This is a genomic window from Halorientalis brevis, assembly GCF_023077655.1.
On sequence record NZ_JALLGV010000002.1, the window covers coordinates 1 to 57,340 of the forward strand.

The following is a 57,340-nucleotide window of genomic DNA, read 5'->3' on the forward strand; positions in this document are numbered from 1 at the left end:
ACGGTGCGACGGGCGTCGCGCTGGCCGAGAAGATCGGCTACGAGTGGGGCGCGGTCGTCAACGACCTCGAGCTCGACATCGACGGGGGCGTCGCGAGCGTCCACCGCGAACTCGAAGGCGGCGTCGAGGAATTGACTGATATCGAGACGCCAGCCGTCCTCACGATCCAGTCGGGGATCAACGAGCCCCGCTACGCGAGCCTGCGCGGCATCCGCCAGGCCCAGCAGAAACCGCTGGACGTTCAGAGTCTCGAAGACCTCGGTCTGGACGCCGACGTCGTCGAGAGTCCGCTCGCACAGACGTCGATGTACGAACCCGAATCCGAGGGCGACGCCACCATCTGGTCCGGCGACCCCGAGGAGGAAGCCGCACAGCTTGCTGAGTTCCTGCGGGACAAGGGGGTCGTTGACGCATGAGTGACGTACTCGCTGTCACCGAACACCGCCGTGGCGAACTGCGCGACGTCTCGCTCGAGATGATCTCTGCCGGCCGAGAACTGGCCGACGAGACCGGCGGCGACCTGCACCTTGCCGTCATCAGCGGCGATGTCGATACGTACGCCGACGAGGTCAACCGCGAGGGCGTCGACGCCATCCACACCGTCGAGTACGGTGAGGAGTTCAACCACGACGTCTACGCCCAGGCGCTCGAACAGCTCGCCGACGAGCTGGACGCTGCGTACCTCCTGATGCCGAACTCGGTCAACGGCCTGGACTACGCGCCCGCGGTCGCTGAGGCACTCAACCTGCCGCTGGTGACCGACGCCGTCGACTTCTCCGCCGACGGTAGCCTCGAAGTCACGCGCGAACAGTACGGTGGGAAGGTCGAGACCACCATCGAAGTCGAAGAGGACCGCGCAGCCGTCACCGTCCGCCCAGCCGAGTGGCCCCAGGCCGAAGGCACGGGCGACGCCGACGTCTCCGCGTTCGACGCCGACATCGACGAGAGCGCGATCCAGTCCACCGTCACCGGCTTCGAAGAGGTCGCCGGCGGCGACGTCGACATCGCCGAAGCAGAGTTCCTGATCTCCATCGGTCGCGGGATCGAAGAAGAGGAGAACCTGCCGCTGATCGAGGCGCTCGTCGAGGCGACCGACGCGACGCTCTCCTCGTCGCGGCCGATCGTGGACAACGGCTGGCTGCCGGCGAACCGCCAGGTCGGTCAGTCCGGGAAGGTCGTCACCCCTGACGTCTACATCGCGATCGGGATCTCCGGCGCCGTCCAGCACGTCGCTGGCATGAAGGGCGCTGACACGATCGTCGCGATCAACACGGACCCGAACGCGCCGATCTACGACCTCGCCGACTACGGCATCGAAGACGACCTCTTCGAGGTTGTGCCCGCGCTCATCGAGGAGTTCGGCGGCGACGTGCCGGACGTATAGGTTTCGCCGCGAACGAAGTGAGCGGCGTTTTTTGGTCCAGATTTTTGCGCGAGTGGTGTGCAGAGCACACCCGAGCGGAAAAAGGTGGCATCCGAGGAGTTCGGCGGCGAGGTCCCCGACGTCTAAACTCGGCTCGTCTTCTTTCGTTTTTCGCGGGTCGGTGAGTCACTTCTCTCTAATCCTGAACTGGTAGTGTCCCTCGCAACTGCGGTAGAGTAGCGGTACCGGGGACAAAGACGGACTTGTTGTCGAGCATCCGCGGCGCATCGCGCCGCGGTTCACCGGCCGCGAGTGCAACGAGCGTCCGGCTTTTTTGGTCCAGATTTTTGCGACGAGGGTGCCCACAGCGAGCCGCAGGCTCGCGAGGACACCCGAGGAGTAAAAAGGTGGGTTCCGTGGGGTTGAAGCCTCCCCACTCCTGAGGGTCGGGTAATGGAGTATCTTGAGAGCCGACGGGCGCGCGTCGAGGATCGTCTGGAGGAGGTTCTCGACGGCGTCGAACCGTCGGAGTTGGCCGACGAGGTGCGTCACGTCACGCTCTCGGGCGGGAAGCGCGTACGGCCGACAGTGACAGTGCTCGTCTGCGAGGCGCTCGGGGGCGAGCCCGCCGACGCGGTGGACTACGCCGTCGGGATCGAACTCGTCCACAACGCCTCGCTGGTCATCGACGACATCATCGACGACTCGGACGTCCGCCGCGGCGTCCCGAGCGCGTGGGCGGAGTTCGGCTTCGGGCCCGCGATCATCGCTTCGGACGGACTGCTCGGGGAGGCGTTCGCCCTCTTTTCCTCGGACGAGCGGGCGATGCAGGCGGTGTCGGAGGCGATGGTCGAACTCGGCGAGGGCGAAGCGACGGAACTGGTCGCCCAGCCCGAAACCGAAGACGAGTACATGGAACTGGCGCGGCGCAAGACCGGCGCGCTGTTCCGGGCGGCGGCCGAACTTGGTGCGATCGCGGCGGACGCCGACGCCTACACCGTCGAGGCGTTCGGGCAGTACGCAGAGCGCGTCGGGATCGCGTTCCAGATGCGCGACGACGTGCTCGACGCGACGGCCGACGAGGACGACCTGGGAAAGCCGACCGGGCACGACGAGACGATGGACCGTCCCTCGCTCGTGCAGGTGACCGACATCACGCCGGCGGAGGCCAACCAGCGAGCGCGGGACCTCTCCGACGACGCGCTGGCGTCCATCTCGGCGGTCGACGCGCCCGACTCGCAGGCGCTGGCGTACCTCCAGGATCTAGCTGAGTTCGTTGTCGTGCGCGAACGATGACCTCCTGACTGCAGTTCGCGGGCGGTAACCGTTGGTTAGGCCGAGGCTTTGTTGGGGAAGCGGGACTCGGCGACTGCGAAGGCGAGCGTGCTGAACAGGCCGAGGATGGTCCCGCCAGTGAGGGCTGCGGCCAGGTACGACAGCGAGCCGTAGCCGAGGAAGTAGAAGCTCACGCCGTGGAGGACGGCGGCGATGGCGAGCACGTAGAACGGCGCGTTCAGGTAGCGCCACTCGAACGCCTCGTCTAAGTACTCGTCGGTGACGCGGCCGAGGCTGGACGTGATCCCCGCGGCGGCGAACCAGCGGATGGCACCGTAGAGGAGCGCAGCGAGCACTTCCAGGGCAGTGAGCGAGCCGCGACTGGCCTGGAGCTGATCGAGCGTCTGGACGCCCTCGACGCCGCCGATGACCAGCAGGGCGGCCGCGACCACGTACGTGATGAGCGTCACTCGGCCGGCGTAGAGGATCGACCGTGCGTGATCGACGGCCGCGTCGAGCAGGCGCTCGACGCCGAGGCCGCGGCCGAGGACGTACAGTCCCAGTAAACCGGACGTAAACCCGAAGACGGCGCCGGGCAAACCCAGCTGATCGGCGATGATCGCCAGCGGGTAGATCAACAGGAGAATCCCGAGGGGGACGAGGATGGTGCCCCGCGTTTCGGGGTCGTCGAGCACCTGCTTGATGGTGTAGTACATCGATTCCAAGTCCTGGGCCTGTCGGACGACGACGCGGCGGACGCTGTCGATGGTGACGCGCGAGCGGATGACGGGGAGGACGGACTCGTCCTGTGCGCCGTCGGTGACGACGATGGCGCGGACGTCCTTGCTGGCGGAGATCCTGGCCAGCACGGTGTCGACCTCCTCGCCGACCTTCCGATTGGCGGCGACGTCGCTTCCGTCCAGGCCGGTCACGGCCGCGACCTCGATCTCTTCGTCCGGGAGGTCGTCGTGGAGGTGGATTCCCTCGAACAGGACGTTGACGTCGCTGTCCTCGGGATCGGCGGTCGCGAGCGCGACGGCGGCGTCCTCGACGGCGTCCCTGCCGATGACCGGCGTCTCCAGCCCGGTTTTCCGGCCGAGGTCGTCGTCCAGGTCCACACACAGGACCAGCAGCATTACCGAATGGTTCACCGCTGTGGCTTATCTGCTTTTGGGGAGGTGGCGTCAGTCCCGGGTGGCAGACCGGCCGGACGACCGCGCTGGCCGCCGCGGCGACGTCAGTGGTGTTTCTCGTAGTCTTTCTCGCCGGCTTCGATGGGGACCGTGAGCCAGTTCTCGGTCGGCGGGAGCGGACACTCGTACTGGTCTGCGTACGCGCACGTTGGATTGTACGCCTGATTGAAATCCAGAATCCACGTCCCGTCGTCGGTCCGGTGTTCGTCGACCTCCAGATCGATGTACCGACCTGCTCCGTAGGTCTCTTCGCCGCTGGTCGCGTCACGGAACGGGACCCAGAGCCGGTCGTCGTCGGGGTCGGCCTTGTAGGCGACCAGCGTCACCTGCTCGCCGTTCACCTCGAACGTGAACTCGCCCCACGCGAGGTACTCCCGTTCGCCTTCGGTACTCGTCCCGACGGTGACGACCGCCTTGTCGTCGTACTCGTCGAGGGAAAGTTCGTACCGGTAGGCGGGATCGACGGGATAGTAGTTCAGCCCCTCGAAGGCCTCCTGTTCGGCCGGCGGGAGCGGCGAACGGTGCGCGTCCGCGAAGAACTCGTCTTTTCGGCGACGCTGTGCCTCGACTGCGTCCTGATAGTTGGATGCCATGGTGTTCGTGGTTTCCGCGGTGGGTAGCCGTCGATGCCACAGTGGCGGTCGGCGACGCCGTCGTGTCGCACACGGCGCGTGACCGATCGGCCGCCGAGATCGTCCGTTCGGAGTCAGGGGTGCGAACGACTCGCTTCCACAGTTGTAGTATTGCATCGCATACACAAAAGCATTTCTGGGGATGTCGAGTTCCCGACTCGATTCTCCTTCGATGGACCGTTCTGAGCGCGATTTGATCGCGGTGTTTGTTCGGTCAGTGTGCGGTCTTGGGTCGCTGTGCGCTGCTGTGGGATCGCACGTGCCCTTGGTAGAATTGTTTCCTGCGGGCAATACTTTATTAGGGTTCCGGCCGAACGAGCGGATATGAGCGAACCGGTAGTAGTCGTCGGTGGCGACGCAGCGGGGATGAGTGCCGCGAGCAAGTTCAAGCGGGACGCGCCGGACCGTGAGGTCGTCGTCTTCGAGAAAGGTGACTGGGTCTCGTACGGCGCCTGTGGCCTGCCGTACTACGTCAAAGGCGAGGTCGAGACGCTGGCGGACCTGGTGTCGGTGACGCCCGAGTCGTTCATCGAGGAGCGGGGGATCGACCTCCGGACCAACCACGAAGTGACGGCGATCGACCGGGACGCCATGACGATCACGGTCGAGGGCCCGGACGGGGAGTTCGAGCAGGCCTACAGCGACCTGCTCGTCGCGACCGGTGCACGCGCGGTCGAACCGCCCCTGGACGGGATGGACCTCGAGGGCGTGTTCACCCTCCACAATATGGGGGAAGCAGCTGACGTCCGCCAGTACCTCGGCCTGGAGACGCCCACGGTGGACTACGGGGAGGCCGCCAGCGAGTACGCCGAAGCCGAGGACCCCGACGCCGTCGGGATCATCGGCGGGGGCTACGTCGGCGTCGAGATGGCCGAGGCGTTCGCGCATCACGGCCTGGACGTCCACATGTTCGAGATGCTGCCTCACACCCTCCAGCCGTTCGGCGCCGAGGCCGCGGCGACCGTCGAAGACCACCTCCGCGACCAGGGCGTCACCCTGCACCTCGACACCTCAGTCGACGGGATGCACGGGGACGACCGCGTCGAGCGCATCGCGGCCGGCGACGAGGACGTGCCGGTCGACCTGGCGCTGGTCGGCGTCGGCGTCGCGCCGAACGCCGAACTCGCTGCGGATGCGGGCATCGAACTCGGTCCCACGGGCGCCATCGCGACCGACGAGTACGGGCGGACGAACGACGAGCACGTCTACGCGGCCGGCGACAACGCGGAAGCAACGCACGTCGTCACGGGCGAACCGGACCACGTGCCGCTCGCGCTGACGGCCAACCGCGCCGGCCGCGCCATCGGGATGACGCTCGCGGGCGACCCGACGCCGGTCGGCGAGATCGCCGGGACGGCCGCGGTGAAGGCGTTCGACCTCGAAGTCGCCCGCACGGGCGTCATCGACGAGGACCAGGCGGAGGAAGCCGGGTTCGACCCCGTCTCGGTGACGATCACGGCCCAGTCGCGGGCCCACTACTACCCGGGCGGCGAGGAGGTCCAGATCACACTGGTCGCCGACCGCGAGAGCGAGCGCGTTCTCGGGGCGAGCATGGTCGGCCGCGAGGGCGTCGCCAAACGTATCGACACCGTCGCGACCGCGCTCCACGCCGAGATGACCGTCGAGCAGCTCTCGTATCTCGACCTGGCGTACGCGCCGCCCTTCAGCCCCGTCTGGGACCCGGTCCTCACCGCCGCGAAAGTCCTCGACGGCAAGCTCTAACATCATCGCACGCGCGCGACGTTGACCGAAGCGACTCTCTGACCCATGCCCACGATCGATCCCTTCGAGCGCCACACTGACCGCTACGACCGCTGGTTCGAATCCCATCGGGCGGCCTTCGAGTCGGAACTGGCCGCCGTCCGGTCGCTGCTGCCGGGAGACGAGTCTGTCAGCGCCGTCGAAATCGGGGTCGGGAGCGGGCAGTTCGCCGCACCGCTCGACGTCGACCTCGGTGTCGATCCCTCGCCAGCGATGCTCGCACGGGCGCGCGACCGCGGCATCGTCCCGGTGCGCGGGGTCGCGGAGGCGCTGCCGCTCCGAGCCGACAGCGTGGCGGTCGCGCTCTTGGTGACGACGGTCTGCTTCGTCGACGATCTCGACGCTGCGCTCGCGGAGGCCCGGCGCGTCCTTCGACCGGACGGCCGGCTCGTCATCGGCTTCGTCGACCGCGACAGCCGGCTCGGCGAACAGTACCAGGAAAAACAGTCGTCGAACCCCTTCTACCGGGACGCGACGTTCCTCGGCGTCGGGGAACTCCGCGACGCGCTCCTTGCTGCCGGGTTCGGTGACCTCACGTTCGCCCAGACGCTGTTTACAGACCCGACTGAACTGGACGGCACCGACCGCGTCGAATCCGGCTGGGGGAACGGCTCGTTCGTCGTCGTCGCTGCGACGCCGTCCTGACTGCGCTCCCCACCATCGAATCTATATTGCCACTCTCGGGCAATACCGGGGGCAAACACACGTCCGTCGGCAATATTGTTGGGGAGATTCGGCCGACTTGACTCGACTCGCTGATCCCTCGCGTCTACGGAATGGTGCGGTATTGTGGAGGTAACGAAAAACTACTTAACGCTCCGGCCCATAGGTGGGAATGAGATGTCAGAAGCCGACGATCTGGACGAGATCCGCGAGCAAAAGGCAGAGGAACTGCGCGAACAGGCAGACGGCGGCAGTGGGGCTGCGCCCGACGAGCCGATTCACGTCGACGGTGCGGACCACTTCGAGGAACTCCTCTCGGACTACGATCAGGTCTTCGTAGACTTCTACGCCGACTGGTGTGGTCCCTGCAAGATGCTCGAACCGACCGTCGAGGCGCTCGCCGCCGAGACCGACGCGGCGATCGCGAAGGTCGACGTCGACCAGAACCAGATGCTGGCGAGCCAGTTCCAGGTCCAGGGCGTGCCGACCATGATCCTGTTCGCCGACGGCGAGGCCGTCGAGCAGGTCGTCGGCGTCCGGGACAAGGAGTCGCTGGCCCAGCTCATCGCCCAGCACAAGTAGGCGAGACCACGCGCTCCCGTTCCCTCCCGCCGTTTCACCATCCTTCATCCCCTTTCCGTTTCAGACGCCCGAACCCGACAGCGACGGCGACGACTGCGTCCCAAGTCGCACGCTTTTTGCCGCTCGACCGGAAAAGAGAGGTACTGATGCACTCGAAGGGCTGCGAACAGTGTGCCAAGGGGGGCAAGATGGTTCTCTTTGTCTACGGCTACTGTGACCAGCGCGACTGTTTCTACTGTCCGCTCGGCGAGAACCGCAAGAACGTCACGGACGTGTACGCAAACGAACGACTCGTCGAGGACGACCAGGACGTCATCGAGGAAGCAAAGCGCATGGACGCACTCGGGGCCTCCGTCACCGGCGGCGAACCCCAGGAGGCGATGGCTCGCACCACGCGCTATCTCTCCTTGCTCAAAGAGGAGTTCGGCGAGGACTTCCACACGCACCTCTACACCGGGATCACCGGCGGCCGGGAGAACATGCGCCGTCTCTCCGAAGCCGGCCTGGACGAGATCCGCTTCCACCCGCCGTTCGAGCAGTGGGGCGACCTCCACGGCACCGAGTGGGAAGACATCCTCTACGTCGCGCGCGAGGAGGGGCTGACCCCGGCGTTCGAGATTCCGGGAATCCGACCCGAAGAGGAGTTCCTGGACTTTCTGGACGAGGGGGCGGCGGAGTTCTGTAACGTCAACGAGTTCGAGATGAGCCAGGGGAACTACCGCCGGATGCAGGAGGAAGGCTTCGAGCTCAAGGAGGGCCACATGAGCGCCGTCGAGGGGACCCGCGAGGAGATTCTGGACGTGATGGGCGACCACGAGCGGGTGTACTTCTGTACGTCCGTGTTCAAAGACGCCGCCCAGCACCGCCGGCGCCTCAAGCGGATGGCCCGCACGATTCGCCGGCCGTTCGACGAGGTGACCGACGACGGGACGCTCGTCTACGGGAAGACGTGGGTCGACGCCGGGACCTTCGAGGACCTGGGCGTGCCCGAGGAGTTCTACACGGTCAAATCCGACCACGTCGAGGTCGCGTGGTGGCTCTTAGAGGAGATGATCGACGAAGGTGACCTCGACGAGGGCGAGATCGTCGAGCAGTATCCGACGTATGACGGGCAGGTCGTCGAGCGAACGCCGGTTGCGTGACGCGAGCGACCGGTACGAGACACGACTGAAAGGAGTGTCTCGGAAAGACGAGCGGGCGAAGCCCGGAGGAAAGGAGAGCGATTTTTGGTGCAGATTTTTCGACGAGCGGTGGCCGAGCGGAGCGAGGCGACCCGAGGAAGAAAAAGGTGCTCGCGGCAGTATCCGACGTACGACGGGTAGGTCGTTGAGCGAACGCCGGTCGCCTGCAGTGACGAGGGTTCGCGTGCTCCCTGCAACAGGCGTTGCTGCTGAGAATCAGGCGTCGAGAAAAAGCGCGCTGAAAGAGGGACTTAGTCGTCGTCGTCCTGGCTTTTCATGTGCTGGAGCTGGTCGACCAGCTCGTCGGTGGACTTCTCGGTCTCGAAGGTGACCTCGCCGTCGTTGTCGTTCTGGTGGACGTTGACTGCGTCCTCGTCGTCGGTCTCGACGTTCTGGTCCTTCTGCTCGGACTCGTCGTAGCTGCCAAATCCCATGGTGTCGAATACAGGCGACTACCCGTACTAAACGGTCGTGGTCTGCCGGCGCTGTGATGATGATTCTCTCACGGGCGACTGCGCACCGAGACTTTTGGGGGTGCCCGGTGAACCGACGGCCATGCCGCGGAGCGACCAGTTTACCACCGTCGACGACTTCGAACTTCACTACTCGGCCTGGGGCGACCCAGCGAACCCGCCCGTCCTCTGCGTCCACGGACTCTCCCGCGTGGGCCGGGACTTCGACCCGCTGGCGGCAGCCCTCGAAGACGAGTATCACGTCATCTGTCCCGATATGCCCGGCCGGGGACTGAGTCAGTGGGCCGCCGACCCGGCCGAGCGCTACGCTGACGCGGCGATGGTCGACGCGCTCGTTGGGCTGTGCGATCGGCTCGAACTCGATTCGCTCCGATACGTCGGCACGTCGATGGGGGCCGGACTCGGGATGGCGGTCGCCGCCGGGCCGCTGTCCGACCGCATCAGTCACCTCGTCGTCAACGACATGCCGCCGAATCCCGAGACCGACGCCGCGCCCGAAGCCCTCGGCCGCATCATGGAGTACGTCCCGGACCCGCCGACGTTCGAGCGCATCACGGAACTGGAGGCGTACTACAAGGACCTCTACCAGGGCCGCTTCAGTCCGATGAGCGACGAAGAGTGGCGACGGTTCACCGTCACCTCGGCGCGACGCACGGGCAACGGCGGGATCGCCCCGGCGTACGACCCGGCGATTCTCGTCGAGAGCGAATCCGACGACGACGCTCCGGCCCCGTGGGACGTCTGGGAGAGCCTCGATCAGCACCTCTGTATCCTTCGAGGGAAAGAGTCCGAGATCCTCCCGCAGGACCCGTTCGAGCGGATGCAGGAAACGCAACCCGACGCCCAGACCGTCGAAGTCGACTGCGGACACGCACCGTCGCTGAACACCGACGCGCAGATCGAGCCGATTCGGGAGTTCCTGGCGGAATAAGTTGCTGTACGGTGCAGCCGTAGAGCGACAGCGGGAACAAGCGAGCATCCGCCGAGCGCTGTGCGCGAGGCGGTTCCCCGGACGCGAACGAAGTGAGCGTCCGACGTTTTTCGCCCACGTTTTTGTCGCGGGGGTGCCCGCAGCGCCGGTGGCGCGAGGACACCCCCGACGAGAAAAAGGTGGTTCGTAAGCGTTTACTTCGCGCTCTGAGTACCACGGTGCATGCCGGACTGTCCACTCGCGGACGAGTGCCCCAGTTTCTCCGAGCGGATCCAGGGCATGGGCTGTCAGCACTACGGCGACCGCGGCGGGGCCGAGTGGTGTCAGCACTACAACCAGCCGATCCGCGATCTCAAAGAACAGCCTGTCCAGCAGGGGCAGGAAGTCGTCGTCACTGTCGAAGACATCCACGAGAGCGGTGCCGGCGTCGGTCGCACCGAGGACGGCTTCATCGTGATGGTCGACGGTGTGCTGCCCGAGGCGCGGTCGCGTGTGAAGATCACGCGCGTCCACTCGAACCACGCGAAGGCCGAGGAGGTCGAACGGCTGCCGATGGACGAGGACGAAGCCGAAGACGCCGAGGACGACGAGGGCGACGCTGCGGAGGCGGACGCCGAATCCGACGACGAGGACGAGGGGCCGACCAAGAAAGAGGACCCGCGGCTCGGAAGTCGAGACAACTTCTGGGGCGGCTGAGGGTCGTGACGGCCCGAGACGGGCCGACGTACCGGCAGGACTGGCGAGCGGACGACCGGGGTGGACAGTTTCCGTTTCGCGGCTCACAGGTGACAGACGGTGGCTTTTTCGCACGGGCGGTCGAACTCGACGACGAGCGGGCGCGACACGCGTCCACTGACACGAATGACTGAGGACATCGACGTCGAGGACATTCTCGACCGGGCGGGATTCGACGAGGAGACGAACGTCCTGACCAGGCGACAGGCGGAGGTGCTGGCGCTCCGCGAGCGCGGGATGGCGCAGGCCGACATCGCCGACCGACTGGGAACGTCACGGGCGAACGTCTCCAGCGTCGAGGCGAGCGCGCGTCAGAACGTCGAGAAGGCGCGCGAGACGGTCGCGTTCTCCGAAGCGCTGCACGCGCCGGTTCGGATCGTCGTCGAACCGGGGACGGACCTGTACGACGTGCCGGCGATGGTGTTCGACCGGTGCGACGAGGCGGGCGTGAAGGTGAGTTACACGGCGCCCGACCTGATGAAACTCGTGAGCGACGCGGCCGGCAACGCGATCACCGGCCGCAACGTCGAACAGGAGCTGTTCCTCGGGGTCACGAGCGACGGCGAGGTCCGGGTGCGGCGCCAGACGCGACCCGAGTGAACTCGCGCTCGTCTCGTCCGCCGTGAACGCGCAGAGATTTAGGGGACGGCAGCCGTCGGCTCGCGCATGGACCTGGGACTCGACGGGAACGCAGTACTGTGTACGGCAGCGAGCAGCGGCCTCGGCTTCGCGAGCGCCGAGGCGTTCGCCCGCGACGGGGCCGACGTGGCGATCTGCGGGCGCGACGAGGAGCGTCTCGCGGATGCGCGCGAACAGTTACAGGACGCCGGGGACGGCGCCGTGCTCGCGGTGCAGGCCGACATCACCGACAAGGCCGACCTGGAGGGGTTCGTCGACGAGACCGTCGCCGAGTTCGGCGGGCTGGACCACCTCGTGACGAGCGCCGGTGGGCCGCCGAGCGGCCCGTTCCTGGACATGGACGACGAGGACTGGCAGGACGCCTACGACCTGCTGGTGATGAGCGTGGTCCGCGCGACGCGGGCGGCGTATCCCCACCTCGAAGCGGGCGACGGTGGCACGATCGTCAACATCACCTCGCGCTCGGTGCAGGAGGTCATCGACGGCCTGGTGCTGTCGAACTCCGTCCGGCGGGCGGTCATCGGGCTGATGAAGACCCAGGCGCGGGAGTTCGCGCCGGACGTGCGCGTCAACGCGGTCCTGCCGGGGGCACACGAGACGAGTCGCATCGAGGAACTCATCGAGCAGTCCGTCGAACGCGGCGAGTTCGACAGCTACGACGAGGGACGCGACGACTGGTCCGAGGGCGTGCCGCTGGAGCGCGTGGGCGATCCGCAGGAACTCGGCGAGGCGGTCGCGTGGCTCTCCAGCGACGCGGCGAGTTACGTCAACGGCGCGGCGCTCCCGGTCGACGGCGGGAGCCTGCGGAGCTAGAAGCGGTCGTCGTCTCGTAAGCGGGCGACGACGTCGCGGACGCGCTGGGCGTCGGCTTTCGGCACGACGAGCGTGCGATCGCCGTAGCTGGCGATCACGAGGTCCGAGACGCCGACGGCGCTCACGTGGCCGTCGGTGGCGACGACGCAGTCCTCGCTGTCCGCGAGCAGGCCGTCGCCGACGACGACGTTGCCCTCCGGGTCGGCGTCGAGGACGCGCTCGAACGCGTCCCACGAGCCGAGATCGTCCCACTCGAACTGGGCAGGGACGAGATACGCGCGACCGGTCCGTTCGAGAACGGCGTAGTCGATGCTGACGGGGTCGACGGCGTCGAAGCCCTGTTCGGGGCGGCCGGCGTCGAGGGCGTCGACGAGCGGTTCGAGCGGGGTCTGCCGGGCGGCCGACAGCAACGCGTTGGGCGTCCAGGCGAAGATGCCGGCGTTCCAGTAGAACCCCTCCTCGACGTAGTTCTCGGCAGTCGCTGAATCGGGCTTCTCGACGAACTGGTCGACCGTGAAGTAGCCGTTGCGACGCTCACCGGGGTTCACGTAGCCGTAGCCCGTCGCAGCTCGGGTCGGCTCCACGCCCACGGTGACGAGCCCCCCCGTTTCCACTGCGGCGGCCGCCGCCGTCTCCATCGTCGTCGCGAACGCGCCGCTGACGTGGTGGTCGCTCGGGAGACAACAGAGAACGCAGTCGCCGACCTGCTCGCGGATGCGGTGGGCCGCGTAGACCAGCGCCGGCCCGGTGTCTTTGGGTTCTGGCTCGGTGAGGACGCCGGCGCTGGGCGCGTGCTCGCGGACGTCGTCGGCGAAGGCCGGCCTGGTGAGGACGTACACCTCGTCGGCGAACGCGGCGCGGGCGACGGTGTCGGCGAGCAGCGACTGGTCGCCGCCGAAATCGAGGAACTGCTTCGGCCTGTCGCTGCGGCTGGCGGGATAGAGCCGGGTCCCCGTCCCGCCAGCGAGCACGACCGCGACGAGCGGGCGGTCCATACCGATCAGTCGACCGCCGGCAGGAAAAGCCTACCAGGTTTCGACGACGCCCTCGCGGACGTCCTCGACGCAGCCCCGACAGTCCTGGTGGTCGGGATCGAAACACGCGGGCCGGGCCTGTTCGTCGAGCGAGACGGCCCGGCGCTCGGCGTGCCGTCGGCAGACGATCTTCGCGCGCCCCGCCTCGTCCTGGGGGAGGTCGGCGAGCGCGCTCCGTTTGGCGTCGCTGTAGGCCCGCCTGGCGTCGTCGATCTGCTGGCTGGCGGACCGGAACGTGGTCTCCAGGAAGCGACGGATGCGCCCCTCGTCCATGTGGTCCTGGTGGCACTACCCCCACAAAGGTCCGTCGCCGACGGGATCGACGGTCGTCTCGGTCGAACGATATGAAAAACTAAGAATCTGTACCACAGTCAACAGCACATGGCTTCTGAGAAGCCCTCCAGACGTGACGTCTTGCGGACCGGTATCGCCCTGTCGGGTCTCGCGACGCTCGGCAGTCTCGCGGGCTGTACGGGACTGCACGACGCCGAGAACGATCAGATCGACACGCCCGTTCCCACCGAGTCGGACGAGAGCGACGACTTCGACACGGCCCTTCGGCGCGTCCCGAACCGGGCCGACGCCGCCGTTCACGCCGACGCCGAGACGGTGCTCGACGACCGCGGGACCGAACGGGTCGTCGACGCGATGCTCGAGACGCAGGCGAAAAACAGCTGGTACACTGGCCCCGAAGACTACGCGGAACTGCTGACGCGGTTCGAGACGGACACTGGCCTCGACCCCGACGGCGTCCGGTCGGTCACGCCGTTCTGGGCGTGGAGTTCGGGCGCCAGCTACGAGACGATCGACCCGGCGTTCAACGGGTGGCTGTTCAGGGCCGACTGGACCGCGGACGCCCTCGTCGCGTCGATCGAGCAGTCGAACACCGGGTACGACCGAGACGAGTACGCGGGGCAGCCGCTCTACGAACCGGAGTACGAACGCTCTTACTGGGTCGGCGTCGTCGGTGACGGCGAGTTCGTGATGGGCTCGGAAGACGCCGTCAAAGCCGGGATCGACGTCCAGCACGGGGACGAAGACCCGATGGACGAGGGCCTCAGAGCGGCCTACGAGACCGCGCGGACGGGACCAGTCAGGTTCGTCGGGACGGTCCCGACCGACCACCTGCCCAACACCGTCGGGCCGGACGAGCAGCACGACCTGACCATCCTGGACGAGATCGACGTGGTCGTCGGCGCAGTGTACCGGAACGGCGACAACCGCGGCATCGAGACGACGTTGGTCGCCGACGACGCGGCGGCAGCCGACGACGTGGCGGCGATGCTCGACGGCCTGTTCACGCTCGCGAGAAATACGGAAACGAACGATGCGATCGGCGACGCGCTGGCTGCCGCCGAGGTGACACAGGACGGAACGACCGTCCGCGTCTCCTACGGGGCGTCGATCGCGGACCTGGTCGATCTGGTCGAGGAAGCGATGGGGTCGACCGGGCACGATGACGGGATCGCGTCGGTCCCCCAGGCGTCTTTCACCTTCGAGTACGAGGAGACCAAAGGGGACCGCGGCACGCTGAGTATCGTGCACGAGGGCGGCGACATCATCACACAGTCGGAACTGTTCGTCCGTGGCGAGGGCTTCGCGGCAGTCCCGTCGGTGGACATGACTGACAGCGGACGGTGGGCCGGGTCGACGAGCAGTACGCAGGACGGTCAGCCGGCAGTCGCTCCGGGGGACGCGGTGACGGTCGGTATCAAGGCGGCCGGTGAGATACGAGTCATCTACCGGTCGACCGACGGTGAGACGGCCGCGACGCTCGCAGCCTGGGAAGGCCCCGACGCCTGAGCCGGACGAGGATATATCGACACAATAACAATTATGGGCTGATATGTGTGTGAGTACACATGGACGCTCATCGTTCGCGGCGTGACGTACTGCGGTCAGGGACTGCCATCGCAGGGATGGCCGGCCTGACCAGTCTGGCTGGCTGTTCGGACATCGTGGACTCCGTGGTGGGTAGCTCCGGGCAGCTTGGCCCAGTGCCCGACGACGTCGACGTGGCCGTGCAGGCGGACACCGACGCGCTCCGGAACGACTCGGGACTGCGGTCGGTGGTGAACGCGTGGCTGGAGGTCCAGGCACGTGACGGGACGGACGAACCCAGGACTGTCGAGGACCTGCTGGGGCGCTTCGAGGAGGAGACGGGAGTCGACCCTTCGACGGTGTCCAGCGTGACGCCGTTTCTCAGGTGGAACGGCCTCTACGGGTTTTACAACCTGCGCGGGTTCGGCTCGCTCGTGACGATCGACGCCGACGCGGAGGACGTCGTCGACGGTCTCGCAGCAGTCAGTACGTGGTCGTACGATGAGGACGAACACTACGGACAACCCATCTATCGGCCGGACACCCAGTATCGACTGAGCATCTGGGTCGGCGTGCTCGACGCCGAGGCGGGCCGGTACGTCGTCGGCGCCGAGGGGGCAGTCAAGAACGCTATCGAGGCCCAGATCGGCGAGGCCGAAGCGCTCGACGGGACCCTCGCGGACGCGTTCTCGACCACTCGCTCGGCACCCGTTAGATTCGTCGCCGACGTTCCGCTGGCGTACGTGCCGGAGGCACTCAACCAGCGCACCGACGCCGAGACGATCCAACTGGAACCGCTCAACGAGGTCTCGACCGTCTCGGGGGCCGTCTACCGGGACGGTGACGAGCGCGGCATCGAGGCGACGTTCGCGGCCGACGACGACGACACGGCGGCGAATCTCGTCGAGATGCTAGAGGCGGTGCTCGATTTCACCGCGACCGAGGCGAGCACGGACGCCGTCGCGACCGTCCTGGAGGACAGTTCCATCACCCAGAACGGGGCGGACGTCGTCGTCACGTACGAGAACTCGACGGACGAACTGGCCGACCTCGCGAGCGAACTCGCCTCGCCAGCTCCCCGGCGACGCGAGACGCCGATGGCGAAGTTCACCTTCGAGTACGAGGGGGGCGAAACCAACGTCGGAACGGTGACGATCACCCACGACGGCGGTGACACCATCCGACGCGACGAACTCTCCATCAGGGGAGAGGGCTTCGCACCGATTCCGGACGTCGACATGACTGGGCCCGGCGAGTGGCAGGGGAGTGCGTCCGGTGAGATCGACGACGGACCGGCCGTGGTCGCCGGTGATCACGTCACGATCGGCGCCGAATCCGACTACGACTTCAGCGTCGTCTGGGAGTCCGAAGACGGTGAGATGTCGGCGACGCTCGCAGCCGACACCGGTCCTGCGGAACTGTGACCTGCGCCTGCCACAACCTGTCAGCACACCACTTCCACTCTGCTGGCCGAGCCTTTATACTGGATGGCGACGAACCCTCGATTGCCTCCCATTGAAAACGACGCGGAGGCAGTGAGAGCATGACAGATTTGCGTACCCAAGCGGAAGAGATACACGAGCAGTTTTCCGACCAGCTCGACATCACGGTCGAGACCGTCCAGGAGCGACTGGACACGCTGGTCAACGAATACAAGGTTCCCCTCGACGAGGCGCGCCGGAGCGTCACGAGCACGTACCTCGACGAGGCGGGCATGGAGCGCGAGGACCTCTCGAGCGGTGGTGGGGGGAACGAGCGCAAACAGATCAGCGACGTCGACGCACCAGAGGAGTGGATCGACCTCACGGCGAAGGTCGTCGAACTCTGGGACGCCAACAGCGACGCCGTCGCGCAGGTCGGCCTGCTGGGCGATCCCACCGGGACGATCAAGTTCACGAAGTGGTCGAAATCCGACCTCCAGGACCTCGAAGAAGGGCAGGTCTACGACCTGCGTAACGTCGTGACCGACGAGTACCAGGGCCGGTTCTCGGTCAAACTCAACCGGACGACCGTCATCGAGGAGTCCGACGAGGACATCGAGGTCGGCGACGACGACGCGACCGTCGAGGGCGCGCTGGTCGACATCCAGAGCGGGAGCGGCCTCATCAAGCGTTGCCCCGAGGAGGACTGCACGCGCGTGCTCCAGAACGGGCGCTGTTCGGAACACGGCGAAGCGGAAGGCGAGTTCGACCTCCGCATCAAGGGCGTGCTCGACGACGGCGACGACGTCCACGAAGTCATCTTCGACAAGGAGGCCACCGAGGAGTTCACGGGCATCACCTTAGAAGAGGCCAAGGAGATGGCCATGGACGCGCTGGACACGACCGTCGTGGCCGACCAGATGCGCAAGGAGACCCTCGGGAAGTACTACCGCGTGAGCGGGCCGACGTTCAGGCGGTACGTGCTGGCCGATTCGGTCGAGGAACTGGACGGCGCAGTCGACGCCGAAGCAACCCTCATCAAAGCGAGGTCGATCTAACATGGCAGCAGTCCCAACCCGCGAGGTCGCCCGGCGCGTGTTCGCACGCGAGTTCAACGACGCCGGTTACACGTTCAAGGAGTCCGACGACGAGCGCGCGCCCGTCTACCTCCTGCTCCCGACGGGCGAGCGGGCTAACCGCATCTTCATCGTCGGGACGCTCACCGAGACGGAAGACGTCGGCGAGGACTCGGAGTACTGGCAGGGTCGGGTCGTCGACCCGAACGGCGACACGTTCTTCATGTACGCCGGACAGTACCAGCCCGACGCCGCGAGCATGCTGCGCGAACTCGAACCGCCGGCGTACGTCGCGGTGGTCGGCAAGCCCCGAACCTACGAGACCGACGAGGGTGACGTGAACGTCTCCGTCCGGCCCGAATCGATCACGACGGTCGACGAGGCCACCCGCGACCGCTGGGTCGTCGAGACGGCGGAGCGCACGATCGAGCGCATCCAGCGGTTCCAGGAGAGCGAGGAGGCGACGACCGACGAGTACGTCGAGATGGCCCGCGAGGAGTACGACCTGCCCGTCGAGAACTACCGTCGGGCGGTCGTCGAAGCCCTCGAGAGCCTGGACACCGCCGACGACGAACTGCAAGCGTCGACGTAATTCCTCTCGGCTCCGGTTTTTCTGTCGCTGTACAGCCAGCGACTGCGCTGTCACCGATCAACTGACCACGTGGCCCCGGAACCAGCGTTATCACTTCCCACTGAGCGTCACGACAACCGGTCTATTCTCAGAAAAGATAACTGGAGCACTAATCTTACCTTTTCGACCAGCTGAGTCACTTCCATTGCGACGGAAAATATCAGAATCTGATATGCGTGTGTCTGACAAACCGTTAAGTGAGTGTAGTGAGACGACTTCTAGTACGATGGGCAACAAAAACAAGACGATCTCCTTTCGCGTGAGCCAGGAGAAGTTCGAGACGCTCCGCGAGATCGCAGAGGAGCGGGATCTCTCGCTCTCTGCGGTGTTCCGCGACTACGTGGATCTGCTCGTTGCCCACGACGGCCAGGTCGAGGTCGTCCCCGAACACGAGGTCAACGAGCGCACGAGCGACGAGACGAGTTTCCCGCCGAAGGTCGAAGTTCCCAAGAGCTTCGTTCGCGAACACGAGCGGCTGGAACTCGAAGCCGAACACCTGCGTGAACAGCTCGAAGAACACAAACGCTACGTGACGAAACTCCGCCAGGAACTCGACGAGCACGAAGACGGCGAGGAAGTCATCCAGCTCGAAGACTTAGACGGCGGCGAGGACGAAGAAGACTCGCCCTACCGCATCGGCGGTGGCTTCGACGACTCTATCTAACTAGGTTCTGTTTCGTATTGCGCGCTCGCCGCGCCATCTCCTCGTTTCCGTCCACGTCGGCCAGGGATTCGACCGCTTCGAGCGTGCGCACCGAATCGTCCAGAAACGAGAGGACGTCGCCCGGATAGGCGTACAGCATGTAATCGTCGCCCATCACGTCGACGATGGCGTCCGGACCGAGGCCCTGCTCGCGGAGTTCGAGCAGGTACTCGATGAACTTCTCTTCGGGGTGACCACAGTGCGGGTTGGCCTGACAGTCGCAGTCCATGAAATCCTCGGCGAAATCTAGCACTCGGTCCTGGGTGGTCTCGTCGAGTTTCGCGAGGTTCTCGCCCTGAAAGAGGAGGTCGAGCGTCGCACCGGAGAACGCTCCCTTCGGAATGTTCGTCTCCAGCTGGGAGGCGATCTGCCGATGGTTCTTGACGTAAATCTTGTCCGTGATGGCCACGCGTACAGTCACGTACGACTGCTCACCGGAAAAGCGTCTCGGAATTGGTGTGTCACGGGGTGACGCGCCCACAGAGGGAGTCGTAACGTATTTCAGGTGCAGACGAATTAGGTGGAAGTGCAGAGACCCAACGCGTGTCCGGGTTGGGGTAGTGGTTATCCTTCAGCCTTGTGGAGGCTGAGACGCGGGTTCGATTCTCGCACCCGGACTGACACTTTCTTCGGTTTCCTATATCGTTGTTAGATGAGATATAACGCCGGAATTTTGGCGCTCACAATCTAGAGTCTCGATTTGTGTATGCTGTCTGATTTCAGGCTGGTGGGGGTGTATTGCATTTGTAGCACAATACAACCCTCCATAGACGCCATCGGTCCAATCATACAATGCAATTTTAATCAGGGTCATCTGGGAATGTACGAATCAGCGCCCGCAGTCGGCCCCGTGGAATCTTTCCGTGGTCCGCTTTGCGATGACAGCTAATACAGAGTGAAATAACGTTGTCTAGCCGGTGTGCGTCCTCAGTCGAGTGATTCTCAGACTCGGCGTACACCCGAACGGGGATGATATGATGGACATCCGGATTCCGATCGAGCTCATCGGGAGTCACCCCACAGACTCGGCATTGGTAACCGTCCCGTTCGAGCGCCTGTGACCGAATCTCGTTCCACCCTTTGCCGTACGACGGGCTTCCACCACCTTTCCAGTTCGGGTGTCCCTCGCCTGTGAAGGCTTCCGACAACCACTGTTTTCGACACTCTTCACTGCAGACTATCACGTCACTCATTTCACTGGGCCAGCGTTCATCCTCAGAACCACAAACAACACACGTGACTGTCTGCTTCCCACCTGACCATCGGGGATGGTCCTGCCCCTCTATTGTGGGTGGCGTTCGCCACTGTTCTGTTTCCACACAGCTCGGACAGTACAGACCACGCTTTTCGGACGGGTAGTATTCGAACTCTTGATCACAGATTTGGCACGTCGTCGTTTCACGTCCGCCGTTGTAATTCGGATTGTTTGCCCCAGCGAAGGAGACCGCTTCCTCACGGCAGACGTCGGAACAGTACTTTTTCTGGTGTTCTGAATGGAAATAGCCCTCGCAATTGTGACATTGGCGGTTGGGAAGTACCTCTCCGTGTTTTTTGGAGTGGTGTATCGCGAGGCCATTTCGAGTATCGAAGACACGATCACATTCTGGACATCGGCGGCCGTTCATCGTTTTTCCCCCAACTCGAAAATCCCCGCTATCTGCAACCATTGTGCAGCCGATCGGTTCCGGAGTTGTTGCATGTGGTTCCGTTTCATCGTCGAACCATGGGCGCACTCCGTGCGCCCACCCCTATGGGCGGAGACAAACACGCCATCAAACGACTAGGTGGAGACCCCTGAAGCGGGCTCGACCCATCTCACAGACTCTCGACTGTGAGACAACTGGGTAATCCCCATGTTACGGACCGTTTACGCTCTCTAATCGTTGCCTGACGCTCCACCTTCACGGATGCGGCGCTCGCTCGAATCGGTGGGCTCCCCTCGAAATGGATCTGTGGACGATTCTCTTGGAAACTGCCCGTCGGCGTGAACGGTGATCTGGGCGGATTCTGGACTCGACCGCGTTCGAAAACGGGCCGTAAGTCCACAGGAGCCGTCCGTTGCTGAACACGCCGGAGCGGGAAGCTAGGCGAATCTGCAGCCGACTCGTGATTTCCACAGAAACGGTTTTCGGCCGCAAGAACACACTGACACACGGGTTTCGGGACGTTGGTGAGCGGGGGCGCTGAGCGACGGAGGGGCCCCAGCCGGTCGAAGCACAGTGACAGTCCGGCCGAGAGAGGAACGCTCTGGGTGGATGCGAAGGCTGCAGCAACCCTGGGACCAACGGCGAGCGCCAGCCTGGACAGACACCACGACCGGCCGGACGGTTCCACACAACCGTGCCGTCTGGCGATTTTCGCGCGGCCTGTTCCAGGTGGCCCGGGTGACCGGCGACGAGGGACTGTCGTCGGATGCAGATGCGACGCGACAGCGACTCTCGCGGGTGTGTGACGATGAGCTGTGCCTTGCAGTGGTGCGTTCTGGTCGGTGGCCCGTCCGATCACCACAGGCCTGGAAACCCGTGTGCACGCCTCTCCTTGCGGGCGAAATCCGGTTGTGGTGAGTGCGACTGGGAGTCGGCGGGAGCCTGATGGGTTCGGGGACGAACGATAGTCGCCCCTCAGTGAGGCCTCGCACTGCGGGATCACTGCTCCAGCCGCGACCTGCTGGCTGCACCGTGTCGAGTTCCGACTGGTGGGCACCACAGTCCACCACCCTCTCCTTCCGCGGTGTGGGAGGTGATCCGCACCTCGGCCGGCGTCCGACTGTTCGATCGGGCGGCAGCCGAGTCCCACTCCGTCGACGGGGCTGCCCTCACGGACGAGGTCCCAGACCAGTGGGGTCACTGCACAGCGGTTTGGGGCTCTCGCTCACCGCGACCAGATCGGGCGCGCCCACCGGCGCTTCGCCGCCGAGCAGATGACCGGAGCACTCGGTGAGGCCATCGCCGACGGGCGGGCGAGCGACCGACTGCCGGCGTGACGGCGCCGAGCCAGGGACGGTCCGCGCTCGCCAGGGAGGCGTTGCCGGTCGCGAGCAATCGAGTCTCGGGGAGTTCTACCGGGCGACCGGGAGGCATCGGTACCGAGCCTGTGTCCCCCACTTTGCTGACTCGCTCAGTCACGTACTGATTGCGAAGGCCGGGTGGCAATATCTATCGTCTCTGGGACGAACGACGTGCGAGAGAGAGGGTAGATTCAGCACTCAAACACCAGTGATTCCTCGGGTGTTCAGTGCACTAGCAGACCTGTCTGGCGATGACCGAGACACTCGATTTTGCTGGCCGGCGGACACGTTCCGGAGTACCAGAGATCGGCCACAGAGCTATCCGGATGGCGAGCCAAAATCCAGGGATGGCAGACGATAAGCGCGGTCGAGACAAGCAAGCACAAGACGCTGAGAGACGCCAGCAAGAGCGTGAGGTTGCCACAGAACTGGAGCGTGGCGACGAAAGAGAGCCACCGTTCGTCGCAGAGGAACTCGCCGATTTCGAGGCAGAGCTCGAAGAACTGACGTTCCCGGCGACGGGGACTGAGCTCGTCACGGCGATCGGCGATCGCGAGATCGAATCGGTCGAGGGGAGCTACAGTATCGAGGAACTAGTCCCGGAGACAGACGAGGAGACGTTCGACTCGCCAGCTGCCGTCGGGGTGCAAGTACAGCGGCCGACAGTTGCTGCGGCCATGAAACGAGTCGTGGAAGCCAGCACGACGCTTCGGAATACGGATTTCAGTTGGTCACAGCGCAGAGCGTACGAGAAGACCTTCCAGGAACTCAAAGCGATCGACGCCGATGACGACGATGAAGGGATCCAAGCCATCAGCGACTGGATCGTCGAGCGAATCGGCGACAACGAAAGACTCCCGACGTCCCGGGCGGTACGCCGAGAGGCGGCGAAGTTCTGTCGGGCGAACGGATATCAGGTCCGAAACGACGAGTGGCTTGGGATATAAACCGACGATCGGGGGCGACCGTGGCAATGACTGCTGTCACGTTCCACCCGTGACCGAGACGCGCCCTCTATCCTGTAACGGGATGGAGGCGTCTCATTAGGAACTGCTCTGGGCTTTATTGTGCTACCAGTGGTTCCACTGGTATGGCGCTCGATATCGAGGTTCCGGCACCACCAGACCTCTCGAACCGAGGGATGCCGCGCGACTTCGAGTGGCAAGAAGAGACGCTCGGGTCAGAGGACTTCTACCGCGAAGACATCGAAGACCTGCTCCAGGAGGGTGCGTGGAAAGAGGGCTTCAACGAGTGGGCCGAGTACACGAATTTCGATGAAGAGCACGTTCGAACTGTCAGCGACCTTGGCCTGTTCCACGCGTTCGACTTCTACTGGGACCCGACCGAAGACCGTCTTCGTTTCGACGCCCCGACGGTTCCGACCGACTATCGGGAACCGGATGGGCCCGAGTCGCTCGGTTCGAGCACGGTTTCAATGATTGACGGTGAGTTAGATGATCTCGGCCGAGCGGTACAGGAGACACTTGAAGAGTACCTCGAACGGGACGACGAAACGTCCGACTACGGCTGGGGTGAGGAAACGTACGGCAAACGCGAGGAGTGATTCCAGTCACTCCAGCCCGTTCGACGACGTCCGAGAGGCAGATTCTCTCTGTCGGAAGCACTCGCCCCTGCTCCTCGATTGCGGTCGGAAGTTTCTCGCCCGGATGCTACCAATATGTATGTATTAGGTCATTAGCGGTGTGACCGATTCAGAGGATACAGTTAGCAGTTGGCCACCGTCGGTTTCACACCGATCCGAATGAATCGACCGGTCAGTAGAACTGCTCATCTACCGTCACAAACGGCAAAAATAGGCGTTTCTCATTGACTGACCGAGTAACCATGGCTGGGTAAGACGGGACTCAGCGCTGCGGTGTGTTGGTGTCATATGCTGCCAAACACAGCTCGTCGGGTCCAGTGGCCTAACTGCCCACTTCTGAGAACGGCCGACTGTAAACGTCAGTAAGTATCACTCATAGCAGGAGCGCGAACACCGGGTATGAAGCGACAATCGCCAGCGATGGTGTCAACACCCACATCGTCACGATACGCTTGGCCGCCGCCGGGTCGAAGAGACTTCGCTCGTCGAGATCCGCCGGTCCCTCAGCGCCGACATCCGGGATGTCCGGGATTTCGTCTGGCTTCTCGGGCGATTCCTCTTCTCGAGCAATATCCCCGATGGTCGGGCTGGCAGGAGCATCCTCGGCGCGTGAGGTGACTAACGCGCCAGTCGAGACTTCTACTTCCGGACCGGCTGGCGATGGCGTCGCCAACTCCGCCAGAGTCGCTGCCCGACTTGCTCGACCCCATCCGAGCCCAATGATCGTCGATGTCGTACTGACGGCGAGACTCGCTGGAATCCCGAAAGACGAGAGAATGGTGATAACCGTGCCACCGACCACGGATACGATCAGTGACGCGAGAATCGGTAGCTCCGTGATATCGTCTCCAACCGTTTCGAGCGTGCGACGGGCGATTGTGAAACTGCCCAAGCCGAAGGCCCCCACCGCGAGCAGGACGCCCTGATTGACCGTCAGCGAACCTCCCGAACCGACGAGAGGGGCAACTGCGTTCGCAGCGTTCGACGCCCCAGCCGAGAACGCCATGTAACAGCCGATGATGATGACCGCGAGTGACCCGACGATATCCTGCAGTGATGCGTTCGGATTGATGAACGGCCGTGGAATCACTCCTGATCGGTCGAGTTGGATGAAGTGGAGATTGAACGTCGTAAACGCGATGTAGCGGTCGAGATAGGGGTAAATATAGCGGCCGACCACGACACCGATACCCAAACAGATCAGCGGGGCGACGATCCAGGCAGAGACGATAACGAACATCAGCGCCTGATTGAGGGTGCCGGATGCGAGGCCCAATCCGACGATGGCACCCACAGCGGTCATCGAAGTCGAGGCTGGGACGCCATAGAGATTCGATATCAACAGCGATGCGCCGGTGAAGAACAGAACGGCGATACTGGCGATGGGCGTGAACTGGGCTGCCGGCACGATACTGCTGCTCATCGTCGCGATGACGTTCCGACCGACAGTCCACGCCCCGAGAAAGCCAAAGCCAACGAACAACGCCCCCGCAGTTGTCTTCCGAATCAGACGTGAGCCGACTGCAGGGCCAAATGCCACGCCCGTGGATGATCCGCCAATGTTGAACCCAACAAATACGGCGACAAGGATACCGACGACGGTCAGGAGTGCCACCATCGTACTTGCGTCAACATTGTCAGGCTCCAATTTATAGGCTCTGACACCAGGGCTGGCTGACACCGGGTTTCACCGCTGAAGCGGTGGGTGATGAGCGTCTGACCAATGGTTTATGATTTTGGCAGCCATAATTTTCCTATGATATCCCGCGTTCTTGTCCCGATGGACGATTCCGAGATGGCTGAACACGCACTGGAATACGCGCTTGAGGCGCATCCAGATGCGGACATCACGGTCTTACATATCGTCGGCGAACCCTCAGCGATGATGGGAAAAGCGGTCGGACTGGCACTCGAAGACGATTTTGAGGAGGCAGTGGAGGGGCGCGCATCACAAGTCCATGACCGAGCGCAAGAGATAGCGCACACACACGAGAAAGAGATAGCCACGGACGTTGCGTGGGGGCAGCCAGCGAAAGCGATCATCAATCGAGCAGCTGATTTCGATACTGTTGTGATCGGTAGTCACGGTGGATCGCCTGCGGAACGGTTGTTCGTGGGGAACGTTGCCCAGAAAGTGTTCCGCCACTCACCGGTGCCGGTAACTGTTGTTCGATAACTCGTCTGTATTGACCAACTCGATTGCACCAAATCTGAGCGAATACATCTGCGAGATACGCGCCCTCCATCTTGCATAAGCGCTCTCGACTACCGTTTCCCTGTCAAAAGCAGCGTGACCGATATAGCGGGGAGACAGGGCGCATAAAAGTGGCATATTACGGACTGAGTTCCCTTATTAAACACTCTCGCATAGTCGCAATTGCTTCAACCGACACGCCCGTGGTTCTTCATGTGTCTCCCAGAGCCCCGCTTACCGAAAAGTGCGAGAACAAGTACGAACAGGTCACCCTTGATACGTCGTATCTTGTTTTGATGTCGATGTCCGGAGTGCTTGCTGGCGTGGCTCTCCTCACCAACTCGATTCCAATCCTCATCGGCGCGATGGTCATTGCCCCGGCATTGACGCCGTTGGAACTCGTTTCCGCTGGCCTTGCTGCAAACCGGTTGAATCGAGCCGGATTCGGGACCTTGGTCGCGTTCGTCGGTCTTTTCGCTGCGACTGCGGGGGCTATCGTGACGACGGTGACTCTGAACATCACAGGCGTTCTCCCACCTGCAGAGAACCTCATCGACAAACCACTACTTGAGGAACGCATTACGGCCGGCTGGTACAGCGTCGTTGCTGCTGCTGCGGCGGGTATCGCAGCGGGGATAACGACCGACAAGGAACGGCAAGACACGCTCGTCGGCGTCGTCGCGGCCCTCGCACTCGTCCCGGCCGCAGCTGCTGGGGGAATAACATTACTGTCACGAGCGCCTGCCAAGGCCAGTGGCGGCCTGCTCTTACTCGTTCTCAATATAGGCATGGTCGTGATAACTGGAACGGTGACACTCTGGCTCGGAGCTCGTGGCGATCGGAAAGCACAGACAGCGAAATAGATGCAACGTACTTATCACCTGTCTCACTCGTCCATGCCGAATCGAACGGACTTCTCTGGGAAACTGATCCTCTGAACTGGCCGATTTCAGGAGCAGGCGGTCGACCATCTCTTGCGAGATACGCGCTGTCTATTCATCACGCCGCTCAGAACACCATCTGTTTCTGAGAAAATTCAGCGGTCAGACCACAGACGCACTATAAAGTCAAAATAATGATAAAATGCACGGGTTTTAAATACTATGTTTCAGCCAGTCACTGAATAAGAAAACCGTACTAGCAACTACTGATAACCGTCCAGCGTCCCTTCTAGTAGAGAGTTACACATGGATATCTCAGAGATTCTTTCGACAAAGTTCACGGAGTTCGACATCGTCACACCGCTCTCGAAGGTCGCCGGGGCGTTCGAGAATCAGGAACTCGATGCCGTCATCGTAACAGACGGCGACGAGTATCGCGGTGTCGTTAGTCGTCGACAGCTAGCTTCCTCGTCCAACCAGCCGTCTGCGAAAGTCGGCTCACAGGTACAGCACGTCCCGACTGTCGACCGCACTGAGGATGTCCGCGAGGTCGCGCGGCTCATGATCGGGAGCGACGCCAAAACGCTCCCCGTGCTCGACGACGACCGTGTCGTTGGTGTAGTGACCGGCGATGCCGTGCTCGAGGCGGTCCGGCCGTTTCTCGATGCGGTGACTGTCGACGACGCCTACACGGCGGAGTTGATCAGTGCAGACCCCGACACCACTCTCGGAAAAGCGCTCAATATGCTTCGAGACGCCGGAATCGCCCATCTCCCGGTCGTCGATGGGAACGATCTCGCGGGAATGCTGAGCCTGTACGACGTCATCGAGTTCACGACGCGAGGCGGTAGCAAGAGCCAGGGTGGGTCGTCGAGCGGCTTCGGTGGCCGCGGCGGTGGTGGGCAGAACCGCGGTGGGTTCGGCGCGCGCGAGGGTGATGCTGACCGAATGCTCGATCTTCCGGTACGGAATTTGATGTCCGACGCAGCCGCGACGGTCGAACGGAGCGCCCCGCTCGACGAGGTCGTCGAGACGATGTTCGAGCGGGAAATCTCCTCGCTCGTCGTCACGGCCGGTGACACCGACGAGCCGGTCGGTATCATCACAAAAACGGACGTCATCGAGGCGCTCACCTGGGAGCGCGACGACCGGAACGCCGTGCAGGTGTTCGGGCTCGACCTGCTCGAGGGAATGGACTACGACGGCGTCGCCGCACTGATTGAGGACATGACCTCGAAGTACGGTGAGATGAGCGTAATCAAGGCCAGCATCGAACTGCAGGCGCATAAGGAACAAAGCCGGGGTGTGCCGCTAGTGCTGGCACGGATTCGTCTGGTCACCGACCGCGGATACTTCACGGCCGACGGAGAAGGCTACGGTGCTTCCCACGCCCTCCGTCTCGCAGCGAACGCAGTCGAACGCCAGCTCCTCAAGGGGAAGACCTACGGCCAGTCGAAGAAGCATCCCGACACGGACGAGCAGGAACAACTCTACGGCTGGTGGCTCGGTGGGTGAATACACGACGTCCAGCTCACCTCTCGATGGCTACCCTACCCGCTGGGTATTACCCTCCAGTCGCAGAGTCAGAGCAGTGCGTAGCTTCTGAGTGTGACATCCTCACCCGCCGTTCACAGTAGTTGCCGAATCGAATCGACAGCAGAGCTAATCATCCTAGATACTGCACTTCATTCACTCGTTGGCATCGGGTGACCCTACCAGTGTCAGGAGGTCTTGTTCCAGTTCACCGCCAACAAACTGGACGTGGCCCGTTTCAGCCTCGTAGTCGATTATCCGGACGTCTTCCAGTTTTGGGAGATGGGTATGGTGAAGTGCGATCCGGACGCGTTGACGATGCTCGTCAGACTCTCGCTCTGCGTCTTCGTCTCGAATCCTGTCTGCAACGCGGTCGACGAGCGCTTCGTATTTCAATGTCTTATTGGATGCGCTGGTCAGTGAGTTGAGGATCGCCCGTCGGTGTTCGTTCCCGACTGCCGATAGAATCCTCTCGGGGGAAATCGGTCGCTCTCGTTCTGCAGGCCTGGAGAACTCGGTGATCCCCTGTCGATCAGATACCCCTCGCTCTACATTCTCATCCATACTCACAAAGCGGAGCCCCAACTGCCTGATTCTATTCCATGATGTACAATGGAACCAGCCGATTCACTTACGGTTCGGGCTCGGGGGTGATGAGTGCATGCCGTGTGAACGCACCGATGGCACGACGCAGCCGCTCCGTCACTGCTTGATCAGAAATTTCGAGTTCGTCCGCGAGTTCTTCGGTGGTGCAGCCTCGGGGAATGTCGTAGTAACCCATCCGAACGGCAAGCATGAGCGCCTCCCGTTGTGGCTTGCTCAAGCCGTACCACGGACCAGCCCCGGGATTCGTGGGATTGTATACACTGATAATCTCCAGCGATATGTGTGCGTCCTCGCAACACGTCCGATACTGACTCAATGACTCGCGACGGGAGAACCGAATCTCGAAATCCCAGCCTTCAGATGTTCCTGTCGCACCCAAAATTTGCCCCTCGTGGTCCAGAATACACCCTAAGAGATGATCCTGGCTCGCATCCCAATCGAGTCTGAATAGGGTCCTGTCTTCGAACACGTCCACCTCCGTTACGTTATTCACGGTCGGATAGCGTTCGACGGTAGCGAGAAAGCCGTCTTCGACCGGTTCGTAGACCCAAAAGAGCGGCACAGTAACGTCCCCACTCGGGACGAGCGTTTCGAGTTCGATAGCCGACGCCTCGTCAAGATCGAGAATCTGCCCGAGCTCGAAGTCGTTGGGTGGAATTCGAACCTCCGCGATCACACTCATACTCTCTTGTGAGACTAGGTTGTTCAGGGCCCTACAAAAGGAGATGACATGGTGTACCATGCCCACCAGCATTCAATCAGCCCTACCTGCTCGCGGACTTCGCTATTCTCTCTCCCGACCGTACTTTGGCCTGTCTCGGGGCCATGATACACCAGCCACGTCAATTATCGGTCTCTTGGACGAAGACTCCCACATGGCGACCGTGATGGCGTTTACGAGCCCGGCAGCGGAGTTTCCGCTGGGGAGTGTCTTCGAGAACCTGCCGGGAGTGACGGTTGAACTGGAGCGACTGATTCCACACGAGACGCTGATCGTCCCGTACTTCTGGGTGCGTGGTGTGGAAACCGAGGACATCGAAGCCGCGTTCGACCCACACGAGGGCGTGACGGACATCCGACTGGTCGATAGCATCGAGGACGAGTATCTCATGCGTGCAGAGTGGAAGCAAGCGTACTTTGGCGTCCTGAGTGCCCTGGCCAAGGCCAACGTCGTTGTGCTCACTGGGATCGGAACGAAAGACGAGTGGCGATTCGAGGTGCGCGGCGAGAGTCAGGAAGCAATCGCTGAATTTCGAGAGGACTGCCAGGATAACGACATCCCGATAGAGATCACCGCTGTCCACGCAATGCTCCCGATCCAGGGGGAAGGCTACGAATTGACCGACACCCAGCGCGAGGCGCTGGTCTTGGCCTACGAGCGTGGCTACTTCGACACCCCGCGCGAGGCGTCGCTCGAAGAGATCGCTGAGGAACTCGGTATCACCCAGCAATCGCTTTCGTCACGACTCCGACGCGGGCATCGACGCCTCATTGGAGGGACGCTCGCCAGTTTGGCGTGACCGTTCGGGCGGATGTACTTTTAAACCTTCTGTATAATCAGTACCTCTGCTAAACCGAGTAAGACCGCTAGCTTGGGTAGATATGGACGCACTGGTGTCTGGGGTCGGAATCGAAGCGGTCGAGTATCATCAGGACTCTGGGACTGTTCGTACCCAGTTTGATCAGGCGAAGACGCCCGCAAGCATGGCTGCTATCGCAACGCTGGCGGGAGTGATGGACGCTGACCCGGTTGAACTGGATCCGCTCCACTCTACGGTTGATCCTGACGCCTTGGATGCGCTCGTCCGCGTTCGTCCCGGGACGTCCGGAGATAGCCACGTTACGTTCACACACGAGGACCACGCGATAACCGTGCACAGCTACGGTGTGGTCAGTATCACACCAGGACACGAACCAACAGCGGAGAAATCCGGGAGCAACGCGGGCAGATGACGTCTGCGGAGACTCCGCCTACGTCGAAAGCGGAATTGAATGCGGAGCTAAAAACGCTCCTTATCACGGCCTATCAGAATGGAATCGACGTGGAAGGCGGATTCGAATGTCGGAATGGAGCCGAACATCCAGACTGGGACGTGATCGTCACTGAAGTCGAAAAGAACGAGCACTCGGAGTGACCAATTGCGAGGGTATCCGGTTGGTAGCAGGTACCGTGGCCGTGGGTGACGAATATTGTCACGGTGATCGACTCGAACGAATGTTGTCAGCACGACAGTGGCGAGTACTACATGCCCTCCTGTGAGATGGTTCGAGGCCTGCAGATCCGATACTTCGTGAGGGTGAAACGCTTGACTACGAGGAGCATCTTCCGGTCTGTTACGAACTCCATCACGTCCTCCTTCCCGAGTTAGCGGATGCGGGGTTCGTCACGTTCGACAGGGCCAAAGACGAGGTGCGGCTCGGAGCGAGATTCGACGAAGTGCGTCGATTTCTCGAACAGATCGACGACGATCATGACGAGTACCCTGGGGCTGTACTCGCTTTACTCGATTTCTAACTGCCCACTTTCGCCACCCTCCTCACCGTCGTTCTCGTCCCATTCGAGTTCGAACTCGACACTTCGTTCAGTCATGTTGCCAGCCGGCCCTTCGCGTTCAGCTTTGACTTCGAAGGTCGGTCGGGCAGGCGGATTCAGCGTTACAGACTCGGAGCCTGCTTTCAGGGTGATAGCATCTCCGCTGTCGAGATTATCCGCGACGTTCCGAAGGTACGATGCAATCTCTTCTCGACTCTGGTCGCTCTCTGATTTGAACAGAACGTCTTCAGGCATACAGAGTCGATACGATACCCACACGGGTAATTCATTCCCTGTACTGATCACCGCCCTCTCATTCTGACAGACGATCGTGAGTGCTGACTATGCGCTGTGTCTGCAGCAGCCTCTCTGCAATACGAGCGATTGCTGATGCCGACGTCGGTGGGCAATCCACACTCACTGCTCAATTGCTCCGAGTACTCCTCTCCCTGTGATAGGCTGGGTGTCGCATCCACTATCGACGGCGCTGGCCCGGCGCTGGATCGAACACCGCTCGACCGGCTCACTCACGGGTCGATCACGTGTGAGACCCGGCGATTCACTTCATCGCAGATAGTGTGCCGAACGCCCTCGGCGGGCTCGCGGTCGCTGGCCGGGATATCCTCGCTCCGCTCGGATAGTGGCCCGCCCAGGCGACCAGGTGAACGCGAGCCTGCTCACGGGTCGTTCCTCCCCGTTCGCTAGCGAGGTGCGCCCTGCGGTCGCACCTCGCCCGCCTCGCCCGTTCAGTCCGCCAGGACGTGGGTTGGTCGGGGAGTTGAGAGATGTGGATGATCGGTGTGTCGTGACGGCTCGCCGCGCTCGGGCGGCCAGACGCCCCGTCCTCGCTCACGGGCAGTGCCCGTTCGCTTCCGAGGCCCTCCCTCCAGTCGGGCCTCGCGTCCCTCGCGACCGACCATTCCGGGCCGAGAGCGCCCGCTCGCAGAGCGGGCGGGGCCGGGCATGTGGTCTCGCCGCCAGCGGGTAAGCGCGGGGGCTGCGCGCCGTGGGTGCTCACCCCCACGCTTACTCCGCTGGACGCTCGGACGGGGCTGGCCACCGAGACACTCGCGGGGCTCGTGTCTCGAGCCTCACCTCGCTTCGCTCGGTGAGACTTCGCGCGCGGCTGGCTGTGGCCGGTCGTGGCCGCGCTCTCGCTCGCGCCCAGAGGGGGCGCTCGCGAAGGCGCGAGCGAGAGCGCAGTCGTGACTCGTCGGTCTGTGTCCGGAAAACCCCGCGATGTGGTAGCATCGCGGCGTCGGCGCGTTCGCGCCTTCGGATCAGTGAGATCCAATGAGTTCTAACATCGAGATCAGTGAAGAAGCTTCGGCTGCACAGGCAGTTGACAACCACACGGACGAGCAGACGACCCACACGGAGTGCCCAGCGTGTTCGAGTCGGGTGATCGCGGACGACGTCGAGACGTTCTGTCGGGACTGTGGCCTGGTCGTGCGGCGCGACGACCTGGCACGGACGCCGACGCCGAGCGTCCACGGGCCGACCAGGGTGAGCGGTCCCCAGGAGTGGGCGATCGAACCCACCACCGCGTTCCGGGTTGACAACGGCCTCGGGTCGCGGATGGACCTCGGGATGGACGGCAACGGGAACCCACTCTCGACGGACCGGCGGCGACGACTCGGCCGGATGCGGACGTTCCACCAGCGGTTGGCGGATCGCGAACGGCGGCTGGCCGACGCGCTCCGGGACGTCGAGAACATCAGCACGAACGCCGATCTCCCACGCTGGGTCGGCGAGGACGCGGCCCGATACATGCGCCGGGCGGACGCCGAGTGGCTCGCTGGCGGGCGGATGGCCTGGGAGTCGCTGGCCTGCGGCGCGGTGTTGCTGGCGACCAGAGCGGCTGGGTTCGAGCGAGAGCCCGAGCGTATCGCCCACTACGCGAAGACGAGCCACGAGCGGGCGTGTGCGGCGGCCCGGAAGATCCGGACGGAGTGCGGGCTGGTCGGCCAGGTGCCCCCGGTGCGGCCGGCCGTCGTGGACGCCGTGCTCGCCGGGCTGGACGACGAGTTGGCGACCGAGACGGTGCTGGCATACGCGCGCCTCGGGCGCTACCTCATGGGGATTGCCGACGCGGAGCCGATCGGCCCGGGGACGACCCGGGTGACGGTGGCGGCGTCGGCGGTGTACGCGGCTGACCGGCTGACCGACGGGAAGGCGCTCACGCAGGCCGCGGTGGTGGCGGCGGGCAGCCGGGTGTGTCCGACGACGACAACGCGGGTCTCGCGGTACTCCCGGGCACTTCACGACGCCTACCGGGCGCGTCACGGGCAGGTCGCACCGGCGACGGTGCTCGAACGGGCGACCGACGGTGGGCGGCTGCGGTAGGCTGGATCCACCCTCTTTTCTTGTTATGCGGGCCAGACCACCCGCGACCCACCGCCCCACCCTCCGATCCGTGCTCGCTGCTCACGGGTCACGTCGTGACCCGTTCGCTCGTCGCGGCCTCACGGCGTTCGGCCGCGCGATCACTGCGCGCGCAGCCACGACCTCCTCGTGGGGAGTACACTCTGACACCCGGTACAGTGAGCGCCACGTCGTGGCGAGAGAGACGGGTGGGGGCCGGAGCACCACGTGTGTTCGGCGGCCTGTGATCGGAGGGAAACGAGGAGCCAGTGATGGGGCAGTGTCCCGGCAGGTGTCGACAGTCCGCGACCGCCCCGCAGCGGGAGGTCGGTCCCTCCGGGGCCGTCGGTCCCTCCGACGGTCGCTCGGCGCTCGGGCCGGTCCCACGGCCCTCGCGCAAGTCGAGACCTCGCTCCCTCCCGGCGGCTGGACGGTTTGCACTATCGGGTTCGCAAATGACGACAGACGCCGGCGTGTGGACGGTACCCGAAGCGTGACAGTGTGTCGTAGAAATAATGTCTCACGGCCACATCATTGGGGCAATACGAGTCTCGATCATGTGCCGGCGGGAATCGTCGGACTAGACATTTATGTCAGGTTAAATTATTGTCGAGATATGGAGCGGCGGCCCGGCGCCATCGCATTCGGATCCGTTCTGATCACTTGTGTCGGGGTTGGTCTGGTCGCACGGCATCCTGTTACTCTGGCGCACGGTGTCGGCATACTCTTCGGGGCTGTTGTGCTAACACTTGGTCTCGCGGGTGTTCTGGGGGTGGGGAAGACGGGAGTGACCCTCCTGCGTTACGTGTTCCCCCAGTCTCGGGGGCGGCCAGAATCAGTAGCTGGTGCCATCTGGGTCAAGATCGAAGGGCAAGTTCATGCCGAATCCGAACGGGTCGAAACTGTCCTCAATGGGCCTGCAGTCGTCCGCGAAACGGAACTCCGACTGCGGGAAACGATCCGTGGCCTTCCGTGGGGGCATTTCACCGACTATCCGTCTGAGCGAAGCGGGGTCCCGTTCAGGGTAGTCACTGGTGAGTCACTCGTGGTTGACCCGGGTGAGTCGCCAACGATCATCGAACACGGGATGCGCAGCGAGACGGGGCGTGCCTTCGGCGCGGACAGCGACCCACCAGCTTCACTGACGGACTTTCTCGATGCACACGGGAAGTCGTTCGAGCCGATCGTCTTCGACGGGCGGATCTTCTCTCATACCTTGTGTGTCGATGAGAGGGTGATCGAATCGGGTGACACTGTTCGTCTGTTCGGGAAGGTCTCTCTGGAGACGGAGACCGGGGACTGGAGACTCCGGCCAGCTGGTGGGGTTCTCGGCGACTGCTATCTCTCACCGGACTCGTGGGGGGCAATCCGAACGCATCTCCTAGCCAATCTCCTCTGGGGAGCGGTCCTCTCCCCAGTGTTTCTTTTCGTCGGTGCGATCCTCGTGTGGCCTCCGTAAGGCGGTCTCGTCGGCCCGTCATGTCGGGCGCTCGGGCCGGTCCCACGGCCCTCGCGGGCGTCGAGACCTCGCTCTCCCGGCGGCTGAACGGTGGGCACCAGTGTGGGTTGCCACTTCCAGGGCCCTCGATTCTGGTGGGCCGTCGCGAGCAGCACGGCGGGACGTACCCGCGTCGACGGCTGTACTATTCTGGGCAAGCATCGAGCGATGCCCTTCTCGGGTAGTGCGTCGGGCGGGCCAGCCCGACCCGGTCTTATCAAAAAGTGCGTGCGTAGGCTCCTGCGTTGTTTGGTAAGACTGTAGAAGACGGCAGATTGTCCGTTTCCGCCAGGATATCGCTGCCAGGGGTGGTTGCTGAAGTGGTAAAATAGGTCGTCACGGAACTGGGCGACTGGCTTTCAGTCTTGCCTGCTTCAACCCATCAAGGGTGCACGTCTAGGCGTGGCCTCCAGCCGTTGACACATGCAGTAGCTAGTTGTGGGACTCGGGAGATGACCCTTTGATTCAGAAGAAATGGACGCGGTCGTAACGCATGTCCGGTACTTCTGGAGTTGCTTGTCTGTCACAACAGGTGTGACTACATTCAGCCTTCTCTCGATATCAGCAGGAAAGTTAGCTTATAATATCGCACTCAACTGGCCGTACTGTACCACAGTCTACAAGAATTCATTCTTGACGGTTGAATTAGATACATATATCAGTGACTGAAATTAAACTCCGAGACGAGGGCTAGTTTGCCGATAGAGGGGTAGACAGCAGGTTATATCATTGAAGATGATTCTCCATTCCAATAACAAGATTTAAGAAGGATCTCTCAAACAGGTTGCTCAATGAGACATTCATACACACTCATAGTTATCTGCACAGTGGTAATGCTGGTAACCGCTCCAGTAACGCCGGTGGTCGGGTATTCCGGCCCTGAGGTTGGAGAGAACGGAAATCTGGAGGGGACACAAACGCCGTTTGGACAGAATATTGTGAATCCGGGGAAACCTGATACTATAGGTGGTCTGCAATCGGGGAATGCAACGGTCACACCAATAGACCCGGGATACATTGGTCCAGACCTATTCAACGGGGAGACGACGCCGAGTGGGACTACCCCCTACGAGCATCTCACGCAGGCTCAGACAGTCATACAATCAATTAACTCGAGCGACCGACAGGATGTAGATCGCGCGCTCGAACGGGCATTAAACCGGCTTAACGACAGCAGCGATGGGTTCCACGGTGAGTGGCGACGGACAGAGAAGAAGCATTTCCTCAGGGATGCACAGGCAGTAACGTCGTTGGCGCATGTGAGTAAGCGCTCATCTGCCGAGCAACAGGTTAGCAACGCGACCGCGATGATTCTAGCGGCAGATCGAGCCAGTGCACGCGTTGCAATCCGTGACGTCGAGCGAACATTCCAGCTCTCGGATGTCGAGGTTTCGCCAAAAGCATCGAACGCACTTGCGGCTGCTCAGCGTGCAGAACAACGGGCAAATGAGACACTTGCGAAAGCGTCGAACAAACACTCGAAACAGCAATTGCGGTCACGGGCACAAGCCGTGCGAGCATACGGACAGGCCTGGCACCACGCACAGCGGGCACTGACCGCAACTGCTCGGACCACACCACCGAACGTGACGATCCGAACCAGGGCAGATATTCCAAGCGAAGAACCAGGGATTCACCGGAATATCCTCGGGACAGTCGAGTCTGTCCGGCCAGTCGAAAATGTCTCAGTCCGTATCGATGGGGGTGATCCGGTTACAGTCCCCGTCAATGGGACTGCAGCCCCAGGTGCGAACGCGACGTTCGGATTCGAAGTAGATGTCCCCTCGAACCAGACCAACATCACAGTGTCCGCTCGCATGCCTCTCCGGTCGGACACGACGACCACCGCCAAAAATACTGAGCGCAAACCTTCCCCCGGAAAACAACGTGCAGGCGACCGAAAAAAGAGCGCTGGTAAAACGAAGTCCAATGGTCCACAGCAGAAGGGAAACCCTGCACGTGAGAAACAGCAATCCAGGGAAAGAGGTTCTGGAGCCAACGAAAACAGTGGCTCCGGTGGTGACGTGGTCGGCCGTGATACTCTCCTGCTGGATGGCGACTACCTTCCGGGCGAATATGAGCGAACAGTCACCAAGACCGATCCATTAGACCCCGATAGTAACTCTACAGCCACCGATAATGACGAAAGCGACAACGGAATCGTTGATGGGTACGAAGACTTTGACGATGACGGGTTAACGACTGTTCGTGAATATACCCGCAAAACCGACCCACTGGAAATCGATACCGATGGGGACGGACTCCCTGATGTTGCTGAGATAAAATATGACCAGCTGGATCCAACAGATCCGGATTCAAACGACAACCAGCGCCTCGACAGCGCTGAAGATTACGATGGAGACAACCTAACGACTGCCAGAGAGATCACCTTCGGAAGTAATCCATTCAAATCTGACACAGATGGTGATGGACTCAACGATTCACGGGAACGGCAGTTGGAGACAGACCCGACAGCCAAGGATACGGACGAAGACGGACTCACGGATCCAGAGGAGGTCGAACTCGGGACTGATCCAACCGATCCTGACACCGACGGTGACGGAGTCATCGATGGAGATGAGACGTTTACAACGACGACAACTAATGAGACATACGATATTTCAGTCGCAGTAACGGGTCCGGGCCAGCAGGCAGCGGCAGTAGAAATTCGAAACGGAACACGTCTTGGGTTTGAAAGTGGACCAGTGAGTGACGCTCGGGTCACTCCGATTGTGGACCTGACTACGACCCGGGAATTCGAACAAGCAGAGCTCACGTTCGAGTATTCCGACTCGTCTGTGGGCAATGAGTCTGCGTTGACCGTCTACCGCTACAATGAGACGGTCCAGTACTTTGAACCGGTTCCGACAACCGTTGACCAGGCGAATGATACGGTGACGGCCACGACGTCACACTTCTCGCGATACACAGTAATGAACGCGACGGCGTGGCAGAACTATACCGAGTTGCAGACTGCCGGTGAGATACCAGGAACGAATGGCTCCGCTGACAGCCCCGAACCTATCGTCTTCCAGAACCAGTCGTCGTTCACTTGCCAACAATCGTGTGACTTCCAGAATGAAACGACACTCATTCTGGGTGGTGTCCCAAGTGCTCGAAAGATCATCGTTGAACAGAACAACCGTTCGATCGAGGCTGTCCCTTTGAGTAACGGGCAACGAATCGAGACGTTCTACGACTATGCCAACGCGCAGATCAACTCACCTCTCCCGATTGCAGAAAGCGATAAGAGTCAACTGTTCTTCTGGTCTGGACCTGATGGACTGAGCCTTGTTTTGCTCCATGATAAGCCTTATGACGGGTCTGGGGGTGCCGTCACGATGACATTTGATGACCTCCCCACCAGTCAAGGCAGTTGGGTGGTCAAGGACGACCCCGGTGACTTTACCTCGGAGACGCGATTTGATTGGGCCTGGAACTACAAACGGACTGACGGTGGTGTCTTCCGTGGCGGACTGCCGAACCAGACCATATCTATCTCGCCTGCATTCAACGACGCTGCAAGTCAAAGCCCTCTTTCATCAGGTGAACTCACCACGTGGCAGGTGTTAACCGGGCAGGCGACCGACCCGCGTTCGATTTCGCTGGATATGGATGAGCCAGTGACGATTCACATCCCTGAATCACCGAACACTGGTGACAATCCAAACAATACGACAGGTGATACGGGCCAAGCTTCGTGGGAGTACTCACTTACGGACTCGACTGATCAACTTGCGATCTTCTATCAGACAGAACAGACGGACGTCAATCCAAACGCGACAGTAATTGCAACCGATGCGAACGGCAACACTGTCACTAAATCGCTCTCGATCGGGACTGTCGGTACAGTCCGCGAATACCTCAATGTCTCGGAACTAAGCGGTGACACAGCGACAATATCGATCGCTGCGACTGGCGTTAATCTCCGGTCACAGGTTGTTCCCCAGACGGTATCAGCCCCCACATCTAACGACTCCGACAATGATGGAATTCCAGACCGTGTCGAACAACGGCTGGGAACTGATCCGAATGACGCAGACACAGATGGCGACGGGTTGGATGACGGTCTCGAAGTCGGTGGGTTCCATACTATAAATGGGATTATCACCACCAATCCGACCGAAAACGATACCGATGGCGATGGTCTCACCGACGGCCAAGAGGTCACACAGTACTGTAATGATGGCCGACTCAGCTCCCAATACGGAATCTCGGCTGATTGTCCAGACTACCTCCCGGACGATCACTACCTCCTCTCAGGTGACCCACGGAAACCACATTCCGACCGCGACCGGCTGAGCGATGCCGAAGAAGTTGCTGACGCAAGCATCAATATCACCACAACGCCGGAGGCGACGCGCGATTACGTCACTGCCGTCCAGAACGATGAGAGTGGTTACGACCACTTGACTGAGAAGCCACTGGCTGAACTCTCCAATCCAATGGAAGCTCATTCAGATGAGGACGGGATCATCGACCATGAAGAGGTCCGGCGGGGGACATCACCGAAACATACGGATACTGACGGTGATGGAATCGACGATGCCGTCGAACTCGAAGAGGGTTCGGGTGCTACCCTGTACGATGCTGACCCGCCAGAAATCCAATTCAGGTCAGTCACGGTTGAGGAGATCTGTACCGTCGATGTCGATGTCGACGTGGAGTTGAGCTGGGACCCAGTCGATATCGATGGAACAGGGTCCTGTGATGATGAATGGGCGCCCGAGTACGTCGTGGACTACGGAGTCTACGACAATGCCGGACTCCAGCGGATCGAACTCCGGAAGAATGGCAACGAGTTCGAATCGACGTCCGATAGCGATTACAACCTCGATGAGGATTACGAGTCAATCGACAAATTCCGGTTCAATCCAGCACTGAACCTTGAAGACAGTTTACTCGGCGAGAAGGTCACTGTCTACGCCAAAGACGAAAACGGAAACGACCGAGCACAAGAGTTCGTCGGCCGGAACGTCTTCGCTGACACTGCCGGTCTCATCGAACGGGGGACAGATCTGCCACAGGCCACATCGACCAATATCTACACATCACTCGGTCTCACGAGTGGGCTGAGTTACGGCACGGGCCAGTCTATCGATGGACTTGCAACCTTGGCTCAGGAGCCAGGTCAGGTGATCAATGGCTTCAGTCAACTCATCGACATCGCACAGAACGAAACCCTTCGGAACCAGGTGCCTGGTGCCATCGTCGGGTCGGTCCAGCATTCCCAGCGTGCACAGAACCCACTTTCAGCTGGGTCGTTCAACAACGCCTCGTTCGCAGGCGGCTGGTACGTTGGCTACATTGGTGCCTTCGTCGTCGAAGAGGCAGCACTCTCAAAAGGGGCTGGACTCATCGGAAATGCGGCGCGGACGTCGACGACGATTTCGCGCGGGCTTGATGCGGCCGGCGGCTTCAAAGTCCTCGCCAAAGCAAAAGCGACTGGGCTGGCTCGTAGAGCGACCGTCGGGAGCCTCAAACGCGCAAATGACGTCCTCCCGACGCAATTCGCTCGCGGCAGAGCCGGCCGAGCACTCGGGACACTGGACACGGTGAAATCTCGCGCCACTATCGAGGCAATTGACCGCATCCCGAGTGAGCGGCTCCGAACCATCCGAGATGCCGCTGGCGAACGGTCGACGGTGCAGTTTGCAGCCCGCTACGGCAAAAGCGGAGCGAAAGTCGTCAAGAGCATCGGACAGACACCGGCCCGGACGCTCGTTCGCATCCAGGACGACCTTCGATATCAGCGGATGGTCGTCAAGGCGTACAAGAACGATCCTGACGTGACCAAAGCGGACATCGGCCGCTCGATGCGCCGCTACCGGACTTTTGACGGTGCAACCAAAGCACGCTACACGACGCTTGTGGCTGACGGTGGCCCGCGGTCGCTGAAAGCCTTCCGCGAGTTCTCCGATGCGGACCTTCAGCGGTTCCTCGATGCCGATGCGACGGTGGCGGACCAGCGGCTCTTCATCCAGGTCGCTGGTGAGGATACAGCCGACATTGCGAACTCGCTCGACGATACCACGCTGAATGCATACCTAGATCGGCAGTTAGTAACTGGCCGGTCGTCGGGTTCACTTGTCCCGGACGGTGGAATTGATTATCCACTCGCAGCACAGCTCTGGTCGGGAGGGATGGCCCGGAGGGTCGCTGATGCCGATGTGCCGATGGGCTCGCTGAAAACGAACTTCGATGAACTCCGTGATGTCGATGTCGGTGACGGAACAGCTACATTCGATATCACGAATGAAGGCGTGCCAGCGACTGTTCGCTATCCAGATGATGGTCGAGTGTATCTCGACCAAGCGATCGAAGCAGAGGCGCCAGGATTGTTGGACGAATATGGTATCTCGTCACTTGACGAGGCGTCCTCATTGGGGCCCAATCAATTGACGAACCTGAAAGGGGATATTGGTGAAGAGGTAATCGCTCCTCGTATCGCTCGTGAGAAGGGATACGAAGTGGTCGATGTCCCCTTCGAGTCAGGAACAAGCGAGACTGGATTTGACGTCGTGGCTCGTGATCCAAATTCAGACTCAGATGAGCTTATCATCATTGAAGCGAAATACAAGACCTCTAGTGCATCCCAAACGGTGACTAAGGATGGTTGGTTATCCAGCACGGAAACGAAAGGTCACCAGATGGATGATGAGTGGATCGACACTACGATCGACGAGTTGGATGCTGCTGCCGAAACCAGTAAGCAAAGTCAGTTCGTAAATGAACTTGAAGATTCACCACTTCGGAAGGAGCTGGTTGCGGTGCAAGATCGGCCAAAGAATGGATTTACCGTTGACGGTGGATTAAAAGATATAGGGCTTGATATCGACGACGTTGATATAATAAAGCTTGGTCAGATACTGGATCAACCGTAGTAAAGAGAATGGAAATAGATACAACTGAGATTTCCGATGAACTACAGCGACTGAAGGACCGCGTCCAGAAACATCAATCTGAACTTAGCGATTCGAATGTTCCCCCAAAGCGAGTTTACAGAGTTAATGGATTTATCGCCCGTAAAGCACAGCGGATAGCTATATTTCAGATAATCCTCGGAGATCTCTCGCAGGCTAACCAATGGTTCAAACGAGCTGTAGAACATCATATATCGAGATATAAAGCGTATGAAGAATATGCGATTGAATCACATTCTCAATCCCATTGGGATAGTGAGCCAACTGTATTACGTGAGGGGTTTTACTCGGCACTTCTTTCGGGTGATGAAGGAGTGATCCAGGAAATAGTAACCGTCTCGTCGATGATGGATCCCGAGTACCCCAATCACCATCGAGACTTGTTGCATGAGTATTACTATGTGAAAGCGCTGGCGGCATTACTCCAGGATGAAGACGCTCGGCAATACATCGCAAACATGCGGGCATTCATAGAGGATCTCAATCCCGATCTCGTACAGTACTTCGAGCCGTTAGCGATCGCTCTCGAAGGAATCGCTACCCACGATACAGAGCAACTGCATGAGGCCATTGAGCAATTAGTTGAATACCATGCTGCTGATATCGCTGATCAGCCCAGTTCAGCACAGGAGTATGTTTGTCTCCCAGCACTCGCGCTGAGTAAATTGGCCGAAAGACACGGACTGGAAGTCGATATTGAAAGTGAATACATCCCGCAGGAACTTTGAGGAGAGCTCAGTCAGACCCTGTGGCCTGCAGGAAACAGTATGACTCGTCTGAAGTTCAGGACGATTTTCACATGGCAACATGGATGGGTGAACAATTCACGACTGGAAAATCCAACTCCTAAGAACCGAAACACCCGATACATGGTTCCTCGGGAGTGTCCTGTACTGTCTGGTCGCCCAGGGTACCCGGTACAATGCTGGAAAGTACCCCGGAAGATACATCATTTCGCCGGAGGGTTTCGCCGACGAAATCAACGTCCGAGAAGGGGAAATTGACGAGCGGATAGAGAAATTGGGAACGATACTTGAACAGTATGATCGATTCGATTCGGCGAGTACACAGATTGGAGTGGGACTCACCAGGAGAGAGACCAACGAGCCACTCCCGTTTACACTGACTCTGAACCCGACAGACCCCGGTGGCTGTCGGTTAGAAATTGAAACACACAGTTCAGATGTGCAGGAACCGGAGCGGTTCCAACGGGTTGTCGATTTAGCAACCGTTCTCTTCGACCGGTTCAAGTTCGATTTCGGCGCATACAGAAGTGAACACGCGGATCCGATTCCGTCACGGGTGAACGAGATCGGTCCTGACGATGCCAGTCTCGTCACGTACTATTCCTCAGCGATGGTCGACGAAATCGGCCGGGACAAACTCCGCACTGCGCCGGCCGTCGCTATCGAGGAACTGGACTCTGGCGGGGTAATGGTACTTGCCGGTGAGGATATCAACTCGTTCGACGGCGTTGACGATCTTCGAGGATACCTACGCGAGCGCTGAGCCAGCACCAACCACCACTCAATTCATTCTGACTTGAACCCACTCGTTGAGTTCCTCGTGATGAACTCGCGTGATTCGTGTCGGGAATCACTCGAAGTACGGCTTCGGAGAGCTACGAGTGAAGTCAGTCACCGCAGATTAAAGGTAACTCAGCAAATATATAGAACATCTGAAGCCAAAGCACAGACATATGAACAATGACCGGTGCCGATCCCTCAGCGTCCCTGTCGGTCAACCTTAATAAAGTAGATTATATTGTCAACAACTGACAATCAGAAATACTCAAAACACATGTCCAAAGAACCAGTCTCAATCTATTACCTCTACCGAGAAAATCGGGACGACATCGTTGGGGAAACCATTCGCGCGCTTCTCGATAACGGCTGTCGGGCCAACAGTGATGGTGCAACTCACGGCTGGCGAGTGACCGCAAGCCGAGATTGGGACCACGTCGACTCAATCGAAGAGGTGATCGACCTCTTAGATTCCGCAGACAGTGGCCGCTGTGAGGTATGGGCAGAACGCATGCCGATCGAGGTGTCCATCGACATCGAGACGAGTCGTGTGCCAACTGGGTTCCGGCATGTCGCACTCTCGGTATCCAATCTCTATTTCAAGGAGACCAGTCACGATGACGACCGAACCCGTGATGAGTATCTGGGTCGGTTCTTGCAGCTCTCGAATGCTGTCCACCGTCGTACCGAACCGTTCTGCGGATACGGCTTCTACAGAAGTCCACGTATCGAACGGTATGTTCCGACAGAAGAGCAGGTCATTACTGGTGACATCGACTACCCGTGCTGGGCGAACTATTTCTCCCGACGAACAGTCGACAGTATCGGCCGGGAAACTATCCTTTCGGCACCCGTCCACCGAACCGAAACGCTCCACGATGACAGTATCCTTCTCGTCGTCAATCAGTACCCCTATCAGTTCCCCGGGGCGGATCAAGACGCCGTAGTTGACCATTTGGGCCTCTCTCTCCCCACGTAGATCAGGAGTCGGGATTACGTGCGAGCTTGACCAATTTCTGTCTCAAGTACCACCAAGGCCATGAGCGGACAGGTCTCAAAGCGTGTGAATACCGTAGAATCCGTCATTGACTGCTGTCGGCCACTCGTCGTCTTCAGTGTCTGTGAGAACGTGCAATTATGATAATGTATTATAGTATGACATGGACTTGTTTGACCGGAATACTGACTCAGAGGACGAATCGGGGTATCATGACCAGAATGCCCGATCTCGTTCGGAACTTCGTAACAGCCCACGCATTGTGTAGTTCTTGTCTGACTCCACTTACAGCAGATACCATACAGGGATAGTGACCAACTGACGGCTGTCCCGCACCGAAAAATTGGATTCGAGTTCCGCTACTGGTCGACGACGGCGAGCCCGTGCCACCAGTCGCCGCGCGGGCCTGCGTGCCTGAGCGTTAAGCTGTATTCCCCGAAGATCCCACTGACGACGGCGGGGATGCCGTCAGTGCGGAGCGTCACCTCCACGGTCCAGCGGTCGGTGGGGTCGACGCTCGGTGCGACCACGTCGACGCCGATCACCGCGGGGACGGTTTCGAGTGCGTTCACTGCATTGTGTGCTTGGTGACGGGCCTCGACGCGGCAGCTCATGCCGTGGCCTCCTGGGCGGCGTCCTTCGCCAGGTTGTAGCGAATGTCCGCCGCCTGGGCCTTCGCGGCTTGGTGGCGGTCGTGCGCTGGTGTTTCTGCGTTCCACCACTCGTCGATCCAGCCGCACTTCTCCTCGCGGACGTAGTCGATCCAGTGCTGGACGGCCGGGCGAGCGAGTTCTTCGGTGTGGACGACGTCGCCGTCGACGGTGACGGACAGCGTGGCCCGGACGGGGTCCCAGCGGTGGCACCGACCGCGTTGGTCGTAGCCGATCACCGCTGCGTGATTCGAAACGGCGGTACGCTTTTCAGAATCGTTGTCGTAGTCGGTCATGGTTTCTAGCACAGAAACCCGGCTCGCCTGCTGGAACAGGCGGGCACTTTTCCGCGAAAATCGCCCTACAGAGCCGGGTTTCCGTATCTCTAACATGGACCCATAACCCCATAAATTTTTGCCACGCGGAAACTAAACAAGAGGTTGAGTCATGGACTCCGCGCATGGAAATCAGAAGGTATCGGACAGCCGGATAATAGAAGCAGCTGCCAAAACTGAGGGGCCGTTCTTCACCGCTGGCGAGGTTGCAGACGAACTTCCAGTAACTCGTACCGGTCTCTCAAACCGTCTAAAGAGCCTCCAGGAAGAAGGGCGAGTAGATCGGAAAAAGAGAGGAAACTGGGTCGGGTGGTGGCTGACGGAGGACTACTCCGACTCTCGATGAGTTGCTACGCGTTCGCGGCCAGACTCAGTTATCCAAAAGATGCGAGTTCCCGCGACCTTCTTCGAGGCAAGGTCCCCCTTTTCAGCTAGGTCTTGCAGGCGGTTGTGGACGCCTTGGCGTGACAGGTCAAGGGGATCAGTAAGCTCTGTCGGATGTAGAACGGGATCTGGAGTTAAAACAAACTCTCGTAGAATATCAACGTCGGTGACCGTTGGTTTCCGACCTGGCGATCCCATTTGAGGGAACATCTATTCCCATCCCCTAACTGTTCCCCGGTTGATAACAAGCTCCGGGCGGAATCCAGTTTCCGCGTGGCAAGTAATAAGTGCTGTGCGGAAAGTATTCTAGGACACGCCTCTATCGCGCCTACGATACTCGGTGAAATCGTCACCGACCTGTACTGGCAGGTCGGCGCGATGAGGCTTCCAACGAGCAGAAGCCATGTCAGCCTTCGACACCGAGGGGCTTGAAACCTCTCACCGTCAGTTAGAATCATCTCTCGACCATCGCTGGAACCCATTAACCAACATTTCCCCCAGTGATCTGGGCCTGTTGGTTAGATGTGTTCCATCACTCCTCCCCATTCCTCGTGCGTGTAGGGGCATCAGGCTCGCCGGCTCGGAGGTAGCATGACAGCTCCTTCTTCTGCCGACAGTCCCCGAGACAGCCCCGGTCTTGACGGGACCGACGCACCCGCTGGCGACCAGTCTTCCCTCACCAAGCGGCTGCTCGCCGAGTGCCAGCAACTCCGCGAGACCGTCGAAGACCAACAAGAGATCATCGAGAAGCAACAGCAGACGATCACCGACCAGGTCAGCCGGATCAACGCTCTAGAGGATCGCGTCGACGACCTCGAGGACGACAGCGAGAAGACCCGGGACATCGCCCGGAGTGCCAGCGCCAAGGCCGAGCAGGTCGCCGCCGACACGGACCAGCAAGAAGACGCCGAACAACTCCCCCAGGGCGTCGACCCCTCCTCGTCGCCGCTGGATTTCTTCGCAAACTGCCAGCAGTCCAAGGTCAAGGAGCTGTTCGTCGAGCAGTCCAATCGCGCGAACACCTACCGGGCGATCTGTGTGGCGAAACGCTGGCCGGAGTTTGCCCAGCGACGCACCGATGGGAGTGGCATCTTCTTCACTCGGGACCACCTCGAAACAGCCCTCACGGCGCACCTCGGGAAGCAGCCCCACCGGCAGACGATCCATCGCGTGTGGGACCAGTTGGTGGAGTTAGGTGGTGACGACGTCCGGGTGAAACGCCGGCAGGTCGGCCGGAAACAGGAGCCGAAGGAACTGCTGACGATGGACATGGACACCGCGGAGGGCCTGCTGGACAGCCAGTATCTCGGGTTGGATTTGCTGGAGGCAACGGGCGGGAAAACACGGACGGGTGGCGTCACGCCCGTTGTGACGGAGGTGACCGGCTGAGTCCGTGATGAGCTCGGCGTAGGACCGTCGCGATGACGGTCCGCTGAGGGTGGATGCAGTCAGACGCTCCCGCTGGCCGCAGACGCGTTGGTGTGCCTAGCTGCAGGACTATGCGGGACTCCTCTCGTTTCAGGTGCAGTGAGCGTGGTCGTAACACTGGGATGCTCTTGGTGGTTGTCCTCTGCGTCACAACGCCTGTGACGAACCTTGCAATCCGGCGTGGTGGAGTAGTGGCCCCGGATTGTTTGTGGCTCTTTCACTAACTCGGGTACTCTGGTTTCTACTAATGAGTCACCGTAGTTGTCTGGCGTAATAATGGAGTAAGAGAATGAGGTTCGTGCTTTAATCCGTCCTGTCTTGTCGTAGTGATCTTTTTAGCGTGACCGATATAGAGGCTGAAGTCAGCATGGCGTACACTTTTGTTTCACTGTCTTCCGTGGTATATCAGGGAGGATGTCAAGCAACGAACTATCCGAACTGGTGGAGTCAGAACGCGAACGGTTGCTTGACGGCAAAGACGGAATCGACGCCGCGGTCGTCACCCGACCCACTCGGGCACAAACGGTCGCTGTGGGCCTGCTTGCGCTTGATGATGTCGATGGAGCCAGCGACTGGTTTCGGGCGCTAGTCGAAGAATGGCCAATTTATGCAAACAGCAAATGGGAGTCGAAGTACGAGGAGGAACCACGAAGCCCAGCATCACCGGGGCCATGGAGCGACTACATCAATGGGATATTCGCCGTGCTGCTGGCCCGCCAGAACGTCGAAGACATCGCCGACACGGTATATGCCCGGACTACAGAACCGTTCGTAGATGAACTCGATAAGCGTGAGTTCGCTCACCGAATCGATCTCGCGCGGTCGTTGAGTTCGGCTATCCTCGATAACGACTCCGACGAACAGCACCTCGATACGCTCGAACAGTATGTCGTTGAGCACGGAAGCGACTGGGACAGAGCACGCTATAGCGCCTATATCCAATTCATTCAAGGACTTCTCAACGATTCCAAATCGGATATCTTGGCCGGTATAGAGGGGCTCCTCGATTTCCACCAGACTCACGTCGCCAACGCCCGCGATGCCGACGCCGTTCAGAAAGCCGTCGCTCTTGATGCAACGGCCATGCTTGCACTCGCCCGCCGTGAGGGCATGGCCATCACTGTCGACCACGAGGCTATTCCTGCCCCGCTGAACAACGACGAATACTATCCGGTAAGAAAGGAAAAATAACGGCAGGCAGCACAGGTACTGGAGCCAAGCCTGTGACCGATACGCGCGGTGGATTACATCATCCGGTCAAAGAACTGGTTGCTATCGAGTACTCTCGATTATACCCAGAACGCATTAGCCCAGATATTCAGCTACTGCGTTGTCTGTCAGTAGAACAAAGTAGGATTTGACATAGAACGGTAAATCTCACTGAGTTAATTTTCTCCCTTCCCGCGGTCCACTATGTGTACGTCAACATCATCTTTGGATCGTAACCAATCGATCCTTCGTTCTTGAAATATCTCAAAGTACAATTGACATAAAGGGACAACAGGAAGCGACTTTGCAATCGGAGAGTCAGCATATGCAGAGCACGAATCGGCCAACGTGAGATCATCAAGGTCCTCCCCGATCGCCTCTATAATGGACCCCGGAACGTCTAAGAACAGATGCCTTTGTGAGGGATTGGTCTGTTCCTCCTCTGAACCAAAATTAATTGATTGAGAATGGCCTGTCCCTGGTCGGTATCCAGAATCCACCGGTTTTCCCAGGTGCATTGCATTATTCCGGTTGTCTCTCATATAGGCGTTCAAATCAACAATCCAGCTCTCTTCTGCCCAACTCTCTATACCGAAATCAGATTTGCTCTCGAGTATCTCTTCGATTGATATCGCACCGGCAAGAAACCCTGATAAATTGTATCGAAATGCGCTCTTATCTCCATTCTTCAACTGGTGGAGGAAGTAGTTCATTTGTCCATGCTTGTCCATGATAGCCCGCAGATCCATCTGAGAATTTTCTGAGTAACCAGGAGTGAGTAAGCTGAGTGATGACACTGAGGGCGAAACGTCGACTGAATCCCGCTCAAAATTAATGTCGGTGCTGTACCGACTGTCACGCTTTCCAGTTAACCCGTCCAAAATATAGAGAAATTCTCCCGTCTCAATCAAAATAGAGTCTCTCTGTTCGACTGTCCCGTCTGAATCAATATCCTCGCAGACTTCGATTTCGATAGTCGAACCTTCTGGTACCTCCGCTTCACATATCAGCCCAACATTTGACATTATTAATCTCTATCCCCAATTCCTTATGGATATTCCGACCATCTGAGGTTGCCAAGCGTTGATACCATCCAGTATCTTCTGACCGAAAACTACTGCCACCACGACGCATGAACTAAATCCGATGTGTCTACTCAAATGTGGCGTATTTCCATATTTTAACTGGTTGTCTGGGCTATGGATGTTGTTGGCCAAGTGTGAATTTTAGAACTAGAACTTTGGTGTCGACTGATATAACGGACTACTTATCTAATCCATCGACAGGGTGATATGAGGGCTCCTACTCCCGGCTGCAGCGCCAGCCCCCACGAGACAGACGCCGCCGCAGGCGATCGCTTCAGACTGGCCTATCGGCGAGTATTGTATCCCGGGAGGAGACCGCCCCGATTACTGCGGTGGAAACTACGAATCGGCTGATAAGAACCGAGCGACTGCGCTTGAGTGGTTCCGGCATGTTTACCTCCTCGTGAACAGCAACACGACACTGAGGTCGACGGCGGGTGCCCCGACACCCCGACGGTGGACATACCGAGATTCAGAAAGACTACCCGAATGACAACAGCCCGACCGTGGCGACGTTCGAGCTGGACCCAAGCGGTGACCTACGGTCCGTACGGACGCTCCGAGCGTACCTCGCCGCACGATCTGGTGACAGTCCAGCGTTGTTCCCCTCGCGGAAGTCCGACCGGATGACTGGGAAAGGAATCAATGACGTCGTAAAGCGGTTGGCTGACCGTGCAGGCGTTGAATCCCTACGCCTACGCCGGTCGAGGGAGTGCAACCGATGTGAGCGCCCACACGCTTCGCCACAGTGTTGCGTGGCGGATGCTCCGGGATGAGGACGAAAATAGTCTCTATGATGTGCGAAATCGTTTACGACATGCTACAATTTTAACGACAGAACGGAAGTACGATCACTTTGAGATGATATAGTCATTGACCAAAAGGTTTCATTGCTAGCATTTAAGTTAGAATCGTCTGATGGTTATATCATCATGAAATCAGGTGTCATTGGGATTATTGATGGTGACTTTTCTTCACTTGAATCTGAGCAATACTCGACAACCCATGATGAACAAGAATTAAAGCGTTGTATCGATGTTGAGAATTCTATTGATTTGTCTGATGGCACTCGGGCGATCTCAGGAAGAGCTGCCATTGAGAAGGTAATAAATAAAGAATCTGGACTCATTCAGGGTGGAAAAATCGGGACGACAAAAGAAAAAGAGATAATTGTTGAACAGACTGAGTTCTTGGCTTTCCCTCCACATGTTGTATTGATTAAAAGTGGATCTGGATCATTTACTTTCGATCTTATTGGCCGTCAGACAGGAACACTAATTGACCGTGGAAATCTTAACTTGCGTTCCTTCTATGAAGACCACAAAGACGCTAATGTATGGCAGGCTGGATTCTATGGTACAGACAATAAAGCTAGTAATGGCGTAGTTTATGGGGAAGGAGTAATGGGAGATTCTGAATTTGAGCGTGTGCTTGAAGTCTCAGATCTAAACCAACTGGGTGTTGAATATCCCTATGAAGATGAGCATGTTGCAAAAATAGCTCTAACTGAAAGTGGATATCTCAACCTGCATCAGCCCAGTGACTTTGAGGTTGAAGATTTTGCTGAGTTTTTCCGAGAAGAGGTTCTTAATTACGTAACAAAAAGTTCGGATTAGTCATCTAAGAACCTGGAATGTGGCCTTTTTAACACACTCACCATGGACATCAACTTGAATCATAATACTGCCTTGGAGTTCCTTTTTCCACGGTTCAAGTCTGATAAAAACTGGGAGTATTAAGTCCCGATCAGGGCGGAGAGGTTCAACTAGCTCCCAAGTATCATTTTCCTTTTGAATGGACATACCGATATCGGTATTGACACCCTCTGGAGATTCAACGGATATATTGACTTCGCCCCTTTCAAGAACTCTATCGGTGGTATTATGCAGATGTAGCTTAGCATCTGCCCCAGATGACCTCTGGCTAGGGTATTTTCTAACATCTGCGATAGATGTATTGATAGAGTTCATTTTTTCTAGCGGGGCTCCAATATGTTTCGCCCCTCCAAGGAACCGAAATCTTAAATCACTGTCGAAAGTTTCCACCCATAACTTATTGCTAACCTATATGTCTCTAGCAGAGCTTCAGTAGGGGCTTTCTACACGTGTCATGCCAAATTTTTTTCTAAGTGGCATATGATTGGGTAGCAAGGATGCCGAGTAATATGGACCCTGTTGACAGGGTCATCCGAGTTATTGAAGAATTTGTTAGAGAGAATGGGCATTTACTGACGATGGAAAGAATCCATCGGTCATACTTTGGAGAAGAAGTAGAATTCACGTCATGGTCGGACGCTTACGAGGATTATCATAACCGTAATTGGTCAGAACATGAGGCCAGAGATTTCGTCCGACAGTGTAAACAAATTGTTGAGGGGCCTGGCGATCTTCCTGAGACATACTTCAAAATCATTGACCCCGAGAATATCGATCTACAGACGGTAGAAGAAGAGCTATCGGATATTGCCTATGACCCAGATGCAGAAGGAAGTGACAGAGAGGGGTTTGAATATCGTATTGTCGATGGAGAAGTGGATGGACGATATATCTATACAGATGTCGAAACTCAGGTATCATTTTCTGGCGGCGTCAATGACTATGTTAGTGAAGGTGCAATCGAATTTAGGATAGATCCGTCACAAAATCTCCTAATCCTGGAAACGACACGAGTTGTTGAAGTACAGAAGGCAAAATCGTACTTTAACAGGACAAATTTCAACATTGTCGTTTGCAGAAATCTGACCGCGATGCCAGACGATGCCGTTGATCGAGTAAACTCATTCATAGATTCATTTGCTGAAGAAGTGGAAGAAGAGGGGCCTACCCTGCTAAGTGTTGATGGCGTGAAATTGCATAACCCTCCTAATATGCGTGATGACGAGGAAGATGAAGAAGAAGTATCTCTAAAAAATATCGATTTTAATGGTTCAAATGTTCGGGAACATCCAGAAATCAGGGACCATCTTGACCGGAATTGGATAATCAAGAACATCGAAGCTGCTGTTCACTACGATGATAGCCTGTTCACATTAAAAATGGCTGGTACTGAGGTGATGGGGTATTCAAAAATTGAGGATGTGAATAATTACGACAAGGGGAATGAATTAATAAATGAGGTACGGAGCCGGTATCTGGAGCACATCGCTTAATTGATCATACTTCCCGAATTTCATAGTATACACGTTCAAGCGCATCAGAATACGTCTCTGTTGGTTGCTTATCTAAGTCTTCCTCACTAAACCCTTCAATACGGTTTAAATATGAAATATCGATGCCGCTTGGAACTTCTAGTATTCTGTGTCCCATCTCGTTATATAAAATCACATAATCTTCATTGGGATTATTCTTTAGCGATTTGATCACATCCCAGTCAGTAGCTCTTTCTATAATATCCTCAGGAATTGATAGCCGATCTTCTTCTCCAAGACGAATGTTGAATTCCTGTTTCGCCATATTACTAGCACTTACCACTGATTTCAAGCAGTGACGGCTACTAGACAGCTCTGGACGGATTTGTTTATTGTACTCTCCTGGTGGGTAATGTTCTTCATCATCCCCAATTTCAGGAATTGCAGTGCTGACCGATTCATCTCGGAGATCTACCCAAAGAAGATCTACCTTTTGTCTTTCACCAGGTGAAAGATTCTTTGAAATCTTGTTTTTATCCGCCCATCGTGTATGATATCTCTGATCTCCTACTAAGTCACTCTTCACATGAACAGTACAGTTTTCTGCTGTCCCTCTTCCCTCGTTTTTGACTACAGCGTGTACTCCAACACTGTTGGTAGCTGTTTTATCGTCTCGACCACCACCGAATACCCACCACTGTTCTGGATATTTTACTAATCTCAAATCTTCTAAAACTACATAGGGATTTGACCACTCTTTGTTTAACTCGAATAAGAGAGGTGGCAACGCGCCCAGAAATGAACCGATTATTACGGGCTCTGTGCCCATTATTACTAACACCCAGATGATAACTAAATAAAGGACGAACGTTGTGGTAACCTTTAAAAACTGATAGGACCCCCTCGTTAGCCCTATTAAATCACAAAAGGCCCAGGGGACACTGAAAACAGAGATGTCGAAAAAGTATCTTGCAATGCTATGTTGAATACCAAGCAAGAATACAAATAGTATTAAATGAAATGTGATATGTTGTAAAAGCCCTATGTATGGCACACTCCAATTCCAGCCAAACATCTCGAAAATTTTATTGCTGGCTCCGACACCTACAATACAGCTATACACGGTTTCTATCAAATCTGACTCATTGCCGCAGGTTATTATAACATTGGATGAAAAACATTGACCAATGAATGATGTCGCTGGTTCAGATCCTGTAGATCAGGTTCGAAAGGTCATCCAGGATTACATCCGGCCTAATAACCATCTACTTACGATGGAACGAATTTATGAGAACCAGTTCGGTGAAGAGATATCTTTTAATTCTTGGACTGAAGTATTCGATGAGTACTCTAGTATTGAATGGACCGATACAAAGGCAAAAGAGTTTATCATTCTGACAAAGCATTTTGTTGAGGGGCCTGATGACATATCAGAGACATATTTTGACATCCTGTCTCCCCCAGAACTAACCGTTGACGATCTCTCTCATGAATTGGAACGGGTTCAGTATCAGCCAGAGGCAGAAGGAAAAAATAGAGAAGGATTCCAATTCTCTGTAACAGATGATTTGATCAAAGGAAGATATGTGTATGTAGATATTGACACTCAAGTAACTTTTACCGGAGGGGTGAACGATTTTGTTACTGAGGGGGCCATTGAATTTAGAATTCGACCTGAAGATCAGCTACTCATTATTGAAAGTACTCGCGTTATAGACGTTCAAAAGGCGAAATCTGTATTCGGAAGCCAAACGAACCTCGAAATCTCAGTTTCTGCCAATCTAGTTTTACAACCTGATAACGCTCATGAACGGATGAATTCATTCCTAGACTCTTTCTCAGATGATCTTGAGGAGGAGGAGGGTCCCTCATTGGTCGAGGTGAATTCTGTCTCACTCTATCACCCCGATCCCCAGGAAGACACAGAAGAAATTGACTTTTCTGGATCAAACCTGTGGGAAAGCGAAAACGTTCAAGAACACATTGACAATGGTTGGATAATAAAAGGGATAAAACTAACAATATATTTCCGAGACTCATTATACGATGTTCGTATAGGTGCTGGTGATGTTATGAGCTATTCAACGATTTCAAGCATCAAGAATTTTAAAGACGGAAATGAGTTAATGGATGAAATCAGGGGAAGATTCTTGACACATCTGCGGTCGTAGTCCTGCAACTTGCTATGTTTGTCTAATGGGCCATGCAATATGCCCTTTCTTGTATTAGAGATTGGTCCACTGGGGCGGTGCGGGGAACCGATCGTCGTCGAGAACCAACCGCGTCGGCTTGTGACGTGCGTCCAACTCCCCACGGATGTACAGAAGGCCGTCCATCGTAATATCGTATACTGAGGCTGACAGCGGGGCGGCTAACTCGGCGTATACTAATCGGTCGCATCGATCTCGAATCCTGCCTTCAGAAGCAACGATACTCCGTTCCCGGGCAAGTACGGAGGGCGACGCCCAGCCTTCACTTCGCATGTATTCGAGGATTTTCTCATCCACCTGTTCCATCCAAGGGGCGGACTTTCGACGTGTCATAGGGGGGTGGGGGCTACAACGACTCTTCCGTACCAGCACTGGGACCGCCGTTTGTCTCGAAGGGAGACTCGACATCGTCGGGCGTGCCCTCTGTGGTGTCGATCTCCCCGTCCAAGTACCCCTCTCCCCGTTCTGTGATGACATAGTCGCCATTTCCGAGATGATCGAGAAGCCCGTGCTCAACGAGCTTCTTACACCGGGTGGAAATGTACTGCCGAGAATACCGCACATAGCCGCTATCTTCCCTACGACGAGCACGTCACCCCCGGCCGCCTGTACCCGAATCTCGACGATCTCGGTGACCTGGACCTCGTCGAGAATGGTCGGCGCGACATGCGGACTAACGAGCCACGCTGCCGAAAGCCGGCATTGACGCATTTGCCTGCCGCCGAGAGTGGACGGACACTGAGGAGGTGGTAGTGTGACGGACGAACTGGAACCCATCGCATCCGAGGCGGCCGTCGACCTGTCTCTCGATCAGCGACAATTCGAACTGACGAGGAAATCGTTATTCCGGCTATTGGACGAGTATGGGTCTGCTGTGCAGAGCCTAAACTCGTGAGAGTGATGGAGATGTTGTAATACTCTGCCTCTGCTTCTCGACTCCGTTGTCGTCGGAGATCCCAGACTCACGTCCCCAATCACCCACCCTACTCCCCCGCACCCCTACTCTCACACCGCCGATCAAGCTCGTTCACCACCCACGTCAACCCGGCCTCTTGGTACACCTCGCGCAGCGGGAGCTGCCGGGCGAGCCGAAAAATCCCCCAATCGTTGTCGTGGCCCTGCGTCTGGATCACTGACAGCGGCAGCCGAGGTGGATCCTGTCCCTCGTCGGCGGGCGAGTACTCCACCAGCTCGATCGACGGTCCGTCCACAGCGTACCCCTCCTCGGCAACGGGCGTCAGTTCCAGCGACAGGAGCGCCTCGTCGTACCCGTCCGTCGGGGACTGCAGCGACTCCACTGCGTGGCCGGGACAACGGGCCGCGTCGAGCACCCACCCGTCCGGCGGCGGCGTCAGCGGCGGGGAGACCGTGAGATCGCCGACGCGGATGGCCTCGTAACAGATCCGCGTCTCCGGGTCGATCGGGGTGGCGCCGGAATGGGGATAGTCACACAGAACCTGCCGTCCCATCCGGCCGACTAGCTCGCCGTGCAACTCGCGACGAAGCCGCTCTTCGAGTTCCATCGGGCGGCTGGTCAACGAACTCACGAATATAGGTTCTCATCAAACAGGTCGGGAAGAAAGGACGACACGTCCCGGCCAAGCGGGAGTCGACCGACGTGCGGCCGCAACGCGTGCACGCTGGTGGCCCGATGCCACGGTCCGTCGTGCGAATCCGACTGAGTGCAGTGTCTCGTCACTCACACGGGGCGGCCTCGACGTAGCCATCCGCGTGGACGGTCACGTCATAGCCGCTGTACTGAAAGGACACCGTGCCACGCATCCGCGCGGCATCGCCGGTCGGGGTGAACAACTGGTCGAGCCCAGCAGGATCCACGACGTCGTGGAGCGGGGGCAGGTCCAGCGGCGAGACGTCTTCCTGTCGGGCGATCTCTGTCACGACTTTCTCGGTTGGCGACAACCGTTCGGCTGACTCCGTTACCGACTCAGACTGCTCCATAGCCTGGCTTCTCGCACTGATAGTATGAAGGCCTGACACGTTTTATCCCGCTCGAAGCACACCGGATATTACATATTGTACTGATACGTCCTTGGCGCACCAGTCGGCCCTGTGGCGGGTGGGTGGCGAACACCGCCGGAATGGGTGCTGCTCACACCGATCTGTACCGTGTAATCGACTCTTGCCCCTGTCCCGGTGGTGCTAAGCACCGAATATTATCAGCCCTGACAATCGGAGCGGGTAATAACCCTGGTCGATGACGCCGTCCCTCGGTGCTACCGACCGGGGAACGTAGCGCCCTAGGGTCGCGAGAGCCGGACAGCCAGTGGGGATCACCTGCGCCGACCGGAAGGGTGCAATCGTT

At 59.1% G+C, this 57,340-nt stretch carries 53 protein-coding genes, 1 tRNA gene and 1 pseudogene; 37 read left to right on the forward strand and 18 right to left on the reverse strand.

Annotation, left to right across the window (positions count from 1 at the left end; translation table 11 throughout):
- From MU553_RS04515 to MU553_RS04525, 3 genes are all read left to right on the forward strand, one after another.
- A partial coding sequence (locus MU553_RS04515) for an electron transfer flavoprotein subunit beta/FixA family protein (protein ID WP_428222013.1) occupies positions 1–416 on the forward strand: 416 nt, incomplete at its 5' end.
- Positions 413–1,384, forward strand: coding sequence for an electron transfer flavoprotein subunit alpha/FixB family protein (locus MU553_RS04520; RefSeq protein ID WP_247376166.1), 972 nt, complete (start codon positions 413–415; stop codon positions 1,382–1,384). The genes MU553_RS04515 and MU553_RS04520, both read left to right, overlap by 4 nt.
- A 432-nt stretch (positions 1,385–1,816) precedes the next feature.
- Positions 1,817–2,659, forward strand: a complete 843-nt coding sequence (locus MU553_RS04525) for a polyprenyl synthetase family protein (RefSeq protein ID WP_247376169.1) — start codon at positions 1,817–1,819, stop codon at positions 2,657–2,659.
- Positions 2,660–2,694: 35 nt separating this feature from the next.
- On the opposite strand, the gene MU553_RS04530 is transcribed toward MU553_RS04525, so the two are convergent.
- Together MU553_RS04530 and MU553_RS04535 are read right to left on the reverse strand one after the other, a co-directional pair.
- Positions 2,695–3,774, reverse strand: a complete 1,080-nt coding sequence (locus MU553_RS04530) for a DUF373 family protein (RefSeq protein ID WP_247376172.1) — start codon at positions 3,772–3,774, stop codon at positions 2,695–2,697.
- 101 nt (positions 3,775–3,875) lie between these two features.
- Entirely contained in the window at positions 3,876–4,424 is a 549-nt protein-coding gene (locus MU553_RS04535) for a DUF1684 domain-containing protein (RefSeq protein ID WP_247376174.1), read from the reverse strand.
- Between the two features lie 363 nt (positions 4,425–4,787).
- Here MU553_RS04535 and MU553_RS04540 point away from each other — a divergent pair, with 363 nt between their 5' ends.
- The 4 genes from MU553_RS04540 (at position 4,788) to MU553_RS04555 (ending at position 8,611) form a co-directional block, all read left to right on the forward strand.
- On the forward strand, positions 4,788–6,185 hold the full coding sequence (locus MU553_RS04540) for an FAD-dependent oxidoreductase (protein WP_247376176.1): 1,398 nt from the start codon (positions 4,788–4,790) through the stop codon (positions 6,183–6,185).
- A gap of 45 nt (positions 6,186–6,230) precedes the next feature.
- Positions 6,231–6,869, forward strand: coding sequence for a class I SAM-dependent methyltransferase (locus MU553_RS04545; RefSeq protein WP_247376178.1), 639 nt, complete (start codon positions 6,231–6,233; stop codon positions 6,867–6,869).
- Positions 6,870–7,064: 195 nt separating this feature from the next.
- Positions 7,065–7,469, forward strand: a complete 405-nt coding sequence (trxA, locus tag MU553_RS04550; RefSeq protein WP_247376181.1) for a thioredoxin — start codon at positions 7,065–7,067, stop codon at positions 7,467–7,469.
- Positions 7,470–7,615: 146 nt separating this feature from the next.
- Positions 7,616–8,611, forward strand: coding sequence for a radical SAM protein (locus tag MU553_RS04555; RefSeq protein ID WP_247376184.1), 996 nt, complete (start codon positions 7,616–7,618; stop codon positions 8,609–8,611).
- A gap of 290 nt (positions 8,612–8,901) precedes the next feature.
- Here MU553_RS04555 and MU553_RS04560 read toward each other — a convergent pair whose 3' ends face one another.
- A complete protein-coding gene (locus MU553_RS04560; protein ID WP_247376186.1) occupies positions 8,902–9,084 on the reverse strand; it encodes a DUF5786 family protein in 183 nt (60 codons plus the stop codon).
- 121 nt (positions 9,085–9,205) lie between these two features.
- On the opposite strand from MU553_RS04560, the gene MU553_RS04565 reads away from it, so the two are divergent.
- The 4 genes from MU553_RS04565 (at position 9,206) to MU553_RS04580 (ending at position 12,241) form a co-directional block, all read left to right on the forward strand.
- Complete coding sequence (locus MU553_RS04565) at positions 9,206–10,054, forward strand: alpha/beta fold hydrolase (protein WP_247376187.1); 849 nt, start codon at positions 9,206–9,208, stop codon at positions 10,052–10,054.
- Between the two features lie 222 nt (positions 10,055–10,276).
- Positions 10,277–10,750 carry a TRAM domain-containing protein gene (locus tag MU553_RS04570; protein WP_247376190.1) on the forward strand — a complete coding sequence of 158 codons (474 nt, stop codon included), beginning with the start codon at positions 10,277–10,279 and terminating at the stop codon, positions 10,748–10,750.
- Between the two features lie 165 nt (positions 10,751–10,915).
- Positions 10,916–11,389: a Tfx family DNA-binding protein gene (locus MU553_RS04575; RefSeq protein ID WP_247376193.1), complete on the forward strand. Its 474-nt coding sequence runs from the start codon at positions 10,916–10,918 to the stop codon at positions 11,387–11,389.
- Between the two features lie 66 nt (positions 11,390–11,455).
- A complete protein-coding gene (locus MU553_RS04580) occupies positions 11,456–12,241 on the forward strand; it encodes an SDR family oxidoreductase (protein WP_247376195.1) in 786 nt (261 codons plus the stop codon).
- Here MU553_RS04580 and MU553_RS04585 read toward each other — a convergent pair.
- Complete coding sequence (locus tag MU553_RS04585; protein WP_247376198.1) at positions 12,238–13,236, reverse strand: mannose-1-phosphate guanylyltransferase; 999 nt, start codon at positions 13,234–13,236, stop codon at positions 12,238–12,240. The two genes, MU553_RS04580 and MU553_RS04585, sit on opposite strands and share 4 nt — an antisense overlap.
- A 30-nt stretch (positions 13,237–13,266) precedes the next feature.
- A complete protein-coding gene (locus MU553_RS04590) occupies positions 13,267–13,548 on the reverse strand; it encodes a DUF7091 family protein (RefSeq protein WP_247376199.1) in 282 nt (93 codons plus the stop codon).
- Between the two features lie 108 nt (positions 13,549–13,656).
- Here MU553_RS04590 and MU553_RS04595 point away from each other — a divergent pair, with 108 nt between their 5' ends.
- From MU553_RS04595 to MU553_RS04615, 5 genes are all read left to right on the forward strand, one after another.
- Positions 13,657–15,078 carry a hypothetical protein gene (locus MU553_RS04595; protein ID WP_247376202.1) on the forward strand — a complete coding sequence of 474 codons (1,422 nt, stop codon included), beginning with the start codon at positions 13,657–13,659 and terminating at the stop codon, positions 15,076–15,078.
- A 59-nt stretch (positions 15,079–15,137) separates the two neighbouring features.
- A complete protein-coding gene (locus MU553_RS04600) occupies positions 15,138–16,520 on the forward strand; it encodes a hypothetical protein (protein ID WP_247376203.1) in 1,383 nt (460 codons plus the stop codon).
- Between the two features lie 119 nt (positions 16,521–16,639).
- The gene (locus MU553_RS04605) at positions 16,640–17,575 is read left to right on the forward strand and encodes a replication factor A (protein WP_247376205.1); all 936 of its coding nucleotides are present in this window, start codon (positions 16,640–16,642) and stop codon (positions 17,573–17,575) included.
- Between the two features lies 1 nt (position 17,576).
- Positions 17,577–18,185: an RPA family protein gene (locus MU553_RS04610; protein WP_247376208.1), complete on the forward strand. Its 609-nt coding sequence runs from the start codon at positions 17,577–17,579 to the stop codon at positions 18,183–18,185.
- 265 nt (positions 18,186–18,450) lie between these two features.
- Entirely contained in the window at positions 18,451–18,888 is a 438-nt protein-coding gene (locus tag MU553_RS04615; RefSeq protein ID WP_247376210.1) for a DUF8146 domain-containing protein, read from the forward strand.
- Here the strand turns inward: MU553_RS04615 and MU553_RS04620 are convergent.
- On the reverse strand, positions 18,881–19,336 hold the full coding sequence (locus MU553_RS04620; RefSeq protein WP_247376546.1) for a DUF5814 domain-containing protein: 456 nt from the start codon (positions 19,334–19,336) through the stop codon (positions 18,881–18,883). The genes MU553_RS04615 and MU553_RS04620 overlap by 8 nt on opposite strands.
- A gap of 137 nt (positions 19,337–19,473) precedes the next feature.
- Here MU553_RS04620 and MU553_RS04625 point away from each other — a divergent pair.
- Positions 19,474–19,545: transfer RNA gene (locus MU553_RS04625), tRNA-His, on the forward strand.
- Positions 19,546–19,727: 182 nt separating this feature from the next.
- Here the strand turns inward: MU553_RS04625 and MU553_RS23720 are convergent.
- Entirely contained in the window at positions 19,728–20,594 is an 867-nt protein-coding gene (locus MU553_RS23720; protein WP_345893356.1) for an HNH endonuclease, read from the reverse strand.
- 1,687 nt (positions 20,595–22,281) lie between these two features.
- On the opposite strand from MU553_RS23720, the gene MU553_RS04635 reads away from it, so the two are divergent.
- Both MU553_RS04635 and MU553_RS04640 read left to right on the forward strand, forming a co-directional pair.
- Positions 22,282–22,881 (forward strand): DUF5789 family protein, encoded by a 600-nt coding sequence (locus MU553_RS04635; RefSeq protein ID WP_247376213.1) that lies wholly within the window; start codon positions 22,282–22,284, stop codon positions 22,879–22,881.
- A gap of 143 nt (positions 22,882–23,024) precedes the next feature.
- A complete protein-coding gene (locus MU553_RS04640; RefSeq protein WP_247376216.1) occupies positions 23,025–23,498 on the forward strand; it encodes a DUF7992 family protein in 474 nt (157 codons plus the stop codon).
- Positions 23,499–23,910: 412 nt separating this feature from the next.
- On the opposite strand, the gene MU553_RS04645 is transcribed toward MU553_RS04640, so the two are convergent.
- Positions 23,911–25,155 (reverse strand): inorganic phosphate transporter, encoded by a 1,245-nt coding sequence (locus MU553_RS04645; protein ID WP_247376219.1) that lies wholly within the window; start codon positions 25,153–25,155, stop codon positions 23,911–23,913.
- Positions 25,156–25,293: 138 nt separating this feature from the next.
- Here MU553_RS04645 and MU553_RS04650 point away from each other — a divergent pair, with 138 nt between their 5' ends.
- The 3 genes from MU553_RS04650 to MU553_RS04660 all read left to right on the forward strand — a co-directional run bounded on the left by MU553_RS04650 (position 25,294) and on the right by MU553_RS04660 (position 28,127).
- Positions 25,294–25,713: a universal stress protein gene (locus MU553_RS04650; protein WP_247376221.1), complete on the forward strand. Its 420-nt coding sequence runs from the start codon at positions 25,294–25,296 to the stop codon at positions 25,711–25,713.
- 233 nt (positions 25,714–25,946) lie between these two features.
- On the forward strand, positions 25,947–26,594 hold the full coding sequence (locus tag MU553_RS04655; protein ID WP_247376225.1) for a DUF389 domain-containing protein: 648 nt from the start codon (positions 25,947–25,949) through the stop codon (positions 26,592–26,594).
- A gap of 324 nt (positions 26,595–26,918) precedes the next feature.
- Positions 26,919–28,127: a CBS domain-containing protein gene (locus MU553_RS04660; RefSeq protein WP_247376226.1), complete on the forward strand. Its 1,209-nt coding sequence runs from the start codon at positions 26,919–26,921 to the stop codon at positions 28,125–28,127.
- A 174-nt stretch (positions 28,128–28,301) separates the two neighbouring features.
- Here MU553_RS04660 and MU553_RS04665 read toward each other — a convergent pair whose 3' ends face one another.
- Together MU553_RS04665 and MU553_RS04670 are read right to left on the reverse strand one after the other, a co-directional pair.
- Entirely contained in the window at positions 28,302–28,709 is a 408-nt protein-coding gene (locus MU553_RS04665) for a DUF7344 domain-containing protein (RefSeq protein ID WP_247376229.1), read from the reverse strand.
- Between the two features lie 67 nt (positions 28,710–28,776).
- Positions 28,777–29,433 carry a helix-turn-helix domain-containing protein gene (locus MU553_RS04670; RefSeq protein ID WP_247376230.1) on the reverse strand — a complete coding sequence of 219 codons (657 nt, stop codon included), beginning with the start codon at positions 29,431–29,433 and terminating at the stop codon, positions 28,777–28,779.
- A gap of 193 nt (positions 29,434–29,626) precedes the next feature.
- Here MU553_RS04670 and MU553_RS04675 point away from each other — a divergent pair, with 193 nt between their 5' ends.
- The 3 genes from MU553_RS04675 (at position 29,627) to MU553_RS23725 (ending at position 30,886) form a co-directional block, all read left to right on the forward strand.
- Positions 29,627–30,271: a helix-turn-helix domain-containing protein gene (locus MU553_RS04675; protein ID WP_247376234.1), complete on the forward strand. Its 645-nt coding sequence runs from the start codon at positions 29,627–29,629 to the stop codon at positions 30,269–30,271.
- Positions 30,272–30,353: 82 nt separating this feature from the next.
- Positions 30,354–30,704 carry a HalOD1 output domain-containing protein gene (locus MU553_RS04680; RefSeq protein ID WP_282594168.1) on the forward strand — a complete coding sequence of 117 codons (351 nt, stop codon included), beginning with the start codon at positions 30,354–30,356 and terminating at the stop codon, positions 30,702–30,704.
- Positions 30,701–30,886, forward strand: coding sequence for a hypothetical protein (locus tag MU553_RS23725; RefSeq protein WP_345893357.1), 186 nt, complete (start codon positions 30,701–30,703; stop codon positions 30,884–30,886). The genes MU553_RS04680 and MU553_RS23725 overlap by 4 nt, the downstream gene beginning before the upstream one ends.
- 365 nt (positions 30,887–31,251) lie before the next feature.
- Here the strand turns inward: MU553_RS23725 and MU553_RS04685 are convergent, their stop codons facing one another.
- Positions 31,252–31,539, reverse strand: a complete 288-nt coding sequence (locus MU553_RS04685; protein WP_247376240.1) for an amphi-Trp domain-containing protein — start codon at positions 31,537–31,539, stop codon at positions 31,252–31,254.
- A gap of 1,038 nt (positions 31,540–32,577) precedes the next feature.
- Between MU553_RS04685 and MU553_RS04690 the strand changes: the two genes are divergently transcribed.
- From MU553_RS04690 to MU553_RS04715, 6 genes are all read left to right on the forward strand, one after another.
- The gene (locus tag MU553_RS04690) at positions 32,578–33,630 is read left to right on the forward strand and encodes a transcription initiation factor IIB family protein (protein ID WP_247376242.1); all 1,053 of its coding nucleotides are present in this window, start codon (positions 32,578–32,580) and stop codon (positions 33,628–33,630) included.
- A 634-nt stretch (positions 33,631–34,264) separates the two neighbouring features.
- On the forward strand, positions 34,265–35,107 hold the full coding sequence (locus tag MU553_RS04695; RefSeq protein WP_247376244.1) for a hypothetical protein: 843 nt from the start codon (positions 34,265–34,267) through the stop codon (positions 35,105–35,107).
- Between the two features lie 830 nt (positions 35,108–35,937).
- Positions 35,938–42,030 (forward strand): hypothetical protein, encoded by a 6,093-nt coding sequence (locus MU553_RS04700; protein WP_247376246.1) that lies wholly within the window; start codon positions 35,938–35,940, stop codon positions 42,028–42,030.
- An 8-nt stretch (positions 42,031–42,038) separates the two neighbouring features.
- On the forward strand, positions 42,039–42,797 hold the full coding sequence (locus MU553_RS04705) for an immunity 49 family protein (RefSeq protein ID WP_247376249.1): 759 nt from the start codon (positions 42,039–42,041) through the stop codon (positions 42,795–42,797).
- Positions 42,798–43,254: 457 nt separating this feature from the next.
- Positions 43,255–43,578, forward strand: coding sequence for a hypothetical protein (locus MU553_RS04710; protein WP_247376252.1), 324 nt, complete (start codon positions 43,255–43,257; stop codon positions 43,576–43,578).
- A 291-nt stretch (positions 43,579–43,869) separates the two neighbouring features.
- On the forward strand, positions 43,870–44,571 hold the full coding sequence (locus MU553_RS04715) for a hypothetical protein (RefSeq protein WP_247376254.1): 702 nt from the start codon (positions 43,870–43,872) through the stop codon (positions 44,569–44,571).
- Positions 44,572–44,948: 377 nt separating this feature from the next.
- On the opposite strand, the gene MU553_RS04720 is transcribed toward MU553_RS04715, so the two are convergent.
- Both MU553_RS04720 and MU553_RS04725 read right to left on the reverse strand, forming a co-directional pair.
- Positions 44,949–45,203 (reverse strand): hypothetical protein, encoded by a 255-nt coding sequence (locus MU553_RS04720; RefSeq protein ID WP_247376257.1) that lies wholly within the window; start codon positions 45,201–45,203, stop codon positions 44,949–44,951.
- Complete coding sequence (locus MU553_RS04725; protein ID WP_247376260.1) at positions 45,200–45,535, reverse strand: hypothetical protein; 336 nt, start codon at positions 45,533–45,535, stop codon at positions 45,200–45,202. Before MU553_RS04725 ends, MU553_RS04720 begins: the two co-directional genes overlap by 4 nt.
- A gap of 1,014 nt (positions 45,536–46,549) precedes the next feature.
- Here MU553_RS04725 and MU553_RS04730 point away from each other — a divergent pair.
- Together MU553_RS04730 and MU553_RS04735 are read left to right on the forward strand one after the other, a co-directional pair.
- A complete protein-coding gene (locus MU553_RS04730) occupies positions 46,550–47,347 on the forward strand; it encodes a hypothetical protein (protein ID WP_247376263.1) in 798 nt (265 codons plus the stop codon).
- 453 nt (positions 47,348–47,800) lie between these two features.
- Positions 47,801–48,577, forward strand: coding sequence for an Imm49 family immunity protein (locus MU553_RS04735; protein ID WP_247376266.1), 777 nt, complete (start codon positions 47,801–47,803; stop codon positions 48,575–48,577).
- Positions 48,578–48,771: 194 nt separating this feature from the next.
- On the opposite strand, the gene MU553_RS04740 is transcribed toward MU553_RS04735, so the two are convergent.
- The gene (locus MU553_RS04740) at positions 48,772–49,620 is read right to left on the reverse strand and encodes a hypothetical protein (protein ID WP_247376268.1); all 849 of its coding nucleotides are present in this window, start codon (positions 49,618–49,620) and stop codon (positions 48,772–48,774) included.
- A 524-nt stretch (positions 49,621–50,144) separates the two neighbouring features.
- On the opposite strand from MU553_RS04740, the pseudogene MU553_RS23730 reads away from it, so the two are divergent.
- Positions 50,145–50,550 (forward strand): annotated as a pseudogene (locus tag MU553_RS23730) (tyrosine-type recombinase/integrase); the annotation flags it as partial.
- Between the two features lie 62 nt (positions 50,551–50,612).
- A complete protein-coding gene (locus MU553_RS04745) occupies positions 50,613–51,296 on the forward strand; it encodes a hypothetical protein (RefSeq protein ID WP_247376272.1) in 684 nt (227 codons plus the stop codon).
- Here MU553_RS04745 and MU553_RS04750 read toward each other — a convergent pair whose 3' ends face one another.
- Positions 51,297–51,725 (reverse strand): hypothetical protein, encoded by a 429-nt coding sequence (locus MU553_RS04750; RefSeq protein ID WP_247376276.1) that lies wholly within the window; start codon positions 51,723–51,725, stop codon positions 51,297–51,299.
- Between the two features lie 119 nt (positions 51,726–51,844).
- Here MU553_RS04750 and MU553_RS04755 point away from each other — a divergent pair, with 119 nt between their 5' ends.
- On the forward strand, positions 51,845–52,828 hold the full coding sequence (locus tag MU553_RS04755; RefSeq protein ID WP_247376277.1) for a hypothetical protein: 984 nt from the start codon (positions 51,845–51,847) through the stop codon (positions 52,826–52,828).
- Between the two features lie 4 nt (positions 52,829–52,832).
- Here the strand turns inward: MU553_RS04755 and MU553_RS04760 are convergent, their stop codons facing one another.
- On the reverse strand, positions 52,833–53,861 hold the full coding sequence (locus MU553_RS04760) for a hypothetical protein (RefSeq protein ID WP_247376280.1): 1,029 nt from the start codon (positions 53,859–53,861) through the stop codon (positions 52,833–52,835).
- A 133-nt stretch (positions 53,862–53,994) separates the two neighbouring features.
- On the opposite strand from MU553_RS04760, the gene MU553_RS04765 reads away from it, so the two are divergent.
- Entirely contained in the window at positions 53,995–54,978 is a 984-nt protein-coding gene (locus MU553_RS04765) for a hypothetical protein (protein WP_247376283.1), read from the forward strand.
- 1,022 nt (positions 54,979–56,000) lie between these two features.
- On the opposite strand, the gene MU553_RS04775 is transcribed toward MU553_RS04765, so the two are convergent.
- Positions 56,001–56,540, reverse strand: coding sequence for a hypothetical protein (locus tag MU553_RS04775; RefSeq protein WP_247376286.1), 540 nt, complete (start codon positions 56,538–56,540; stop codon positions 56,001–56,003).
- 172 nt (positions 56,541–56,712) lie between these two features.
- On the reverse strand, positions 56,713–56,976 hold the full coding sequence (ddfA, locus tag MU553_RS04780; protein ID WP_247376288.1) for a DdfA family disk-determining factor: 264 nt from the start codon (positions 56,974–56,976) through the stop codon (positions 56,713–56,715).
- Between the last annotated feature and the right edge of the window lie 364 nt (positions 56,977–57,340).

Coding starts and splice junctions, on each gene's coding strand:
- MU553_RS04540 (WP_247376176.1), top strand. CDS start 4,788: ATGAGCGAACCGGTAGTAGTCGTCGGTGGCGACGCAGCGGGGATGAGT.
- MU553_RS04680 (WP_282594168.1), top strand. CDS start 30,354: ATGGACGCACTGGTGTCTGGGGTCGGAATCGAAGCGGTCGAGTATCAT.
- MU553_RS04590 (WP_247376199.1), bottom strand. CDS start 13,548: ATGGACGAGGGGCGCATCCGTCGCTTCCTGGAGACCACGTTCCGGTCC.
- MU553_RS04595 (WP_247376202.1), top strand. CDS start 13,657: ATGGCTTCTGAGAAGCCCTCCAGACGTGACGTCTTGCGGACCGGTATC.
- MU553_RS04700 (WP_247376246.1), top strand. CDS start 35,938: ATGAGACATTCATACACACTCATAGTTATCTGCACAGTGGTAATGCTG.
- MU553_RS04730 (WP_247376263.1), top strand. CDS start 46,550: ATGACAGCTCCTTCTTCTGCCGACAGTCCCCGAGACAGCCCCGGTCTT.
- MU553_RS04670 (WP_247376230.1), bottom strand. CDS start 29,433: ATGAGTGTGATCGCGGAGGTTCGAATTCCACCCAACGACTTCGAGCTC.
- MU553_RS04755 (WP_247376277.1), top strand. CDS start 51,845: ATGGACCCTGTTGACAGGGTCATCCGAGTTATTGAAGAATTTGTTAGA.
- MU553_RS04555 (WP_247376184.1), top strand. CDS start 7,616: ATGCACTCGAAGGGCTGCGAACAGTGTGCCAAGGGGGGCAAGATGGTT.
- MU553_RS04705 (WP_247376249.1), top strand. CDS start 42,039: ATGGAAATAGATACAACTGAGATTTCCGATGAACTACAGCGACTGAAG.
- ddfA (WP_247376288.1), bottom strand. CDS start 56,976: ATGGAGCAGTCTGAGTCGGTAACGGAGTCAGCCGAACGGTTGTCGCCA.
- MU553_RS04530 (WP_247376172.1), bottom strand. CDS start 3,774: ATGCTGCTGGTCCTGTGTGTGGACCTGGACGACGACCTCGGCCGGAAA.
- MU553_RS04690 (WP_247376242.1), top strand. CDS start 32,578: ATGAGTTCTAACATCGAGATCAGTGAAGAAGCTTCGGCTGCACAGGCA.
- trxA (WP_247376181.1), top strand. CDS start 7,065: ATGTCAGAAGCCGACGATCTGGACGAGATCCGCGAGCAAAAGGCAGAG.
- MU553_RS04560 (WP_247376186.1), bottom strand. CDS start 9,084: ATGGGATTTGGCAGCTACGACGAGTCCGAGCAGAAGGACCAGAACGTC.
- MU553_RS04735 (WP_247376266.1), top strand. CDS start 47,801: ATGTCAAGCAACGAACTATCCGAACTGGTGGAGTCAGAACGCGAACGG.
- MU553_RS04525 (WP_247376169.1), top strand. CDS start 1,817: ATGGAGTATCTTGAGAGCCGACGGGCGCGCGTCGAGGATCGTCTGGAG.
- MU553_RS04720 (WP_247376257.1), bottom strand. CDS start 45,203: ATGAGCTGCCGCGTCGAGGCCCGTCACCAAGCACACAATGCAGTGAAC.
- MU553_RS04775 (WP_247376286.1), bottom strand. CDS start 56,540: ATGGAACTCGAAGAGCGGCTTCGTCGCGAGTTGCACGGCGAGCTAGTC.
- MU553_RS04765 (WP_247376283.1), top strand. CDS start 53,995: ATGAATGATGTCGCTGGTTCAGATCCTGTAGATCAGGTTCGAAAGGTC.
- MU553_RS04635 (WP_247376213.1), top strand. CDS start 22,282: ATGGCAGACGATAAGCGCGGTCGAGACAAGCAAGCACAAGACGCTGAG.
- MU553_RS04570 (WP_247376190.1), top strand. CDS start 10,277: ATGCCGGACTGTCCACTCGCGGACGAGTGCCCCAGTTTCTCCGAGCGG.
- MU553_RS04675 (WP_247376234.1), top strand. CDS start 29,627: ATGGCGACCGTGATGGCGTTTACGAGCCCGGCAGCGGAGTTTCCGCTG.
- MU553_RS04650 (WP_247376221.1), top strand. CDS start 25,294: ATGATATCCCGCGTTCTTGTCCCGATGGACGATTCCGAGATGGCTGAA.
- MU553_RS04660 (WP_247376226.1), top strand. CDS start 26,919: ATGGATATCTCAGAGATTCTTTCGACAAAGTTCACGGAGTTCGACATC.
- MU553_RS04565 (WP_247376187.1), top strand. CDS start 9,206: ATGCCGCGGAGCGACCAGTTTACCACCGTCGACGACTTCGAACTTCAC.
- MU553_RS04715 (WP_247376254.1), top strand. CDS start 43,870: ATGTCCAAAGAACCAGTCTCAATCTATTACCTCTACCGAGAAAATCGG.
- MU553_RS04535 (WP_247376174.1), bottom strand. CDS start 4,424: ATGGCATCCAACTATCAGGACGCAGTCGAGGCACAGCGTCGCCGAAAA.
- MU553_RS04520 (WP_247376166.1), top strand. CDS start 413: ATGAGTGACGTACTCGCTGTCACCGAACACCGCCGTGGCGAACTGCGC.
- MU553_RS04575 (WP_247376193.1), top strand. CDS start 10,916: ATGACTGAGGACATCGACGTCGAGGACATTCTCGACCGGGCGGGATTC.
- MU553_RS04685 (WP_247376240.1), bottom strand. CDS start 31,539: ATGCCTGAAGACGTTCTGTTCAAATCAGAGAGCGACCAGAGTCGAGAA.
- MU553_RS04740 (WP_247376268.1), bottom strand. CDS start 49,620: ATGTCAAATGTTGGGCTGATATGTGAAGCGGAGGTACCAGAAGGTTCG.
- MU553_RS04665 (WP_247376229.1), bottom strand. CDS start 28,709: ATGGATGAGAATGTAGAGCGAGGGGTATCTGATCGACAGGGGATCACC.
- MU553_RS04645 (WP_247376219.1), bottom strand. CDS start 25,155: ATGGTGGCACTCCTGACCGTCGTCGGTATCCTTGTCGCCGTATTTGTT.
- MU553_RS04610 (WP_247376208.1), top strand. CDS start 17,577: ATGGCAGCAGTCCCAACCCGCGAGGTCGCCCGGCGCGTGTTCGCACGC.
- MU553_RS04725 (WP_247376260.1), bottom strand. CDS start 45,535: ATGACCGACTACGACAACGATTCTGAAAAGCGTACCGCCGTTTCGAAT.
- MU553_RS04545 (WP_247376178.1), top strand. CDS start 6,231: ATGCCCACGATCGATCCCTTCGAGCGCCACACTGACCGCTACGACCGC.
- MU553_RS04745 (WP_247376272.1), top strand. CDS start 50,613: ATGAAATCAGGTGTCATTGGGATTATTGATGGTGACTTTTCTTCACTT.
- MU553_RS04585 (WP_247376198.1), bottom strand. CDS start 13,236: ATGGACCGCCCGCTCGTCGCGGTCGTGCTCGCTGGCGGGACGGGGACC.
- MU553_RS04580 (WP_247376195.1), top strand. CDS start 11,456: ATGGACCTGGGACTCGACGGGAACGCAGTACTGTGTACGGCAGCGAGC.
- MU553_RS04640 (WP_247376216.1), top strand. CDS start 23,025: ATGGCGCTCGATATCGAGGTTCCGGCACCACCAGACCTCTCGAACCGA.
- MU553_RS23725 (WP_345893357.1), top strand. CDS start 30,701: ATGACGTCTGCGGAGACTCCGCCTACGTCGAAAGCGGAATTGAATGCG.
- MU553_RS04615 (WP_247376210.1), top strand. CDS start 18,451: ATGGGCAACAAAAACAAGACGATCTCCTTTCGCGTGAGCCAGGAGAAG.
- MU553_RS04695 (WP_247376244.1), top strand. CDS start 34,265: ATGGAGCGGCGGCCCGGCGCCATCGCATTCGGATCCGTTCTGATCACT.
- MU553_RS23720 (WP_345893356.1), bottom strand. CDS start 20,594: ATGGTTGCAGATAGCGGGGATTTTCGAGTTGGGGGAAAAACGATGAAC.
- MU553_RS04600 (WP_247376203.1), top strand. CDS start 15,138: ATGGACGCTCATCGTTCGCGGCGTGACGTACTGCGGTCAGGGACTGCC.
- MU553_RS04605 (WP_247376205.1), top strand. CDS start 16,640: ATGACAGATTTGCGTACCCAAGCGGAAGAGATACACGAGCAGTTTTCC.